Raw genomic sequence first — 57,671 nt, forward strand, 5'->3', positions numbered from 1 at the left:
TAATTCTTAAGCACACGCCTAGCTTCATCATAACGCTTATTCACTTTCAAGGCTTGCGCATAATGGAGCTCCATTTCGTCATCGGAATAGCCTCCTTCAATGGCTTTAGCATAATAGTCGGTGGCATCGTAAATACGGTTTGTTTTACGGTAAGATTCGGCAACGTAATAATTGAAAACGGGAGAATCAGGATCTGACTCTAATTCCTTTTTGTAGTCCTCTATCGCCTGATTGTAGTTCGAATTCTCGTAGCTCTTTTTAACCTTAGGCTCCTTTGGCTTTTCCTCTTCTTCCTGAACACCAGCACCCAAACCACCTACATCAGTTGTTTGAGTTGTGTTGTTATTTCTAGTTTTGGAAGAACCGCTCGTGTCGGGAGTATCTACGCCCAAAAAATTGACTTTTGAAGATTGACAACCCAATGCCAAAACCAACAAAAGCAGACTGGTAAATTTTAACCGATTACTCATTGCCATGTAAATTAGCGAATTATGCCGAATGCTAATACTTTATACGTTAGCGGCCGTTTTAAAGTATCTGCTCAGCCAACTTTCACTGGCTTTCTTAAGCCAAGTTGAATCGATTTGAGACTTTTCAGATACCGTATTATCAAAAAACAAATCATTGGGCAGAATGTTGCCTTTTTCAATCTCGGCTTTCAATTCATTCATTTTCACCAGAACCACTTCTCCTTCTTTTAAAAAGGCCAAATTGGTGCGTTCGAAAAAGCTAACATTAAGAGCTTCTCCCAATTCCTGCACAAAGTGAACTGATGAATCTATAGAGCAACCGCTTGCCATTTGAAAAGCCTGATCGGTAGCAATGACTAAAAAATGGCGATGCAATATTTGACCTGAAGCCTGAAGCTGCTTGCCATGAGCCGCCCATTGCGACAAAAAGGCATCGAGCATTTCCAAAGCTTTGGTTTCTTCACTAGCATTTAGTGCTCGATTGGTTTGATATATCCAGATTCTCGAATTAGAATTTAAGCTTTCAAAATTGGCTAACATAGGTCGAAATTTATTGAGTCAAATAACATGGACTTAGGTTTTGGAACCAAGATTAAGTTCAAATAATTCCAAACCCAAGCATGAAGCAATTATAGGAGCTTCAACAGAGTAAACGCTCCCATTTTGCAAATGTTAAAGCCCTTCATTCTTGGCAATCAGCTCAGCCAAATCCAAAACTTCAACGCTTTCTTCTTTCTCTTTGGTTTTAACGCCATCTCGCATCATGGTCATGCAAAAAGGACAAGCCGAAGCGATGATATTTGCTCCAGTTCCCAGCGCTTCTTCAGTACGCTCAATGTTTACTTCCTTTTTGCCAGGCTCAGCATCTTTAAACATTTGAGCGCCTCCAGCTCCACAACACAAACCTTTAGTTCGGCAGCGTTTCATTTCAACCAATTCAGCATCTAAAGCTGCCAAAACCTCCCGTGGAGCTTCATAAATCTCATTGGCGCGACCTAAATAACACGAATCGTGATAGGTGATTTTCTTTCCCTTAAACTCTCCTCCACCTTTTAAGCCCACTTTCCCATCATTAATCAATTGCTGAAGAAAAGTTGAATGGTGAATTACTTCATAGTTACCGCCCAATTCTGGATACTCATTCTTAATGGTGTTGAAACAGTGAGGACATGCGGTAACAATTTTCTTAACTCCGTAACCATCTAAAACCTGAATGTTGGCAACGGCCTGCATTTGAAACAGAAATTCATTTCCGGCCCTTCTTGCTGGGTCGCCAGTACAAGTTTCTTCTGGGCCTAATACCGCATAAGAAATACCTACTTTGTTTAAAATCTTTATAAAGGCCTGGGTTACTTTTTTGTAACGGTCGTCAAAAGAACCGGCACAACCTACCCAAAACAAAACCTCTGGCGATTCGCCTTTAGCGGCCAAATCGGCCATAACAGGTACTTTATTTATGTTTTCGCTCATTGTCTAATTTCCTTAAGATTTACTCTCCATTTCTTCTGCCCACTTAAATCTATCAGTTGGTGGAAATTTCCACGGGGCAAAATTAGTTTCCACATTTTGGAACATGCTATTCCATGAGGCTGGAGAACCAGATTCTTCCATAGCCACATACCTTCTCATTTGAAGAATAATAGAAAGCGGATCGATATTTACCGGACAGGCCTCCACGCAAGCATTACAGCTTGTACAAGCATTGATTTCTTCCTTTGTAATGTAATCGCCTAGCAGTGATTTACCATCTTCAAGACCTTTGCCTCCTTTAGCGATACTTGCTCCTACTTCCTCGGCTCTATCGCGGGTATCCATCATGATTTTTCTTGGAGAGAGCTTTTTGCCTGTCATATTAGCGGGACAATTGCTCGTACACCTTCCACATTCCGTACATGCATAGGCGTTCATGATATTTACCCAACTCAGATCGTTCACATCCTTAGCTCCAAATCTGGCAATTTCAGCAGGAGGCTCATTGGCTCCTTCTACCGGAAGGCCCAACATCATTTTCACTTCGTTAGTAACCTCATCCATATTCTGCATTTTCCCTTTAGGATTAAGGTTCGAAAACCATGTGTTGGGAAATGCAAGTGCAATGTGCAAGTGTTTTGAATAAGTAACATACAAAGCAAAGCCAAGTATACCAATGATGTGGAACCACCAAGCGAAACGCTCAATGAAAATCAAAGTCGAAAGATTTAAACCAGAGAAAAGAGGTGTCAAGAATTGGCTAAAGAAGAATGTTCCTGTTTCAATATAATGTTCATCTTGACCTTGAATGAGAGAATCAGTAGCATTCATGGTTAAAATGGCAAACATCAAAATGATCTCGATAACCAAAATTAGGTTGGCGTCCATGGTGGGCCACTTTTTCATTTCCTCTCCTTTAAATCGAGGAACTTTCACAATGTTTCTTCGAATCAAAAATACAATGCAGGAAAAAAGCACTCCCACTGCTAGAAACTCAAAAACATTCATTAAAACCGTATAAAAGCTCCCTAGAAAAGGCGCAAAAATTCGATGCGTTCCAGCCAAACCATCAATCACAAATTCCAGCACTTCTAAATTGATAACTAAAAAGCCCACGTAAATAAGCAAGTGAAGAAAAGCTGGGATAATTCTTTTGAACATTTTCTTTTGGCCAAGAGCTACCAAAAGCATGGTTTTCCATCGCTCGTCTTTGCGATCAGTTCTTCCTGAAGGCTTTCCAAGGAAGATATTTTTCCTTATCTGCCTGATTCTTTGCGAGATGAAGTAAGTAGCCACAGCCACTACAATCAAAAAAGCAATCTGAGAAATGTATTCCATATAGTTAGGGTGTGTTTATTCGAAAATTGTTAGACCTGAATTTATTCAAAATGTTTTGCACGGTTAAAGTTTTTGTATACTTTTGTGCTCCCAATTACGAGGTGCTGTAGCTCAGTTGGTAGAGCATCGGACTGAAAATCCGTGAGTCGGTGGTTCGAATCCACTCAGCACCACCCAAAAGCCTTTCAGAAATGGAAGGCTTTATTTTTTGCCATCTTCTGAAATCGTTTGCATCAACTGAAAAACTTAAAGGAGTCATAAACAAATATAGCCAATAGAGGTAAAAATAGTATGCATGCATACTATTTTTTAACCGTCAATAATTCTTTCTCTGTAAGGAATCGCCATTTACCGCGTGGTAAATCCTTTTTGGTAAGCCCCGCATACACTACTCTATCGAGCTTCACCACTTTGTAGCCTAAGTGTTCAAAAATTCTTCGGATGATACGATTTCGCCCAATATGAATTTCAATTCCTAAGGATTTTTTATCCGCACTTACAATCGCCAGATCATCCACAGGTGCTTGACCATCTTCTAAGGTTACTCCTTCTAAAACAGCCTCGAAATCAGAATTTGTAATGGGCTTATCGAGGGTTACCTGATAAATCTTTTTGACTTCATGTGAAGGATGTGTAAGCCTTTTGGCCAAATCCCCATCATTAGTGAAAAGTAATAGGCCGGTTGTTGCTCTATCCAATCTGCCAACAGGAAAAATCTGTTGCTCACAAGCACTACCCACCAAATCCATCACAGTTTTTCTTCCTTCAGGGTCGCTGGTGGTGGTAATAAAGTCTTTAGGTTTATTCAAAAGCAGATAAACCAGCTTTTCCCTTTTCAAAAGCTTTCCTTGATAAACAACCTTATCACCAGGCATTACTTTGTAACCCATTTCGGTTACTACCTCATCATTTACCTTGATTTCCCCTTCTTGAATCAAGCGATCGGCTTCCCTTCTTGAGCAAACACCCGAGTTAGATATATACTTGTTCAAGCGAATCTCAGAAGAAGATTCCTTGCCCTTTAAGATTGTTTTTTGAGTGTATTCTGGGGGAGTTTCAGGCTTAATGGTTTTATTAAACCTGCTTTTTGATTTCTGGGGTCTGAATTTCTTTGCCATATCATGCAGTATCTCTACTGTATTTTTTTGGCAAAGGTACAAAAACGAGCGTCAAGAATTATCGTCAGAGGGCTCGCCTACTTCATTTTCTTCGGTAGCGAAATCTTTAGGGCTCGGCAAATCCTTTAAGCTGTTGATTCCGAAATAGTCCATGAACTTTTCAGAAGTTCCATAAAGCAGTGGTCTTCCGACATTATCGGACTTACCCTTGATTTCAACCAGTTCCTTTTCTAACAATTTCTGAACGGCATAATCGCAATTAACACCTCTAATTTGCTCCATTTCCGACTTAGTGACTGGTTGTTTGTAAGCAATAATCGAAAGGGTTTCCAGCGCGGAAGTACTTAGCCTTTTCTTTGATTGCTGCTTAAGCATAATGCCAATGCTAGCTTGATAAGCTGGTTTGGTAAGAAATTGATAACCTCCTCCGCTATGTACAATTTGAAATGAAAACTGATCGTCTTCAAACTTTACTTTGATACGCTCAATCGCATCTGAAATATCATTTTCAGGAACATCTGCCTCAAACATTTCGCTGAGGCAGGTTCTCATTTCAGTAATTTTTATAGGCTTATCTGCACAGAAAATCAGTGCTTCAATATGATTTGCTAAAAAATCCACTAGTTGCGTTGTGCCAATTTAGCCTCAATAGAATGCATAGTATGAGGCACTGCTTTAAGTCTTTCCTTTGCAATAAGCTTACCCGTATCGATACAAATACCGTAGGTTCCGTTTTTGATTCTGATCAAAGCGTTTTCCAAGTTGTTGATAAACTTCTGCTGTCTAGCCGCAAGCTGATTCATGTTTTCCTTTTCCATGGTATCCGCTCCATCTTCCAATACTTTTGTGGAATTATTGGTGATATCGGTACCCGTATCTCCAGCTTTGGTAATGCTTCTTTTCAGCTCGTTAAGCTCATTGCGAGCTTTCTCAAGTTTATCATTGATGAGCGCTTCAAACTCTTTTAACTCACTTTCTGAATATCTGGTTTTCTCTTCCTGGCTCATGTGTTAGTGTGTTTTATGTGACCTCTTTAAAAGATGCGCTAAAATAAACGACCACCTAGAAAACGCAAAAGCTTTGATATATTTTTTGAAATACGGAAGAAATGGCAAAAACCTTAAGTTAAAGCAGAATTTATCAAAATATAATATTCTAATTATTTTAAAAATTCCATACAAAATTCCGCAGCAGAACGTGGGTATGGCTAATAAAAAAGGCCCCATTTAATGGAGCCTTAACAGGTAGTAGTCTTTAAATTTAACATCAGTACTCCAAGTTCAACGCTTGCATTCTTCTCCTCATGGAAAAGTTGTCGATTTGCACTCTGTATTTGATTCTGATGTAACGTTTGATCACTTCGATTTTCTTTCCTTTTTTCAAATTGAAATCGATTGCATCATTAATTAAACAGGTCATCTGATTAGTGTTTTCTGATAGTTCTTAAATGAGTTTTTCCAAAGATATTACACTTAACTCAAATTTCACGCAAACGTAACATCTTTTTGCTACTAACAATATAATACAATTTTTGGATGATTTTATTTATTACAGAATAATATTTTACCATAATCGCAAAAGGTAAAATTAGCTTTACCACTAAAAAGACGAGCCGATGGCTACCGATTTTTTTATTAAGTCAACTTCACCAGATGGCTTTATGATTTCGAACAAAACCAAGTAATAACCTACCTTAGCCTTGGTTCCAAATTGAGTTGAACCATCCCAAGTAAAAAAGCCAGAAGTGCCTACCAATGTGTTTTCAGAAATACGCTTAACCAAGTTTCCATCTCCATCATAAACATCCACCTTCAGCATATTGCCTGAGTTGTTAAATTCATAGTTGAACGTGGTAAAGTGAGCGGCACCTACAGCATCAGGCGCAAAGGATTGGGGCTCAACCGACACTGTATGGATTTGAGCAACTTCACTCATGGTTTGAGAATTTTTAAAACCCGGTGTGGCAAAACCAATGGCTGCTGAGGCCGATTGCCAATTGTTAAAATCATTGGATTCCCCCGAAAAACGAATTCTCTCTAATGAAACGCCATCTACCGAGCTGAGAAGTGATGAGTGGTAATCTTCACTGTAAGAAAATGCGTCAATTTCAATATCTCGACTATTAAAAATCTTGATTTCACCTTCATCTGAGCTCAGTGAGGGAAAACTTTTCATTTCAATCACGGCTTCTAGGACTGTGTTAGCATAATGATTTTTGAGAATATCGCCATCGGTGGTAAGTACCAAATATTCTGAAGGAGCTATGATAAGATCCGTTTCAGCAATCACCTTTTCGTTGGAAGAGCCAGCTAGTTTATAGTTTTTTAAACTGATCTGCTTATTTGAGTTATTGTAAATTTCAACGAACCTAACACCGCCTGTTCTAGGATTAAAAAGCACTTCATTAATCAACAAATCCTTTGGTTCAGCCTCAACAGAAATAACCAAAGCAATGGATCGACTTTCTGCTGGAACCAAATTCCCACTACAGTCGGTAATATTCTCGGCTGTTATAGTGTAAGTGTTATTTTCTAATAACTCTTCATTCAAGTTCAGAATAACAGATTTTAAATCAGAAGTTATGGAAACTGAGACTACATTTAAATCTCCTGATACTTTAAAGTTAGAGGCAACAAGGGAGTTTATGGTAATTTTCTCCGTGAATGTGACTTGGATTTGTGAGGCACTAAGTGCCACTGCAGAAATGAGCTCTGGCCCCATCAAGTCTGGATTACTAGCGTTTACTGAATTTACCGCTCCTGGCGATCCACCAATTGTTGCTTCCGAAGCTGTCCAATTTGGTTGTTCAACACAAGGGTAATTCATATCGATCATTTCTAAACTATAGCCACCTTCAGATTTATCACTAGATCGATACCAAGCAATCGAGTATTCTACAGCATGAATGAGCTGTGTCTCATATTTCAAGCTGAGTTTATCTCTACTTGAATTCAAACTTGGCCAGCCACTTACGCCCAAAATATCTCCATAACCTTTCAATTTATCCACATCAGAGAACGATGAAAGTATGACGAATTCCGATGGTTTTAAATTAAAAGCACCCAACAGTGTTGAGCTCGAAGCATCTGAAAATGAAACTCCAGCTAAAGACAATATTTTATTTGAAGCATTATACAACTCCACATATTCTACTGACGGAAGGCCTTGCGTAGGTGATGGGTCAGCCATAATCTCCGTGATTATCAACTCTTGAAAACCTGGTCTTGCCCCCAGATAAATCGCCTCTATAATAGAAACGATTTCATTTCCCGTACAATCTTTAAGGCCTTCAATTGAAATTTCCACTTCGCTGCCCGCTGGAATTGGGGAAGCTAATTTGACCAACACCCGTTTTCCAAATTCATCTTTGGGTTCCACGGCTGATACTGAAAGGTTGTTGGTCAATGAAAATGCAGAAGGTTGGAAGCTGGAAATATCCATAGCCTCATTAAAGATCAATTCAATCTCTGAATCAGAAATCAAGGTTACCGAAAGAAGCAAAGGTGGTTCGGTATCGGGAGTTATATCATAGACAGAGTTCTGCTGGCCCGGAGTTCCTCCTAATGGATTGGTTGATGCCTTCCAATTGCTATTATCAAAGCACGTTGCATCGGGATTAACCATTTCCATACTGTAACCTCCATTTTCCTTTTTTTCTGACTGATAGAAACTCCTATCATAAAATACCTCAAAAATCAAGTTTCCAGAAGGGTCTTCTAATCGAACCTGATCTTCAGTACCAAAGCTTGGAAATGAACTTACAGCCAATACATCTCCATATTGTGATAAGGATTCTTCGGAATTCTTTGAAGCGAGAATTAAATAAGAATTTGGGTAAAGCTTTTTGGAATCGAGTTTTGTAGTACCGCTATTATCAGATAGCAAAAGCCCTTTCATTTCCAGAATTTGGTCTGAGTTATTATAAACTTCTACAAACTCCACTTCGGGTAAACCCACCGCAGGACTTGGTGTTGCCATAATTTCAGTTATGAGCAATTGATGATAATCAGGAATGGCACCTAAAGCCAGAGAGAATTCGATGGGCTCAATTACATTTCCAGAACAGTCTAAAACCCCTTCCACTCCGATTTCCACTTCGCTGCCCACTGGAATTGGGGATGTTAATTTGACCAACACTCGCTTTCCAAATTCATCCTGTGGTTCAATAGTTGATACTGAAAGGTTGTTGGTTAATGAAAATTCAGAAGGTTGGAAGCTGGAAATATCCATGACCTCATTAAAGATCAATTCAATCTCCGAATCAGAAATCAAGGTTACTGAAAGCAGCAAAGGCGGTTCGGTATCGGGAGTTATATCATAGACAGAGTTCTGCTGGCCCGGAGTTCCACCCGAAGCATCTATGGAAGCAGTATAATTAGTGAGATCGAAACATGGCCGATCTGGATTAATGAGCTCTACAGAATAACCTCCGTCTTCCTTTGATTCATCATGATAAAAAGACACATCATAAGCTAAAGAATCCACCACAACCCCATTTCTATCAAGTAAATAAATCTGCTCCCCAGAATTTGAGAGAGATGGAAAGTTCTTCAACCCAACAGCAGAACCCAAATCATTGAACAACCCCTGACTGGATGATGAAGTGGTTATCAAGTAACTCTTTGAAGACAATGAGACATCATTAAACACGGCAGTATCCGATTTATCGGTAATCATAAAATCTCTTAGAAGAAAATTCAGGCCACTTCTATTATAGATTTCAATATATTCTGTGTTGGGTAAGCCCGAATCTGCATCCGTGTCGAAGTAAATCTCATTCAAAACCAAATCTCTGAAAGATGGAACTTCTGGAGCTTTAAAAGTAAAATCGAGAACAACGGGAGCCATTGCTTCTCCATGCCTGTCCTGAATTCTCTCAATTTGTAATTGATAAGATTTTCCATTTTCTAATGGCTGGTCAAAAGTCAACAGGATATTGGAGTTAGAACCAGCCACCAATTCAGCAGACAATGGGTTTCCTATTCCATCGCTCAAACTATAATGATTAATTGGAGCAACTGTTGAAGCTTTCAGAGGCTCATTGAATACCACTTCAATCTCATTCAGATATATTGATTTGACCCGCAGAGCCGTAGGTGGCGTGATATCATAAACCACTTCGCTCCTTGAACCACTAACGAGTTCACCGTAAATATTCTTTAGATTCTGAACCGTGAGCGTGTATTTTACTTCATTCGCTAAAGGGCTGTCAAACAAGAGTGTCACTTCTTTCGCATTTTCTGAATTCTGAATTGCGGAAAGAGGATTGCCAATATCACCCGACATTTGATAATTGAGAGAACTTTCAGCTAAGGATTTATCCAACTCTTCATCGAAATAAAGAATGAGGGTATTTTGATTGATTATAGAAATATCCTCCAGATGAGCATTGTAGACAAACGGAGTAGTTACAGCTCCAGAAATATTGCCTTCAATATCTTCTACTTGTTGTGCAAAAAATTGATAAGTAGCGCCATGAATTAAAGGTGAAGAAAGAAAAAACGTGATCTGAGAATTATCATTCGAATTCACTTCTAGAGATTGGATTTTCATTCCCTGATCAAAACCAAAGTTGATTCTATCAGTCGCCATTTCTAGTTCCAAAACCTTAGTGAATTGAACAAAAACGGCCGTGTCATTTAGAACTTCAAGGCTGCCTATTTCTGGAGTTTGCGTGGAAAATTCAATCCCTAAAGCCTTATCAATGCCATTTCCAAATTGATCTCTAACATTAGATACGGTCAGCGTATTGGTTTCACTTGAGCCTAAATCAGAAAAAGTTAAGAGCACTTCGTTGGTATTCTTATCTGATCTATTAGCCGAAATCGGACTTCCCAAACCGCTTTTCAACTCATAATTGAAGGAAGCTTCGGCTGAAGTACGCTCAACTTCCTCTGTAAAAATTAGGAGAATTTCCTTGGGGCTCTTGACCTTCAATGCCTCGATTCTTGGAGCCAATTGATCAAATATGAAACTGATATTTCTATTGGTAGAAACTGTATTTCCTCTTAAATCTGAAATTCCAGTAATGGTAAGCCGATTAGAAGTTTCCTGTTGAAAATTGGCCTTGAATTCCAACAATACCGACTTCCTATTTGTCTGCAAGGCCGCACTTTGTGGCTTGCCTAAATCATTATTAGCAGTGTAATTGTTGAGTGCTTCAGCAGATGTTCTATCCAATTCTTCATCGAAAAAAACCTCTAATTGATTTGACGAATCCACCCTGACAGAGTCAATATCAGGGTCATCGGTATCATAAATAAAAGCGGCATTCAAGACCTGAAGAAAACCATCGTCAGCAGATTCTAGATTAGAAAAGCTGATGGTTTGCGGGGTGTTTTCTTTAAAATTCTCCGCAAAGGCTAAATGTATCAGCTTAGAATTGCTTTGATCTAAGGCTGCAGTAACAGGATTTCCAACATTACCAGTAACTATAAAATTCTGGACAATTTCAGCAGAAGTCTCGGTCACTTCTTTCTTCAAATAAATATCCAATAACTGGCCTGAAATAACCTGAACATTATCCAACTCATTAACAAATTCAAAGTCATAAGTGGTATAAGTTGTAGCATTGCCCAGTGTATCTTCCAGATTCTCATAGTGCAATTGATAGGTTGTTCCGAGAACAAGAGAATTCGCCAAAGTAAGCTTTACTTTGTTCAAATCTCCTTCTTCCAAAATGGCTCGTGCGGGAATCCCAATGCCTGAATCAAAAATATAATGCTCTTCCTTTTCAGCTTGGGTTTCGTTCAGGTTTTCATCAAAATACAACTCCAAAGTGATTGAATCCCGGAACACCAACCTTTGTAATATTGGAGCGGCATTGTCAAACAAAAACTGTTTGCTAACCTTCTGAATTAGATTTCCGGAGCAATCTCTAGCTCCTTCAACATTTAATGTATAAACATTGCCGGATTCCAGAGGAGAAGCCAAAGTCAATATGGCCGATCTAAAAGTCAGTTGATTTACGGCCACAGAAGCTACAGTTGCACCGTGGTCCAGAGCAAAAGAAGCATTATTTAAAGACGGTTCGTCCATTAATTCATCGAACACAAGTGTTAATTGTGAAGGTGAATCAACCATAATTTCAAGCAAGTTAGGCGCTGTGATATCGGGCGAATTATCATAAATGCTGTTCTCGGTACCCGGGGTAGCACCAATTTCATTTTCCGAAACCTTCCAATTATTAATGTCGCTGCAAGTTGATTCAGGATTTATTTGCTCGAGTGACCAGCCTCCATCTGCCTTTTCAGAATTGCGGTACCAACCTAAATTGAAGCTCAGGCTATCCACCAAATTCCCAAGATTATCGCGCAGCACAATCTGTTCACCGCTATTCGAAAGCCCATTCCACGAGCTTACACCAACAACATTTCCTAAGGGCTCAAAGTCTGCAATATTCGAAGTAGCCGTCAGCATTACGAAGTCATTCGGCTCGATTACAAAAGAACCCACCGTTCCACCTGATAAATCAAATCCTGAAATATTGATGGCTTTGGAACCCACGTTATACAGCTCAATAAATTCATCTGAGCTGCCTGATGGAAGCGTCTGTGGATCAGGTTGAGCTGAACCGCTTGGGTCTGCAAAAATTTCGTTAATCACGAGTGTTCTAAAAGGGGTTTGCGTTTCAAAAAGCACTTCTTCTGTTAGATTTTCAGCGGAAGCATTGCCAGAAGAATTGAGAACACCATTGACCGTAAGTGAATAAATATTATTGACCATTTCGGAAGCAAAAGAGAGTAGCACTTTGCTTTCCGTATCTCCTGGAAGTACAGCACCGGGGTTTCCATAATCATAATTCAGGTTATAATGATTCGGATTTGTAGCAGAAGCAGGTTCAACTTCTTGGTTAAATTCCACTTCTATTTGAAAGGCATTTAGCGCAGAGATAGAAGTGATTTTGAGAGGTAAATAAGAGAAGTTTTCCTTCTCATCGGCAGTCGATAAAGTAGACTCATCCTGAACTCCATTCACTGTAATTTCATAGTCTTCCTCTTCCAAATCGGATGATAAAGTCAATAAAACTTTGTTGGGTTCAGCAGAATCTAATGCAGCCGTAAATGGATTGCCAATAGAATTGCTAATGCTATAATTTGAAGTACTTTCAGTAGAAACCTTATCTAAGTCTAGGTTAAAAGTCAGCTTTAGAGTGTTCTTGGAAAGGACTTTTACTTCATCGATTTTCAGCGTTTCTATGTAAGAAAAGTTAGAAAATAGGTTTTCGGTAAGAGCGTTACCATTGCTGTTCTTTACATCGTTAACATTTAAAGTATAGTTGCCATTTACCAAAGTTGGAACGGACAAAGTCACTTCATCCGATGCCGTTAAATCAGCTGAAATTATCGAAATATCATTACCGATTGAATAGTTGGAAACCCGTTCAGCGCTAAGCTCTTCAACCTCTTGGTTGAAAGTTATCACGATGGTTTCACTTGAACTTGCGACCACCGAATTGATTTTCAAGGGAAGAAAACCGAAAGAATCAATTAATGAATTGGCGGTGGCGAGATTGGATTCATCCTGAACTCCATCCACATTGATTTCATAAGTCCCTGCTTCCAAATTTGTGGCTAAGGTCAGCAGTACTTTGTTGGGTTCTGTTGAGTTCAATTCCGCATTAATGGGATTACCAATACTCTTGTTGATCACATAATTTGAAGTCGTTTCAGCTGAATTTTTATCCAAAGCCAAGTTAAAAGTTAGCGCCAAAGTACTTTTGGAAAGCACTTCCGTTGAAACGAGGCTTAGTGTTTTTACATAACTGAAATCAGCGGTAAGGTTAGAAGCCGCAGTATTTGTAGCCGCGTCTTCAACATTATTAACCGTAAGTTGATAGTTTCCATTAACCAGTGCTGAAGTGGTCAATGTCACTTCTTTAGATGAGGTTAATGCTGCAGAGTTGACCGACACTCCATTATCAATCTGATAGTTAGAAGTTTCTTCAGCAGTGGCCTGCACAACATCTTGATTGAACGTAACTATTACGGTATTGTCATCAAAAGCAGAAACCGAATTAACTGCCAACGCCTTAAGTTCATCAGTAATTGACACATCGTCCATTACAAACTCTGCCGCAGAACCAGAACCAGCGCCTCTTTCTACTTCTATGCGAAGCAAAACATTCGCTTGTCCTAAGGCTTCAGTCGGGAATTCGTAATCATATTCAGCATAACTTGTTTCGTTATTATTGGGGAAAGTAGTTTCGTCACCAATCTGTTTTTCTCCCAAATAATTAGCGCCACCATCAATTGATGCTGAAATAGTAACCAATGCTGGCCTAGTGGAGCTAGAACTTCCATTTTGTTTGGAATAGGCATAAAACGAAAACTTAGGGTTTTGAAGCCCAGACAAATCCAGAGAAAGAATAATTTCCCCTGAAAAGGAGCTAATTGGAATGACATTCAAAGAATGGCTACCAGTTCTCGCATTATTACCTTGAAAAATCCGGCTCGAAGCGCGAACATCATTTCCTTTCCAATACTGAATAAACTCCACATCCGTGCCTGTAACAAACTGATCTTCGAAACTTTCGGAAAGCGGGAAGGTGTTAACCTGACTTAACGCTATATTTGCAGTCAGAAAAAATAAAACTGACCCAACAATAAAAAGAACGATCGTTTTCAATCAAGCAAAAATATTGGTTGGTCAGTTAAAATAATAAAAATAAGATTGTAAAAGATGAATTACTCATATTTTATAATCGAAAATGTAAATTAATTATGAAAATAGCAGTAGTTGGCGCTACCGGACTTGTGGGAGGGGAGATTCTTGAAGTCCTTAATGAAAGAAATTTTCAATTTGATGAGCTGCTTTTAGTAGCTTCTGAACGCTCAGTAGGTAAGAAGATGAACTTCAAGGATAAGGAAATTGAAGTGATTGGACTTGCCGATGCCGTTGCTGCCAAACCTGATATTGCTATTTTTTCTGCTGGAGGAAGTACTTCATTAGAGTGGGCTCCAAAATTTGCCGAAGTAGGCACAATTGTAGTCGATAATTCTTCGGCTTGGAGAATGAACCCTAACAACAAATTGATTGTACCAGAAATCAATGCTTCTACCATTACTACCGAAGATAAAGTGATTGCTAATCCAAACTGTTCTACCATTCAAATGGTAGTTGCTTTGGCCGAACTTCACAAAAAATATAAGGCGAAAAGAATCGTAGTTTCTACTTATCAATCGGTAACGGGTTCAGGAAAAGCTGCGGTTGATCAAATGATGAACGAACGCCAAGGTGTGGATGGCCCAATGGCATACGCTCATAAAATAGACATGAATGTGTTACCACACATCGATGTTTTTATGGACAACGGCTATACCAAAGAAGAAATGAAAATGGTGAATGAAACCAAGAAAATCTTTGGAGACGATTCAATTAGAGTAACCGCTACAACGGTTAGAATCCCAACGGTTGGAGGGCATTCGGAAGCTGTAAATGTTGAGTTTGAAAACGACTTCGACCTTAAGGATGTAAGAGCTTTATTGGAGCAAACCGAAGGCGTTATTGTTCAAGATGATCCTGCAAGCAACCATTATCCAATGCCACTAACTGCGCATAAAAAGGACGAAGTTTTTGTGGGTAGATTAAGAAGGGATGAAAGCCAGCCAAACACTTTGAACATGTGGATTGTGGCCGATAACCTAAGAAAGGGAGCTGCTACTAACGCAGTTCAAATTGCAGAATACTTGTCAAAAAACATTTTGAGCGTTTGATTTCACAACTGCTTAGCCCTGAAGTTCAGAAGTTTATAACGGATCACGAAAATGACGATCCTGCTAAATTGATGCTCAGTGCTAAGCAGTTTCCTCATATTCCGCTTCGCGAAGCTGTAGAGCAAATTCAATCCAGAAAAAAAGCGAAGCACAAACTTCCAATTTGGTATAATACTGACGGCTTAATTTATCCTCCTCCCCTGTCGTTAGAACAATGTTCTTCCGAAAAAACTGCTCAGTACAAAGCTTCCCTTTTTAAAGGTGATGCACTAGCCGATCTCACCGGAGGAATGGGGATCGACTTTTATTATTTGTCCCAATCTTTCGTAAAGAGCCATTATGTAGAAAGGCAAAGCAACTTAGTTGAAGTTGCCAAACACAATATGGTTCATTTGGGTATGAAATACGCTGATTTTCATAATATGGAAGCCGCTGATTTTCTCGAACAAACCCGCGTAAATTTCGACCTTATATTTTTAGACCCTGCACGAAGAAGCGAGCACAATCAAAAGGTTTTTCTGTTAGGAGATTGCGAACCCGATTTGCTGAATCTACTGCCCAAACTGAAAGAAAAGGCACAGCAAATATTGGTAAAAACTTCCCCTTTGTTGGATATCAAAGGTGCCATCTCAGATTTAGGAGGAGCTACGGAAATTCATGTGGTAGCTTTGAATAACGAGGTGAAAGAATTGCTTTTTCTGATCGATGAAAACGTAAGTGATAATCCCAAAATCAAAGCCATTGATCTACACAGAGAGGATTCTTTCGAGTTTTTTCTTCAAGAAGAAGAGGAAGCCCAAGCGGAATTCGGAACAACAGAAGCTTATTTATATGAGCCCAATTCAGCGTTGTTAAAGGCAGGAGCTTTTAAGCTGGTAGCGATGAAATTGGGTTTAAAGAAACTTCACCCAAACTCTCAATTCTATACTTCAAATGTGCAGGTAAACGATTTTCCCGGCAGAGTTTTTAAAGTCATCCAATTCACTTCATTCAATAAAAAAGAACTGAAAAGGATCATTCCAGAAATGAAGGCCAATATTACGGTAAGAAATTACCCCATGTCGGTTGAGCAAATCAGAAAAAAGACAAGCTTGAAAGAAGGTGGTGATTTATACATCTTCGGCACTACCGATATGGAAGGCAAAAAAGTGATGATGTGTGAAAAGCTCCGTTAGAAGTTCTTCAATTTCCAACAGAGCTTTCCTTCTTAATCCAGCTTCATGATTTTGTGAACCGAAGTTCTATCTCCTTCAACAACTTTTAACAGATACAAACCTGAAGGCAATGCTGAAACATCGATTGAAAGCGTGTTCTCGGCATCTAAAGTCTTATGCTGAAGTCCGCTCATCACTTGCCCATTTAAGCCCTGAATCGCAAAATCAACATTTCTTATTGATGGGTTATTCACTTTCAATTTTAGCTCTCCATTCGTAGTTGGATTTGGGTACACCTGAACCTGACTTACGATCGCTTCGGGGTCAAGCGCGGTAACCTGGTCTGTTTGAATTTCGAGATTATCAATAGCCCAGCCCCAGCCAGTTCTAGTGCTCTCTCTTTCCATCCTAAACCTGATAATAATTTCATCGCCCGCTTGAATACTTGAATTGCTGGTTAAATCAATAACCCGGTTTTTAAATAGTGTACTGCTACCAGGAGATCCAGAATTAAAGCGTTGCTGCCAGTTAACCGGTTGGCTGGAAGAACTGTAACGAGTTAATTGAATCCAATTAACCCCGCCATCTTTAGAAGCTTCAACCGCCACAAAATCGGTGAACGGCTCAATGATTGCGACTTCATCGTAAGACATATACGGAAGACTTGCGCTCACTACAATTGGGGTTTTCAAAGTATAGGTGAAACTACTGGTTGAATCCAATCCAAAAGCTTGAGGATAAGCATTGTAAATCAACCCATCACTGAAACCTGATGGCGTTGTGACACTAAAGATATTGCCCACAAAATCATCTGTAGTTGTATTAAAATCATTTGAATAGCTCTCTTGGACCTCTGCAAAATCAACAATTTCAATTTCTAAATATTCTTCCGAAGAAGGCAGATAAGCCGTATTTCCATCAGGATCAGAAGCCTCTAGTCTGTAGCGAATCACATCCCCATAATTCAATAGAGAAATATCAACTAAAGCACGATAAGTACGGTCTCCTGTTTGAGTTAAACTCAAAGGCGACTGCTCTTGATCATTTACCATACTGACTAAATTTACTTCACTGACTTCCACATTGTCAATCACAATAAAGTTGAGTTCTAATGGCGAAGTTGTAGTTACAAAATCAATATGATCGTGGAGAATAGAAGGAGCAGTTTTATCAACTTGAATGCTCAAATTGTCGATAGCCCAACCCCAACCATGAGCAGCGGCATCGGCATGAAGCCTAAAGCGAATGAGTACTTCCTCACCAGCCAAAAAGTTGCCAGAAGACAACATATCGATGGTTCTGGATTCATAAAGACTTTCACTCCCTACACCTTCTGAGTTATTATCTACAATGGATGAGTTGTAAGTACTTAACCAATCGGTATCATCTTTACTATCGTAACCATCCTCAAAAGGCATCCAAGTTGTTCCTCCATCTTTAGAACCTTCCACAATCACGTAATCCCAAAACTGATCATCACCAAAAGAGGTCCCATCTTCCCCTGGCTCCACCAATACAACTTCATCAAAACTGATGGTAGCATCAGAGCTGTTGAGAATGATAGGGATTTTTAGTTCGAAAGTATAATCGGCTGGTGTATCATCCGAAGGGCCATCAGAGTATGGATGGTCTGAATGAATGGCACCAGTAGAGAAATTCGTTTCTTCTTTGATCGTAAAATTATCGCTAATAAAGAAGTCATCACTAGCCGCTGAAACGTCATCAAAGTCGCTTTCATATAAAGACGCGGGCTCTCTGGTTGAAACTACATTCAGTTTTATTAAACCACTTTCTGGAAAAACTGTGGTGTTTTCGTTAGAAGAAGCATCTACAGCAATGATTTTATAGCGGATCGAATCCCCTTCTTCTAACATCAGAGAAGTCAATTCCACCTGAGTAGCATAAAGACTATCTTCTCTACTCTTTAGTGTAAAAGCAGAAGTTTTGGCCGTAGGATCATCATTCACATAATATTCCAACTGAACGCTTACAGGTAGAAAATCGGTAACCTTCGCTTCTAGATTGAGCGTTTGGTCGGTTAATCTGATAAAGTTTGGTTTGGTATGAAGAATTACCGGAGGAGTATTGTCTTGACCAGTTTGGAATTGGAAAAAGCGGGCTGAAATTGGCAAACTCGGCTTTGTAAATACTCGATCATTGATATCCGTTACCTTAAAGAAATAAGAGTAAATCTGGCCTTCGGTTTTCTGTGAAACAATTTCTGCAGTAAACTCATTTGTGTTGCCCGTGGTTGTCATTTGAACCACAGTGGTATCGCTCACGAAATTATCGATGGAATAATAAACGTAAACCTCACCTTCTTGATAGCCGACATCACTATTTATGGTTGCACCCACAGTGTAGCTATCTACGGAAATATCTTCTGAATTATCTACATAATCGGGCTCGATATATGTGTATTCCCACCCCATATCTCCGAACATTGCCAAGGTTAATGGCCCTGGGTCGTGCATTACCTCATTGGCTCCGATTTGGGGAGTCATTAACGAATTAGCATTTCCAGCAGGATATGTAGCTTCATTTAAGTGGGCAATGCTTGAACCTGCACTCCATGTTGTGGGAGCGTACAGTCTAGGACGACTGACCGCTGAAGGTGCATCAAAGTAAACCGAATTGCTTATTAGCGCAGACCCTAGCGCTGCAGATGGATTATCCATTTCCGCAAGATTAGATCCCGCACTTGTTTCAACACTTAAATCGAATACAAATGGAAAATCTTGAATACCAAATGAACCTACACTCTGATCTTCATCATAACCAAAGCTATCGATAAAGCCCAATCCGTGGCCAATTTCATGAAGCACAACAGAAATCAAATCATATTGACCATCGGTAGGATTTCCATCAGAGCCCAAATACCAATTGGCACCCTTGTTAAAGTTCGCTACGATATCTGGAGATTCAGGATCGTTCATATCTCTACCAGCCATCTTTTCTGCCAGAGCTACAGGATACCAAGTATCCAATTCCTTTGCTCCTTCGAAATTACGGAATGCGGTATTCCAACTCGCTGAACCTAATGTACCTTCATCCAGTTGTGACCAAGTGGCATCAATATAAATTGTAACTGGAGAAGAAATAATGCCCGCCCAAATGTCTACAGCAGCTTGAAAAGCCAGTTGAGCTTCTTCGCTAAAGCCATTATAAGTTACTTGAATATCAGCTGCTTGTTCGGCATTGGCCGAGGCGTTTGTCCAAGCTTTTAAACCTTTGCTATACGGATTTAAATCTCTTTTAAATATTCTAGTGCCCATGCTGGTAGAAGAAGCGTAGCAAATGGTCTGCATCTTTTTATCCAACCGCTCTCCTTTTTGCCCAAAGGCTACATTTGAAATTATAATCAGGCTTAATATTAAAAACTTCTTCATTTCACTAAGAATTGAGCACAGAATCATTCAAGTAAAATCTCTATGACATGAATCATTGAATTGATTTAACCAGAATAACTAAATATAAACTTAAAGAGAAATATAATGGAGAATATACTGTAGTAACTTGAATTAATAATTCCGAAATTCGGATTATTAACTCAGACATTCAGGCAACCTGATAAGGTTTAGCCAAAACATAAAACAAGAAAAATGAAAAGATTCCTATTCGCTGTTATGGTAATTCTTGCAGGCTGCAAATCATCCGAAGTTACTCAAGGAGATGCACCACTTATTACTATGAAGAAAACACCTTGCTTTGGCTTTTGCCCTGACTACGACATTACAATTTATGAAAATGGCTTTGTTGAACTTGATGCAAGAACAGCATTTAGAAATTCAGGGGAAATTCACTTCTACCTTATCCAAAGAGCAATTAGAAGGTATTTTGGAAGAATTTAAAACCAGTGACTTCCAATCTTTTGAGGATTCTTATACTACGAACAAAACCGATTTGCCCACGACTTACCTGACTTTATACAACGGCACTGAAAAAAAGAGTGTGCGCGATTATGATGGGGCTCCTAAAGCGCTACGCGACCTAGAAAAAACCATCCATGAATTGGTAACGGAATTAGAATGGAAGGCCGCTAAATAAGCGAAAACACAAGATATAGAAACATATTGATGACCAAAGCCGAACCATAAAGCTTAACCACATTCATTCGGTTTTGGAAGCGCATCCAAAAAATCACTCTCCATGGTGAGTAAAAACCAAGGCCTATCAGTGCTAAAAAAAGTATAGTAAAAAAAAGGAAAGCTGTTTCCATAGTAATCCATAAAAAAGGCCATTTCAACTTGTTGAAATGGCCTTTTCATTGAAATCTATTATTATAATGTTCTCTTCACTTCTTGAATTTCGAAGCCTTCAATTATATCTCCAACTTTAATATCATTGAAGTTCTTAATGCTCAAACCACACTCGTAGCCAAACTTAACTTCACCAACATCGTCCTTGAAACGCTTCAATTGACCAATATCACCTGTATAAGTAACAATACCGTCTCTAATCAAGCGAATTTGGTTGTTACGCTTCACGAAGCCTTCCGTAACAAAACATCCAGCAACAGTACCAACTTTAGAAATTTTGAAGATTTCTCTCACTTCAATATTACCAGTGATAACTTCTTTCTCAGTTGGCTCAAGTAAGCCTTCCATCGCATCCTTGATTTCGTTAATCGCATCGTAGATGATAGAATAAAGTCTGATTTCGATTTCTTCGTTTTCAGCCAGTCTTCTAGCTCCACTTGAAGGACGAACTTGGAAACCGATGATTACCGCATCAGAAGCTGTTGCCAGCAATACATCCGATTCAGAAATCTGACCCACTCCTTTATGGATGATATTCACTTGAACTTCTTCAGTAGAAAGTTTCAATAACGAATCACTCAAGGCCTCGATAGAACCATCCACGTCACCTTTAATGATTACGTTAAGCTCTTTAAAGTTACCCACTGCAAGTCGTCTACCGATCTCATCCAGTGTAATGTGTTTCTTGGTTCTAACGCTTTGCTCTCTAAGGATTTGCTCTCGTTTGTTAGCAACTTCTCTAGCTTCACGCTCAGAATCCATTACGTTAAAACGATCACCCGCTTGAGGCGCGCCATCCAAACCTAACATTTGAACTGGTGTAGATGGACCAACAGATTTCAATTTATTTCCTCTGTGGTCGAACATCGCTTTCACCTTACCATAGTGAGGCCCAGCTAAAAGAACATCTCCAATTTTCAATGTTCCCGCTTGAACCATAAGTGTAGTTAAGTAACCTCTACCTTTATCAAGCGTGGCTTCTACTACAGTTCCTACAGCATTTTTATCAGGATTGGCCTTCAATTCAAGCATTTCAGCTTCGAGCAATACTTTTTCAAGTAGTTCCTCTACACCTTGACCTGTTTTTGCAGAAACTTCTTGGCATTGGTATTTACCACCCCAATCTTCTACAAGAATATTCATTTGAGCCAATTCTTCCCTGATTTTATCAGAGTTAGCATTCGGCTTATCTACTTTGTTAATCGCAATTACGATAGGCACTTCAGCCACTTGAGCGTGGTTGATTGCTTCTTTTGTTTGAGGCATTACGCTATCGTCAGCTGCTACCACAATAATGGCAACGTCAGTGATTTTAGCTCCACGCGCTCTCATCGCGGTAAAGGCTTCGTGACCCGGTGTATCTAGGAATGCTATTTTCTTTCCGTCATCCGTAGTTACATCGTAAGCACCAATGTGCTGGGTAATACCTCCGGCCTCACCTGAAGTTACGTCTGAATTACGGATGTAATCGAGAAGTGAAGTTTTACCGTGGTCTACGTGACCCATGATGGTTACGATAGGAGCTCTTTCAAGCAAGTCGTTTTCTGCATCTTCTTCCTCAACGATTTCTACTTCGTCATCAGCCGTTGTAAAGCTTACATCATAGCCAAATTCGTCAGTAATAATCGTGATTGCTTCCGCATCCAAACGCTGGTTGATAGAAACGAACATTCCCAAGCTCATACAAGTGGAAATAACTTCGTTTACAGAAACTCCCATAAGGGTTGCCAAATCGCTGGCAGAGATAAACTCTGTTACTTTCAATACTTTAGAGTCTTCCTGCTCTTTAAGCATTCTCTCTTCAGCAGCTTCAGCAGCAGCGTTTCTCTTTTCTTTTCTGTATTTGGAACGGTTGTTTCCTTTTCCGCCCCCTTTACCTCCGCTCAAACGAGCAAGGGTTTCTTTAATCTGATCTTGGATTTGCTTATCGGTAAGCTCTTCCTTCGGAACTCTTTTCTTGTCTCCGTGGCGCTGATTACCTCCGCCTCTTTGGTTGTTGTTATTACCTGGGCGATTATCTGGTCTTTCAACCTTAGAAGGAATACGCTTTCTAGGCCTTTTCTTCTTATCTCCTCCTCCCTGTTGGTTCGCGTTTCCGCCTTGATTTCTATTTTGCTTAGAATCTTGTTTCGGCTTCTCCTTTTTAACAGGTAGCTCAATTTTACCCAAAACCTTCAATCCACTTAGTGAATCTGCTTTTGCCTTGATGGTTTCAGTTTCCTGCGGCTCTTCTTTCACTTCTTCTTTCTTAGGAGCCTCTGGTTTTTTAGGAGCCTCGGCCTTTTTCGCTTCTTGCGCTGCAGGTTTTTGAGGTTCTGGTTTTTTCTTAGGCTCTAAATCTATTTTGCCAACCACTTTAAAAGTATGTGGTTTTTCCGGCTCTGGTTTTTTCTCCTCTTTAGGCTTTTGAGCCTGAGGTGCAGGAGCTTCCTCTTTTTTCTTAACAGGTTCCTCTACTTTCTTCTCAACCTTTGGTTCCGGAGCAGGGGCAGAAACTGCTGGTTTTGGAGCTGAAGGTTCAGGTTTTTTAGGTTCCTCTTTTTTGGGCTCCTCTTTCTTAACCTCTTCTTTTTTAGGCTCTTCCTTCTGTACAACCTTTTCGTTTGAAAGGTTTTTAATCAAAACTTCCTCTTCTGATTTTTTTGGATTAGAAGGAACGGCCTGCGGTTCTGGTTTAGGAGCCGGCTTTTCATCGACATGCTTTGTGCCGATGGTTAGATGAGAAGCCTCTTCTTTATCAGAAGCAGACGCAGCAAACTCTTTAGCGAGCATACCATATTGCTCACCCGTAATTTTAGAGTTCGGGCTACTGTCAACCTCAAATCCTTTAGAGGAAAGAAAATCTACAATGGTGCTACTGCCCACATTAAGTTTTCTTGCCACTTGGCTTAATCTCATCATTCTTTCTTCTGCCATACTCAAATATCCCTTTTTTTAAGCGTTAAAAAAATCTTAGCCTTGCTCGAATTCAGTTGAAAGTATTCTGAATACGTGCTTAACTGTTTCTTCTTCTAGCTCAGTTCTTCTAACTATATCGTCTTGCGAAAGCGCTAGTACACTTTTGGCTGTATCTAAGCCAATTTTCTTCAACTCATCGATAATCCAGCTATCGATCTCATCTGCAAATTCGTCAAGATCCACGTCTTCTTCCTCATACTCTGAAAGCTCTCTGAATACATCGATCTCTAAACCTACCAATCGAGAAGCAAGTTTGATGTTTTGACCACCTTTACCGATAGCCAAAGAAACTTGATCTGGTTTTAGGTAAACAGAAACCCTTCCATCCTCATCCAATATTTTCATACTGGTGATTTTTGCGGGGCTCAATGCACGAGCGATATAAAGTTCGAGGTTGTCGGTGTAATTAATTACATCGATATTTTCATTCTGCAATTCCCTTACAATAGAGTGAATTCTAGATCCTTTCATACCTACACAGGCACCTACCGGATCAATTCTATCATCGTAAGACTCTACAGCTACTTTTGCTCTTTCTCCTGGCTCGCGAACTACCTTTTTAATGGTAATCAAGCCATCGTAAACTTCTGGCACTTCGTTTTCGAATAATCTTTCTAAGAATTCACCAGAGGTTCTTGAAAGAATAATTTTAGGATTTCCGTTCACCATATCTACTCTGTCGATAATGGCTCTTACTGAATCTCCTTTTCTGAAACGATCTTTAGAGATTTGCTCTGCTTTTGGCAAAGAAAGTTCGTTGCCTTCACCATCGATCAAAAGCACTTCTCGGCTCAAAATCTGGTATACTTCTCCAGAAACAAGTTCTCCTACTAAATCTTTATATTTTTGATAAAGAATATCTTTTTCTAAATCCTTAATACGCTGAATTAAGGTTTGGCGAGCAGTCATTACGGCTCTTCTACCAAAGTCAATCAGCTTAATTTCTTCAGCTACTTCCTCGCCAATTTCAAAATCAGGTTCGATTTTTCGGGCATCAGTAAGGCTGATTTTGTCATAGTCCCAAATATCTTCAGAGTCATCGTCAACAATTTCTCTAAAACGCCAAATTTCAAGGTCACCTTTATCGGCATTAATGATAATGTCGAAATTATCGTCCACCTCATATTTCTTACGAATCATCGTTCTGAAAACATCTTCCAGAATTCTGATCATAGTTGGCCTGTCAACATTTTTATTTTTTGCAAACTCTGCAAACAACTCGATTAATATTCCGCTGTCCATTTTCTTTACTTAAATGACACTAAAACATTCGCTTTTTCGATGGAATCAAAACCAATCTCCTCTACTTGGAGAACCGTTTTCTTTTTCTCCTTTTCTTTTATTTCCCTTTCCAATTTAATGGCGTTTTCACCTACTTCAACAAGTTTTCCCTTGATTATAGTGCCATCGGTAAGGGCAATTTTTAATTCTCTTCCCACATTTTTTTGATACTGGCGATTAAATTTAAGTGGGTGATCCAATCCTGGAGAAGAAACCTCCAGCACAAATGGAGCATCTCCCATAACGTCTTCCGCTTCGAGTTCGGCACTTACCGCCCTACTCAAATCAGCACATTCGTCAATGTTCACTCCACCGTCCGCATCTAACAGTATCAAAACCTTTGTTTTTCCTGTAACCCCTTTGATTACAACGTCCACAATAAAGTACGATTCGTCTTTCAAACTACTTTGTGCCGCCTTCTCAACAAAACCCTTTATATCCATGAACTGATTCAGATAAACAAAGAGGGGACTTTAGGTCCCCTCGTGGCAAAATCCATTAAGTACTGCAAAAGTAGTTGTTTTTTTGATGAAATCAAATTATTCCCAACACGTTAGAATTTAATCAATTCGACTAGTAATTTGTCCAAAACAAATTATACTCATAATGAAAAAGGGGCTTTCCTTATTTTTATTGTGCCTGACTTTTTTTGCGTTATCAGGCTGTGGTGATCACAAAAACCAACAGAACGAGAAGGCCAAACCGCTTACATCTCGCAAGGCGCCACTTTTTAATGTTGACTCTGTTTATCATTTTATTCAGAAGCAGGTAGAATTCGGCCCAAGAGTGCCAAATTCGGCAGCTCATGCCAAAGCTTCTGAATGGTTTCAGAAGAAGTTTGAGGCTTATGGTGCTAAAATCTATGTTCAAGAGTTTGAAGAATATGCATATGACGGCACCAAACTGAAGTTGCAAAACATCATAGCTAGTTTTCAGCCAGAAAAAAAGAAGCGACTACTGCTGGCTGCCCATTGGGACACACGTCCTTTTGCCGACAAGGACCCTAACGATTCAAACGCACCGCTTGATGGCGCAAACGATGGAGGCAGCGGTGTGGGAATTCTACTAGAAGTAGCTCGGGTAATCAGCACCATTGAAACACCCAATGTGGGAATAGATATTATATTATTTGATGGGGAAGACTGGGGTGATGCAAATGAAGAAATTGGTGGAATGAGCGGAGGCAAAGATTCTTGGTGGTGTCTAGGATCACAATACTGGAGCCAAAACAAACACATTGCTAACTATGGAGCGTATTACGGAATTCTATTGGACATGGTAGGAGCCAAAGGTTCAACGTTTTATTACGACCACATTTCACAGCAAAATGCTAGTAGAATACAGAGCAAAGTTTGGAGTATTGCTCATGAGCTTGGTCATCAGCAATACTTTAAAAAAGAAGAGGGTTTGGGCCCTGGCCTTGTAGATGATCACTTATACGTAAATCGGCACGCGGGAATTCCAATGATTGACATTATGGATTTCAGAAAAGCTGAGCACAACTTTGGAAGTTATCACCACACTACCGCGGACAATATGGACTTGATCAGCAAACCCGTTTTAAAAGCAGTAACAGAAACTCTATTGACGGTAATTTACAATGAATAACTACTGTTGCAGCAATCCAAGTAAATATTCTCCGTAGCCAGATTTCACCAATGGTTCAGCAATTTGCCGAAGTTCATCTTTAGTAATGTAGCCCATTCTGTAAGCTATTTCTTCGATACAAGAAATTTTGATGCCTTGCCTTTGTTCCAAAATTTGAACAAACTGACCGGCCTGCATTAATGAGTTTATAGTTCCGGTGTCCAACCAAGCCGTTCCCCTGTCCATAGTGCTCACTTTGAGCTTTCCCATTTCAAGATATATTCTATTTACATCGGTAATCTCCAACTCACCTCTAGCACTTGGCTTAAGGTTTTTAGCGATTTCCACCACTTGGTTGTCATAAAAATAAATACCAGGCACAGCCCAATTCGACTTCGGGTTTTCAGGCTTTTCTTCGATAGAAACTGCGTTCATTTCTTCGTCAAATTCTACTACACCATAACGCTCTGGGTCATTTACTCGATAGGCATAGACAATACCGCCTTCAGGATCGGCATTTTCTCTCAACAGTTTAGGTAAACCTGAACCGTAAAATATATTGTCCCCTAGAATAAGAGCGACTTTATCATCACCAATAAAATCTGCACCAATAGTAAATGCTTGCGCCAAGCCTTCTGGTTTTGGCTGTTCCGCATAACTAAAAGAGCAACCAATTCGGCTGCCATCTCCCAAAAGCTTTTTGAAATTAGGGAGATCGTGAGGTGTACTAATAATGAGAATCTCCTTAATTCCTGCCAACATCAATATTGAAAGCGGATAATAGATCATCGGTTTATCATAAACAGGCATCAGCTGTTTACTTACCGCATGAGTTAAAGGATATAACCTTGTGCCCGAACCTCCTGCTAGAATTATCCCTTTCATAATTATTTATATTGATTTTGATAGTACTCTTGATAGTTTCCACTTGTGACATTTTCAAGCCAACCTTCATTGGCCAAATACCAGTCCACTGTTTTTTCCAGTCCTTCTTCAAACTGAAGCGATGGCTCCCAGCCGAGTTCATTCTTAATTTTTGAAGCGTCAATAGCATAGCGCATATCGTGACCCGCCCTGTCCTTTACAAATGTGATTAGCTTTTGAGATTCACCTTCAGGTCTTCCCAATTTTTTATCCATGATATCACAAAGCAGCCTTACGATATCAATGTTCTTCCATTCATTAAAGCCACCAATATTATAGGTTTCTCCTTTCTTACCGTCATGAAAAATGACATCGATAGCCTTCGCATGATCCACCACAAATAACCAATCTCTAATATTTTCCCCTTTTCCATAAATCGGTAAAGGTTTGTTGTGCTTAATATTATTTATACAAAGTGGCAACAGCTTTTCAGGAAACTGATAAGGCCCGTAATTATTTGAGCAATTCGAAATTACAATCGGCAGTTTATATGTATTCTCATAAGCTCTAACAAAATGATCAGAACTAGCTTTAGATGCTGAATATGGCGATTGAGGATCGTAAGAAGTGGTTTCAAGAAAGAACCCCGTTTCACCCAATGAACCATAAACTTCATCAGTAGAAACGTGATAGAAACGCTTTCCTTCCAAATTTTCCTTCCAAATTTTTAAAGACGCATTTAGCAAATTAACTGTACCGAAAACATTGGTTCGGACAAAAGCTAAAGGATCAGAAATAGATCTATCCACATGAGATTCTGCAGCCAAATGAATCACTCCGTCAAATTGATGTTCAGAAAATAGAGCATCCAAAAAAGAGGCTTCATTAATATCTCCTTTTACGAAGGTATAATTTGGCTTATCCTCTATATCCTTTAAATTTTCAAGATTCCCCGCATAAGTGAGTGCATCCAAATTAAAGATATGATATTCGGGGTATTTATTCACAAAAAGCCGAACGACATGGCTACCTATGAAACCCGCTCCTCCGGTGATCAATATTTTCTTCACGTCTCAAAAATTTTATTATCAAAGATAGCAGAATGCCAGAAAGCACACACCGCTGATTCGATAAAGCTAACAGAAGTATCGCTAAATGGACAAAAATCAAACTTAACTATTTTGCCTAACGATCGTTTGTTTGGAAAACGCTTTTCAGTAATTTTCGACAAACTATAGGAAGAATGGATTTTGAAATGAACGAGAACCAAAGCATGATCGCAAGTATGATCAGAGACTTTGGAGAAAAGGAAATTACCCCTTTCCGAAACCAATGGGATGAAGATCAAACTTTCCCCATTCAAGTGATGAAAAAGCTTGGGGAGCTTGGCCTCATGGGCGTTGTGATACCTCAAGAATATGGAGGTTCTGGCTTTGGCTATCACGAATATATCACCGCTATTTCTGAATTAGCTCAACTCGACCCAGGAATTGGCCTTTCTATGGCCGCCCATAATTCGCTTTGTTCAGGCCACATTTTGCTTTTCGGAAATGATGCCCAAAAGAAGAAATGGCTTCCTAAACTGGCTACTGCCGAATGGATTGGAGCTTGGGGCCTAACAGAACCCAATACAGGCAGTGACGCGGGCAATATGAAAACCACTGCAAGAAAAGAAGGAAATGAATGGGTGATCAACGGAACAAAAAACTGGATTACCCATGGCAAAAGTGGTGACATTGCTGTAGTTATTGTTAGAACTGGAGAAGTTGGTGATTCACATGGCATGACAGCTTTTGTGGTTGAAAGAGGAACCCCGGGTTTTAAAGCAGGCAAGAAAGAAAACAAACTAGGCATGCGCAGTTCGGAAACTGCCGAAATGATCTTCGAGGATTGCCGAATTCCAGAAGAAAACATGCTGGGAGAAGTTGGCCATGGTTTTATTCAAGCTATGAAAGTACTTGACGGTGGTAGAATTTCAATTGCAGCTTTGAGTTTGGGAATTGCTGAAGGAGCTTTCAAGGCTGCTCTTCAATATTCACAAGAAAGGCAACAGTTTAATCAGCCTATATTCAATTTTCAAGGCATTTCGTTTAAGCTTTCTGATATGGCCACGAAACTGGAAGCGGCTAAACTGCTTACCCATCGCGCTGCTGAACTCAAAAATGAAGGCAAAAGCGTAACCAAAGAATCGGCTATGGCAAAATACTATGCTAGTGAATGCGCTGTTGAATTCTCTAATGAAGCCGTTCAGATTTTTGGTGGCTATGGATACACCAAAGACTATCCGGTGGAAAAATATTACCGCGATAGCAAGCTTTGTACTATTGGAGAAGGAACTTCTGAAATTCAAAAAATAGTAATCGCGCGATCAATTCTGAAATAATATAGAATCATAACAAGAAGAAGGTGCTGAGCTCAAGAATAACCTTATTGGTAAATTGAGGTTTATGGCCACAAGCATCTTCTTCTTTTTTTGATTATCAGTGGATTATAAGAAAGTTTTTCTACCTTTGCAGTCCGAATTTTGAAAGGAGGTGTTTCACGGACTATGATTATTATTAACGTAAAAGAAAACGAATCAATCGACAGAGCCCTTAAAAGGTTCAAGAAGAAATTCGAAAGAACGGGTGTTCTCAAAGAATTGAGAGCAAGAACAAGCTTATGAAAAACCTTCTGTTTCAAGAAGAGCAGAAAAAATCAAAGCAGCTTATAAAGAAAAAATGTACGCTAAAGATAACTACTAAGCGTTCTTTTTCTAATCATAAATCACTATGTTAGTACTGTGTGAGAGACGCAGTGCTAGCATGGTTGATTCCTTCCTAAAATACATATCCTACGAGAAGCGGTACAGTAACCACACTGTTACATCTTATCAAAACGATCTCGTTCAATTTTCCAGTTTCATTTTAGACAAGTTCAAAGCAAGCGACCTCAACCAGGCCACTCAAATTATGGTGCGTTCATGGGTATTATCGCTAATGGACGATAAGGTTTCTCCCAGAAGTGTAAACCGAAAAATAGCCAGCTTAAGAGCCTACTTCAAATTTGCACTCAAGCGAGAATTGATCTCTAAAGATCCAACCGCAAAAGTCAAACTTCTAAAAACTCAAAAAGACTTACCCAGCTTTGCAGAAGAAAACGAATTGGTAAACCTTTTAGACAGAGTAGAATTTACCAAAGATTTTGAGGGTTGCCGCCAAAAAATTATTCTAGAACTTTTATACGGTACCGGCATCCGTTTATCCGAACTAATTGGCCTGAAGGAATCAGACATAAACCCTTATCAGCGAAGCATTAAGGTATTGGGCAAGCGCAACAAAGAGCGCATAATTCCCCTTTCCGAATCGCTGATGGAAATTGTTAAAGAATATAAAATTGAGAAAAATCATGTGTTTGGAGATAATCCTAATGGTTTTTTGATCGTAAACAATAATGGAGACCAAGCTTATCCGATGATGATTTACAGAATTGTTAAAAGCTTTTTAACCATGGTTGATTCAACGGAAAAGAAGAGTCCCCACGCATTGCGCCATACATTTGCCACGCACCTTTTGAACAAAGGAGCAGACCTCAATGCTGTGAAAGATTTATTAGGGCACAGCAGTTTAGCGGCCACGCAAGTGTACACGCACAATTCGCTCGAAAAGCTGAAAGCAGTTTTTGAGCAAGCTCACCCTAAAGCTTAAGTTTAACCTTTAAAATTTTACCACTATGAAAGTACAAGTTCAATCAGTCCACTTTGATGCAGACATCAAGTTGATCTCCTTCATTCAGAAGAAACTCGATAAATTGGACACTTTTTATGATCGCACTATCGATGCTGAGGTCATTCTTAGATTGAATAACGAAGGGATTGAGAACAAAACGGTAGAAATTAAGTTGAACGTACCCGGTGATCAGCTGTTTGCTGAAAAAACAAATGGATCATTTGAAGCAGCTACCGACCATTGTACCGAAGCTTTAAGAAGGCAAATTAAGAAGCATAAAGAAAAGTCTTTAGCACATTAATACGCCCAAGATTGATATAGAAAAAACCTCTGCTAGTCAGAGGTTTTTTTATGCTCAAAGCTTCGCGCTCTTTTCTTCTTTTATCTCCAAATGATCGCCTACTTTAATCTCCCCTTCATTCATAGGAATAAAATTTTCTCCGAAAAGAATCTTAGCCCCCACTTTTCTGTAAGTAGCTAGTGTTTTTAGAGGTTCTTTACCTTTCTCTGTTGTTTCAGGATCAATTGTGGTCAGTACACAACGTGCACATGGCTTTACACCAAATAACTCAACATCATTAATCTGCACCTTTCTTAATTCATCTTCTTGGTGAGGTTTTCCTCCTTTGAAAACAATGTTGGGTCGAAAGCGGGCCATAGAAAGAGGCCGTTCAAGCTTGCTATTCAACAACTCCATGGATTCCTCGCTAATCATGAGAATCGGATACCCATCAGCAAAACTCACTTTATCTTCTTCATTTATGGCATAACGCTGATCGGCCTGACGAACAGAAGCATCATGCATATACATAAGCCGGCATGGCATCTCCAAGGCCTTGGTAAACCACAAATCAGCCATTGTTCCTACAGGTTTAGCCGGACATTCATCGTCCCAAACAGTTACTGTTTCAGCTTCAGAATTAGGTTCAGCCAAAGGAAAAACGAGAGGATTCATCTTTCCAGAGTGATCTTCTACTTTCATCAGTCCAGCTTCAATTTTAGGCTGTAGAAGTGCCATTTTTGGGAAATTCCTCTGGGTAATAAATTGATTATTCTCATCAACTAACATCCATCTTCTATCGTATTGAAGGCCTCTAAACTCAACCTTGGAGCTGGTCAAAGAAATGCCACCAAGAGATTTAATCGGATAGATAAAGATTGAGGTAATGGATAAATCAGCCATAGCAATTGAGCATTAGAACTTTCGAAATTAAGAAGGAAAAACTATTAGTGAGAACCATCTACAATAAATCGGAAGCCCAATCTCCCAAATCCTCTTCTCGGTCTATATCACTTAAAACTGGTAAGGTTTTGTAAGTGATATTTCCATTTTCAAAATCTTGAATAGTGGAAGAACACACAGTTTCCGTACTCCATTGCTTGTTTTGGAACAATTCAGGAAGTAGTTTTTTCATTCCCAGAAGGTAATAACCGCCATCTTTTGCGGGCCCAATAATGGCTTCATTTTCATTCAAAGCATCAAACGCCTGAGTCAAAATTTCAGAATGTAGATCGTAACAATCGCTACCAATAATGCACACCTTTTTATAACCCATTGAAAAGGCCTTTTCAAAAGCACTCAGCATTTTAAGGCCTAAATCACCCTTAGCCTGAACATCCTTTTCAAAGCCGTTTGCTGACCACAAATCATTGTCAGCGGGAAATTCATTATAAAAAACACGTTTGTCGACATTTACTTTTGAAGCCTCAGATTGCGTTTTCTCCATTAATCGATTGTAAATGGCCAAAGCCTTATCATCGCCAATAGTGGCAGCCAATCGAGTTTTTACTTTTCCCTTCTCTGGATTTTTAACGAAAATAATTAGCAGCGATTCTGATCTCATTTTACTCCTTCTCCATTTTTCAACCACAAGCCAAAAAAACGATTATAAACATGCACTTTCTCCGTTATACTCTGGTTCATATCCACCACTTCATATCCGGCATTCTTCCATTCAATAATGCCTCCATCCATATTATAAACCTGTTCAAAGCCCTTTTCTTGAAGTTGTTTGGCCAAGCGTGAACTCCTAACACCAACAGTACAGTACAGTACAATTTTGTCTTTTGGATTAAGGTTTGGAATTATTGAAGGTTCATAGCGATCGGCTCCTTTCAGGTGGCTCACTTCAAATTCTTCTTCATTTCTAACATCAATCAACTTCACTCTCGGATCGTTCAAAACCTCCACAAACTCTTCAATACTTAGATTTTTTATTCCTTTAGCATAGAAAAGTTGGGCTGAGTTAGAATTCATAAGAATGAAAAACAGGGCGACACCAATAGCGAAAGCCCCGAACATTAAAATTTGATTGGTTTTTGAAATCTTCATTAACTAGCGGCTAGTTAAATAATCGGATTTGGGAGACAATGTTTCAACAGACATTTCGACAAATTAAATAATTATTACCTTCGAAACTGAAGATGCCAAAGCCCAAAAGACTTACCGCTAAAGAATATACGGAAGGAATACTTGCCGCAGACCGACTGGTGCTCAGCCGGGCGATTACGGTAATTGAAAGCAATTTGCCTAGCGATATAGAATTGGCAAATGAGATTCTGGAAGCAATTTTACCCTTCAGCGGAAATTCCAGAAGAATAGGCATTACGGGCGTGCCTGGAGTTGGTAAAAGTACTTTTATTGAAGCTTTTGGAGAGTTTATTACGGAAAAAGGGAAAAAGCTAGCTGTGCTTACAATCGACCCAAGTAGTCAATTGAGTAAGGGCAGTATTTTGGGCGATAAAACCCGAATGGAAACTCTAGCCCGAAATCCAAATGCGTTTATTAGACCTTCCGCCTCGGGTTCAACTTTAGGCGGAGTTAGTAACAAAACCCGCGAAGTTATGCTGTTGTGCGAGGCTGCGGGATTCGATGTAATTTTCATTGAGACAGTGGGCGTTGGCCAATCTGAAACTTTGGTTCATGGCATGGTAGATTTCTTTTTGCTGCTTATGCTAGCGGGTGCGGGCGATGAGCTTCAAGGCATAAAAAAGGGAATCATGGAAATGGCCGATTCTGTAATCATCAACAAAGCTGACGGGGAAAACATTAAGGCGGCCAAAAGGGCTAAAATAGAATATCAGAATGCACTTCACCTTTTTCCTGCTTCAGAATCGGGATGGATTCCTCAAGTAAAAACCTGCTCAGCACTGGAACATCAAGGTTTAGCTGAAATTTGGGAAATGATGACAAAGCATGATCAGCAACTCAAAGCCAATGGTTATTTCTTCAACAACAGAAAGTTGCAAAACCTAAACTGGATGAAAGAAAATATTAGTGCATTGCTGGAGCAAGAGTTCTACAATAGCCCTTCAGTAAAAAGCAATATTGAAACTCTTACTGAAAAGGTAAAAACGGGAGAAACTCCTGCGCTTACTGCTGCACGCGAATTGGTGAAAAAGTTTAGGGCAAAATAAAACCCCCAACAGAAAAATTCCATCGGGGGCTTTCACCTATAACAATTTGTTTTCTATCCCTTTCTAATACTTGAGGCTCCAGAGCTGTCAGAATTTACCGATGGATTTCCTCTATATCTTACGCTAGAAGCTCCTGAAGCTCTAACATCCAATCGTTCCGAAACATTTACTTTAGCTGTTCCTGCCCCTGTTACTCTGATATCGGCTACTTTACTTTCCAAGTCGTAAGCACTGTAAGTTGTGGCACCACTAGTTTTAACTTCCTGCTCATCGGCTCTTCCTTCCAAAGTAATTACACAAGCTCCGGAAGCCTCTAAATAAAGATCGTTCACATCTAAATCTAAGTTCAATACCGAAGCACCAGAAAGATCAATATCCAATCTATCGCTTTTCAAAACGTCTATCGTTTTTATGGAAACCGCTCCACTTGCATCAATAGCATCCAATGACTTCACCGTCAAATAAGCTCTTGGTGTATCTCTTAATCTTCGGTTTCTTCTCGAATCCTTCATTCTGATTTCAAGCTTGCCTCCTCTCACTTCGGTAAGTACATCATCCATAAATTCGTCATCGATTTCAATTTCCAACAACTCTCTATTACCTATTCTGATTTCTACTGCAAACGCACTACTAACGCTTAATTCTCTAACTCCTGAGATATCTCTTTTCTGTCTCGATTGACCCAAAGCACTCAAAGTCACAAAGGCCATTAGCGCTACAAAAGTTAAGGCTCGCGTTATTCTTATTGATGTTCTCATGATTTCTAATCTTAAATCTGCACTAAAGATAAAGGTCTTTCAAAAAGGTTGCACGTCTCCAAAAAGTTTCAAAATAATATTGTCCAAGTTTCTGAATTACAATCCAAAAGCCGATTGATAATTTTAAAGGTTAAAAGACACTATTTGCACAAATGAAAAAGCTCAACAAATAGTTTTAACTTATCGAAAGGTTTAAGGTCAGAATAAAGACAATTATAGGCAACCAAAAAGCCGAATTTGAGTTTTATCAAACCAGCTATGCAACACATCGTCATTATTGGCAACGGCATTTCAGGCATTACCGCAGCCCGCCACATTCGTAAATTGAGCGACCATAAAATCACGGTAATTTCTGGAGAAACCGATCACTTCTTTTCCCGCACCGCTTTGATGTACGTTTTCATGGGCCACATGAAATATGAACACACAAAACCTTACGAAGATTGGTTTTGGAAGAAAAATAGAATTGAGCTTAAGCGCGCTTGGGTGGAAGCCGTAGATACCGAACAGAAGGAAATTCAGTTCTCTACAGGCGAAACGATGCCTTACGATAAACTCGTAATTGCGACAGGCTCAAAGCCAAACAAATTTGGTTGGCCAGGTCAAGATTTAGCGGATGTTCAAGGGCTCTACAGTTTTCAAGACCTTGAAAACATGGAAAAGAACACCAAAAATATTTCTCGTGCGGTTGTAGTTGGCGGTGGACTTATTGGTATAGAAATGGCCGAAATGCTGCTTTCTAGAAATATTCCCGTCACATTTTTGGTTCGGGAAAAAAGTTTCTGGAGCAATATTCTGCCCATTCAGGAATCTGAAATGGTTTCGCGCCATATCAAAGAACATAAAGTGGACTTGCGCCTTGGGGTAGAACTGAAGGAAATACTTAGTGATGGAAATGGTAAAGTGAAATCCATTCTCACCAGCGAAGGAGAGGAAATTCCTTGTCAGTTTGTTGGGCTGGCGGTTGGCGTTTCTCCGAATATTGACTTTCTAAAAAACTCATCTCTCGAATTGAATAGGGGCGTTTTGGTCAATCGTCAATTACAAACCAATGTAGAAGACGTTTTTGCCATTGGCGATTGTGCTGAATTTCGCGAAGCTATTGACGAAAGAAAACCCATTGAACAAGTTTGGTATACCGGCCGAATGATGGGAGAAACCTTAGCCAGAACACTTTGCGAAAAACCCACTGAATACAACCCCGGCCCTTGGTTCAATTCTGCCAAATTCTTCGATATTGAATATCAAACTTATGGCTGGGTTTGGCCTAAACCGAAAGAAGATGAAAGCGATTTCTACTGGGAAGATTCCAGCGGAAAAATTGCCCTGCGGCTAAGGTGGAAAACCAATTCCAGAATATTGACAGGTGTCAATAATTTAGGCTTTCGATTAAGACATCCGGCTTTCGATCAGTGGTTCAAAAAGTCTAAAACAGTTGATTTTGTGTTAGAACACCTTAAAGATGCCAACTTTGACCCTGAGCTATACAAAAGCCACGAACAATCCATTCTTGAGAAATTCAATCAAGAAAACGGAACCACACTTCAGCTGAAAAAGAAAAGCTGGAAACGCATTTTAGCATTTACCTCATAATAGAATTCAAGCCGCAATGTCTCATCCAGACCCAAGTTTATCCATTTCAAATCCTCATCCATCGCACACCGATTGGTTTCAAAAAATTGCCTTGGCTATAGCTTGCCTAGGTGTTTTGATTCTTTTGGCCGCTTGGGGAAATATAGCCTTAGATGCAAAAATATTCTTGCCTTTAGCGCTTCTCTCCATTTTAGTAGGAACTACACTTTATGGAGCACGAAGCTATCTCAACCAACCTAAAGGCATTAAAAACAATGGAGTTTGGTTTCAATCCTTGACCAATCGTGGAGCATTGGCTTGGGCAGCAGGCATTTTGCTCACGGGTTTTTACATAATTCTCTATTGGTTTCCCGGGTATATCGGTTTGGTAGAAGATGGGCAAAATCAAGGTTTGGTCGCTTTATTCGACCCTTTGAGCATGGCCATAAAAGGAAGGCCAGCTAGCCAGTGGTTTGTATATGGAACCCTTTACACGGTGACCATTTTGGCTTTGGGAATGAAGTTTATCTTCAAATACCGCCACAACCGATATCAATTGATAAGAACCATTTCGGTAATGGTAGCGCAATTGGTATTCGCTTATACCATTCCAGAAATTTTGGCCGCACTCAATTACAATGATGCAACAGCCGCTTCAGGAGAATATTTAGGTTATTACGATGCCGACATAAAAAATGTGTGGCCGCTCGACTACGACTTCTTTTATGCTTGGCATTTGGATGGCACTCAACAGAAAGCTTACCAACCTTTCGGAATGATCTTTCTGGTTGCCGGAATTGCCCTCTTTTTGGTAGGAACCCCAATACTAACTTACTTTTTGGGCAAACGATGGTATTGCTCTTGGGTTTGTGGCTGTGGTGGTTTGGCAGAAACTGCTGGCGATCCGTTCCGTCATCTGTCTTCAAAGAAATTGGTGTCTTGGCAAATTGAAAGGTGGCTAATTCACTCGGTCATGATTTTCGTTTTTGTGATGACAGCCGCCACACTTTATGGCTACTTTACGGGTAGTGGCCAATTTCTTGGTCTTGATATTTATACTTACTTCCAAAAACCATATGGCTTTTTAATCGGGGCTATTTTCTCTGGCATTATTGGCGTAGGCTTTTACCCAATTTTAGGCAGCCGAGTTTGGTGTCGTTTTGGTTGCCCAATGGCGGGATACATGGGTATTATTCAGCGATTCAAATCTCGATTTAGAATTACAACCAATGGCGGCCAATGTATTTCTTGTGGCAATTGCTCTACGTATTGCGAACAAGGAATTGACGTAAGGGCCTATGCTCAAAAAGGACAAAACATTGTTCGTGCAAGTTGTGTAGGCTGTGGTATTTGCGCAGCAGTTTGCCCAAGAGGAGTGCTCAAATTAGAAAATGGCCCTGACACGAATAGAACAGAATTGCCTCCAATTATGATCGGCAACGACAGCATTAAAGTTTCAGAGTAAAATTGAACTGATTTTCTTCAAAAAAAGCCTCGCATTATATCCAGTGCGAGGCTTTTTTATATGTTGAAATTCAAATCATTAAGCAACTAAATTTTAATATTCTAAAGTAATAGAATCAATATTCACTCTATTTCATTTTAAAAAATACTACTTACTTATTTTAATTATTAATTCTTTTTAATTAAAATTAACCAAGAATACGTTGACCATTTTTTAATATTTTTTTCTCTTATCTAAATCAAAAATCATTATGAAACTTGATGTAGCCGTAATAGGCGGTGGGGTTTCTGGCTGCTACAGCGCCTGGAGACTTCAACAAGCCTACGGCAAAAAACAAAAAATTGCTCTTTTCGAGTATGGCGACAGAATTGGTGGGCGATTGTTCACTATTACCTTACCGGGCATGCCGAATGTTCATGCCGAAGTAGGTGGAATGAGATACATTCCTACGGAACATATTATGGTGAACGATTTGGTAAACCATCTTAAACTTCCTACTAAAGATTTCCCAATGGGCGCTCCAGAACCTGTTGGCGCAAACTGTAACCTCTACTATTTAAGAGGCAAGCACATTCGACTTCACGAAATTACAGACCCCAGCAAAGTACCTTATAACCTCAACTTTTTTGAAAAGGGACTAGGGCCAGAGGATTTGCAGGTAAAGGTTATGAATTACCTTTTCCCAAATATGAATGAGCTTTCGCTTTGCGAGCAAATGAGGCTGAAAGTCTATGGAAAATCCCTTTGGAAATACGGCTTCTGGAATTTGCTTTTTAGAGTATTGAGCAATGAAGGTTACCAGTTTATGCGCGATGCAGGCGGGTATGACGCCAACGTGGCCAATGCCAATGCTGTAACACAATTACCAGCAACAGAATATAAAGATACAACTGAGTTTTTAACCCTTAGAGACGGTTACGACAAACTACCTATTACCCTAGCCAAAGAATTCAATGAAAAGTTTCCCGGAGAAATTCCTCAAGGAGAAAGGGTTCATATGAACCGCAGATTGGCTAAAATCGAAATTCATCAAGGCGAAGAATATAAGTACACACTAATATTCTACCCTACTCAAACTACTAACGGAAAAACCAAGGATGTAAAAGGCGCAGAACCCATTGAGGTAAAGGCCAAGAAAATCATCTTAGGAATGCCTCGTAGGTCTTTAGAACTTATTGAAAGTGAATTTTTTGAAGACAAATGGCTTAAGAAAAACATTCCATCCGTACTGATTCAAAAAGCCTTTAAAATCTTTTTGGCCTACGAACAGCCTTGGTGGCGTTCAATGGGGCTTGTGGCAGGGCGCTCTGTTACTGATCTGCCGGTTCGTCAAGTGTTCTATTTTGGCACAGAAGCCGAACAGAAAGACGGCTTGCCATACATGAATTCACTTATGATGGCCTCTTACAACGACATCAGCACAGTTCCTTTCTGGAAAGGTTTAGAAGATGGCGAGCCATTTAAAGGCCACAGGCCTGCTTGTATGCCGGTAAATGAAGACGAGGTGGTTCCGAAAATGGAATACCAAATCAGCGATGAAATGGTTCGAATCGCCAATGAACAAGTTGCTGAAGTACACTCTCAGAAGGAATTGCCGCAACCTTATAGTGCTGTTTATCACGATTGGAGTGGTGACCCTTACGGTGGCGGATGGCATGAATGGAAAGCCAATTACCGTTTAGATGAAGTGATGTGCAAAATGCGCCACCCTGTAGATTCTGAAGAAATTTACATTGTAGGTTCTGCTTATTCGTATGACCAAGGTTGGGTAGAAGGCGCATTAAACACTGCCGAATCTACTTTGGAAGAATTCTTTGGACTAGATCAGCCCGACTGGCTTACTGACAAAAACTACCAGCAAATGCCGATTCCTTGCCCAGGTGGATGTCAGGACATGGACAATCACTGCATTCCTAGCACAGACATGACGAGCTCATTAGACGATATGACACCTACTTGTCTCGACCCAGGCAAATCACTGGCCGAAGTGGTAAAAGCTTACGAAAAGGAACAAAAGAAGAAAAAGAAATCTAAAAACGACTGATCATGGCTAGCTCTAAAATTTTCACTGTTTCAGACTACATTCTTACCAGATTGTATGAATTAGGGCTTCGACAGCTCTATGCCGTGCCAGGCGATTATGCCGCACCTTTTCTAAATGCTTTAGACGAATTTGATGGCATTGAACGCGTTGCCAACATCAATGAATTGGGCTCGGGTTATGCCGCTGACGGCTATGCGAGATTCACGGGAATTGGTGCCGCCTCTGTTCAATATGGCGTTGGTACATTTAGTATGTTGAATGCCACAGCAGGTTCTTATGTAGAACGCGTTCCGGTGGTAGCAATCACGGGAAGCCCAACGAGAGAAAACCGAAAAACCACACGCCAAGAAGGTGTGTTGTTTCACCACTCTACCGGAAATTTAAAAGCCGACCAACAAGTTTTTGAACATGTTACCGTGGCTTCATTGATCATTAGCAATGCGAAAGATGCACCTAAGCAACTTGACGAAGCATTCACGGCCATGATCACTTTTAAGCGCCCTATCTATATTGAAGTTTGGCAAAACGTTTGGGATTTACCTTGCGAATCGCCTGTAGGAACGTTAAAACCAAAGGAAATTAAAAGTGAGCAGCTCTCTTTGGCTTCGGCCGTTGAAGTGGCCTGGCAACGAATCAGCAAAGCTAAAAGGCCTGTAATTTGGGCTGGTGTAGAAAATCAGCGTTATGGTTTGCAAAATCTTTTGCAGCAACTTGTAGACGCAAGTGGTTTTCCGTTTACTACAACTTCACTCGGAAAAACCATTTTGGACGAATCGCAAGAACAGTTCATTGGTACTTACGCTGGCCCAGCTTCTTTGGCCGAAACGCGTGAAATCATGGACAAAGCCGATTGTATCATCGCTTTGGGAGATGTAATCACCGATGATTACTTAGACATTATGGGCAATGATTTCGGTAAGATTATTTCTTGCAGCGATCAAGAAATGAGAGTTGGCTACCAATATTTTAAAAGGGTGACCATGAAAGATTTTATGGAAAGCCTAGTGGGTAGAATGCAAGCCGATACGAGTTATCCGAGAGGCATTAAAATACCGAAAATCGTTGAGCCGAAATTGAAATACTCTAATTCCGATCAGCTTACTTATAATATCTTCTTCGATGTTTTGATGGACTTTTTAAGAAAGGAAAACATGCTGGAAGAAATTGCTATGATTCTGGGAGAAAGTACATCGCTTTATGTTGCTGGAAACATTATGGGAATGCCTGAAAACAGTTTTGTTGCACAGGCAGCTTGGGGTTCGCTTGGACACGAAACAGGCTGCGCTTTAGGTGTAGCTCAAGGTTCGGGTAAAAGGCCTCTGGTTGTAGCCGGAGATGGTGGTTTTCATATGATTTGCCAAGAGCTTTCTTCCCTAAGCAGATACAATGTGAATGCGATGGTTTTTGTAATGAGCAACTTTGGCTATGCCATAGAACAGGCTTTTGTAAATCTTGATGCTTTTACACCTGAAGGAAGTTTTGCGCCTTATAATGTTTTGCCTCAATGGGATTATAGAGCATTGGCCAAAGCTTTTAGTGTAGAAGGCTACCAAATCACAACTGTAGGTGAAGCCAAAGATTTACTCAAAAAGCTTAAAGACGGTAAAACGCCTTCGCTTGTACAGGTGATGATTCCTGAAAAGGATTTAGCACCTCAGTTAAAGCGCCTGGCCACCCCTTCCTAAACATTCAAAGAGGTTGGGCATACATCCGAAATAATCTCTCTTCAATATTAATCGGATTCCAACCTCTTTTATTCTTTCACGATTGTTAATCTTGATTCAAAATCTCTTCGATTTGGCCTAAGTGATGCTTAAGATGCCCAATGTAATCGTTTATAAAATATTCAAGTGTAGCTGGCTGATCGTTAGGAATGGTTTTCCAAGCGATGCTATCCAAGTCATGTTTAGCTCTTTCCTTAGTTAAAATTTTCTCTGGAATCTGGCGGATTAAAAAATCTAGATGTAAGTTATATTGCCTCCACAAAATGAGCAGATCATGCCAATTGGCTCCTGCATAATTTTGGTTTTCTACCCAAGCTTCCTGGTCATAACCTTCAAAAATCAAATCGTCTGTTTGTTGAGCTTTCACAAAACGAGCATGGTTGTTCGCGGCTGAATCTATCAGGTGGCCAATGATTTCCTGAACACTCCATTTTCCTGCATCAGGGCGCAATTGAGCATCCTTTTCTGAAACAGACAACAACCTTTCGAAGCCTGCCAAAATCGTTTCTCTTAAATTCTGTTTCATCTTTATTCAATTAAAAAGCCTAACTCGTAAGAATCAGGCTTTGAATTTATTTTAGGAAAATCTTATAAACTAAAGGCTGATTTCACTTGGTCTACATAATCGAGTTTCTCCCAAGTAAATAGTTCTACTTCTTTATCGTGGCTTTTTCCATCCGAACCAATAAAGCTCTTGGTTACCGTTTCTGGCTTTCTTCCCATGTGTCCATATGCAGCTGTTTCCAAATACATTGGGTTTCTCAATTTCAATCGGGTTTCAATAGCGTAAGGTCTCATATCGAAGATTTCAGAAACCTTGTTAGCAATCGCACCATCCGTTAAATCAACATTGGCAGTACCGTAAGTATTCACATAAATACCCATTGGCTCCACAACACCAATTGCGTAAGAAACCTGCACCAAAACTTCATCGGCAACACCGGCAGCCACTAGGTTTTTAGCGATGTGACGCGTAGCGTAAGCCGCAGAACGGTCTACTTTCGAAGGGTCTTTTCCAGAAAAAGCACCTCCACCATGTGCACCTTTACCACCGTAAGTGTCTACAATAATTTTTCTCCCAGTTAAACCTGTATCGCCATGAGGGCCACCAATCACAAATTTTCCTGTCGGGTTAATGTGATACTTTATGTCGTCATTGAACAGCTTTTGAATGTATTCTGGAAGTTTAGCTTTCAATCTTGGAATCAGAATGTTGATGATATCCGACTTGATTTTAGCCAGCATAGTGTCATCATCTGCAAAGTCATCGTGTTGTGTAGAAACTACAATGGCTTCAATTCTTTGAGGTACATTATCATCAGAATATTCGATTGTTACCTGAGATTTAGCATCTGGTCTTAGGTAAGTGATCTCGCTATTTTCTCTTCTTAAAGCAGCTAGTTCTTGAAGAATTTTGTGCGAAAGATCTAAAGCCAAAGGCATATAATTTTCGGTTTCTTTGGTAGCATAACCGAACATCATACCTTGGTCGCCAGCACCTTGCTCTTCTTTGCTGGCTCTGTCTACACCTTGATTAATGTCTTGAGATTGCTCGTGAATTGCAGAGAGTACTCCACATGATTTACTATCGAACTGATATTCAGCTTTAGTGTAACCGATTTTCTCAATTACATCGCGAGCAATACGCTGAACATCAAGATATGTATTGGATTTTACTTCACCTGCTAAAATCACTTGGCCAGTAGTTACTAAGGTCTCACAAGCCACCTTAGAGTCGGTATCAAAAGCCAAGAAGTTATCGATTAAAGCATCGGAAATTTGGTCGGCAACTTTATCTGGGTGCCCCTCAGAAACCGACTCAGAAGTAAAAAGATATGACATATTGGAATTTTAAATTTCAAATAAGAAAGAATGCAAAATTAGGATTTTAGAACCAATTAGAAAAGCTTTAAACCGCTACTCTATTTGCTGTAAAGCAGAAAGATGGCCGGAACTTTTTTCATCTGAATATCAGAGACATTCCATTTGGCAACAGGCTTTACAATAATTTGTTCCGATTGGCCAGAAATGTCTTTCGCCACACAAAGGAAGGTGTCCTTTCTTGCCACTTTAATGATATCGCGCAAAAGCTGTTCGTTTCTATAGGGAGTATCCATAAAAATTTGGGTCATATCCCTTTGATTCGATTCCTTTTCTAAATCACGAATCGCTTGTTGTCTCGCCTTTTTGTCAATGGGTAAATAGCCATGAAAAGCAAAAGATTGACCATTGAAACCACTGGCCATTAAAGCCATAAGAATGGATGAAGGTCCAACCAATGGATTCACCTTAATACCAAGTTGGTGAGCCATATGCACCAATCTTGCACCAGGATCGGCAACACCAGGACAGCCAAACTCTGAAATAACACCTACATTTTTCCCTTCTAAAACAGGTTGAAGCAAATCGAAACAAGCTTCGAAAGATGTTTTCTTGTTGAGGATCTGAAAATCCAGTTCCTCAATAGTTAGTCCTAATTTTAATGAGCTAACATATCTTCTGGCAGTTCTTAAATCTTCAACATAAAACAAGTTACATTTTAGAATGGCCTGTTTTACGTGTTCAGGAATTACGTCTTGCTGCGTTTCGGCTGCAATCACGTTGGGAATCATAAAAACCTCGCCCTTACTCATTGCCTAAAAAGTTGGTTACCAAATCCAAAAACTCTTGTGGCTTTTCAGCATGTAGCCAATGGCCTGCTCCTTCAATAGTTTCCACCTTGCTATTCGTAAAAATCGAATGGATTAAATTCAAATCCGCATCTTTAATATAGTCCGATTTACCACCTCTGATGAACAAGGTAGGTTTATCGTAAGTCGCATTTTGATTCAAGCTTTTACCTACTTGCTCAATCTCTTTTGCGATCACATTCAAGTTCACTTTCCATTCGAATTCATCGTCCTTTCTGGCCAAATTCTTTAAAAGAAATTGCCTTGTACCCATTTCCGGAACGTACTTGGCCAAGGCTTCATCAGCCTCTTTTCTGGAAGATAAATTCTTTAAATCAATGGAGAATAAGCCTTTTAAAATGGTGGCATGGTGAACTGGGTAATATTTAGGCCCAATGTCGGCAATAATCAGTTTCTGGACTCTCGAAGCATGATGAACAGCAAACTCCATTGCAGTTTTTCCGCCCATAGAATGTCCCAAAATATCGGCAGAAGCAATGCCTTTGTCTTTCATAAACTGGTAAAGGTCTTCCGCCATTAGGGAATAGCTAAATTCAGTGCTGTGAAAAGACTGACCGTGATTTCGCTGGTCTATTAGGTAAACCTTATGGTTTTCGGCCAATTTCTTACCCAATGTGAGCCAATTGTCGGAAGAGCCAAAAAGGCCATGAAGAATAATAAGGGGTGAACCTTCGCCAAGTTCGCGGTAATAGAGTTCTTGCATTATCTCAATTCTCTTAGATATAATTGAATGGTATTTTCGAGCCCGTAATAAAGTGCATCGCAAATTAGGGCATGCCCAATGGAAACTTCATCCAAAAAGGGAATTTCCTGTTTTAAAAACCGCAGATTGTTTAAGTCCAAATCGTGACCTGCATTTATTCCCAATCCAAGCTCCTGAGCTTTTAAAGCGGCCGCTTTATAACTGGCTACGGCTTCTTCCTTATGGGTTAAATAGCCGGTTGCAAACATTTCCGTATAAAGCTCAATTCGGTCCGTCCCTACCTTAGCAGCACCTTCAACCATAGCCACATCGGGTTCTACAAAAATGGAAACTCTAATCCCAGCAGCCTTGAGCTCGGCAATGGTTTTGGTTAGAAATTCTTCATTTTTCACGGTATCCCAACCTGCATTTGAGGTTAAAACATGGGGCGGATCAGGTACCAGCGTAGCCTGCTCAGGTTTTACTTCCTTCACCATATTTATAAAACGCTCATCAGGATAGCCTTCTATGTTGAATTCCGTGGTTACTACTTGCTTCAGATCGTAAACGTCTTGTGTAGTAATATGCCTTTCGTCAGGCCTTGGATGAATGGTAATTCCCTGCGCGCCAAAGCTTTCGCAGTCTTTCGCCACCTGAACTACATTCGGGTTGTTTCCTCCTCTCGCATTACGAATTGTAGCGATCTTGTTGATGTTGACACTCAGCTTAGTCATGTAATATTTTTATTTACCTAACTTTGGGCGCAAGTTAATGATTTCATTGATCGTAAAAATTTTGACATGAGCCTGAAACAAACTATAGACGCAGACATTAAGAAAGCAATGCTTGAAAAAAGAAAGGATGACCTTAAAGCTTTAAGGGCAATTAAATCCATGATTCTTTTGGCCGAAACTGAAAAAGGTGGTGGCGAAGGCATTTCAGAAGATGCAGAAATCAAATTACTGATGAAGGCTGTGAAGCAGAGAAAAGATTCTGCTCAGATTTATAAAGAACAAGGCAGAGAAGATTTATACGCTGTAGAAATTGCCGAAGCCACAGTAATTGAGCAGTACCTTCCTAAACAACTTTCAGAAGAAGAATTGAAGGTCGAAATCGAAAAGATTGTAGCTCAGGTTGGTGCCACTGGCCCACAAGATATGGGTAAAGTGATGGGTCTTGCCTCTAAATCACTTTCTGGCAAAGCCGATGGAAAGTCAATTTCTACTGTTGTAAAGCAAATTTTAGCAAGCTAAGCTCTTGAAAACCCTTGATATAATACTTCTGGTACCGCTCATTTTCGGAGCGGTTATGGGTTTTAGAAAAGGGTTATTGCTCGAAATAATTGGCATTCTGGCTTTTATTCTGGCCATTATTGGCGGATTTAAGCTTATGGAAATCGGTATTTCCTATTTGCAAGAACATACCGAAGGAATGGATCGGTGGCTTCCGTTCATTTCCTTTTTAACCATTTTTCTAATCATCATCTTGCTCATCAACATGCTGGGCAAGATTTTGAAGAAAATGATAGACCTAACCTTGCTCGGTGGCCTCGATAATTTTGCTGGCGCCATTGTTGGCATCATCAAATGGGCGATTGGCCTTAGCATTGTACTTTGGCTATTAACCACCTTTGGTGTAGAACTGCCAGGCCAAGATGAAGAATTGGTGCTTTACCCCTATTTAACCGACCTAGGCCCAAATATTATCGACTGGTTTAATAAGTTCTTGCCCTTCGCTAAAGAAATGTTGGATTCTATACGGGAGATGCTCGCTCCTCAAGTCCCTTGATACTTATTCTCGATAATTACGATTCGTTTACCTATAACCTTGTCGATTACTTTTTACAACTAGGAATTGAAGTTGAAGTAATTCGAAACGATATCGCATTAAGCGATGTTAATTTCAAGAAGTATGCGGGTTTGGTGCTTTCCCCCGGGCCTGAAAAACCCGAAAAAGCAGGTATATTAATGCAAGTGGTGAAAAATCAAGTAGGTAAACTTCCAATAATAGGCATCTGTTTAGGCCATCAGGCTTTAGGTCAGCATTTTGGAGCAAGTTTGGAAAAAGCCGACTACCCAATGCATGGAAAACTATCGCGTATCAAAACAGAATCATGTTTTCTTTTCAATAATCTGCCCAATGAGCTCGAAGTAGTTCGGTACCATTCTCTTGTTTTGAGAAACTTACCTAACCACCTCAAAATCATAGCCCAAACAGGTAAAAACGAAGTTATGGCTTTCGAAAATTTAGAGCAGAAAGTAACCGGTATTCAGTTTCACCCAGAAGCTATTCTTACCCAATACGGGTTAGATATGCTAAAAAATTGGGCTAGTTTTTATAATATTGTTTAAATCGCTGTTTAAAACCAGACGTTATGGCGTTAGAAATTAAAGAAGAAAAAGGCTACCAATATATAGATGAAGGTGAAGGAGAGATCATTGTATTGTTACACGGTCTTTTCGGTGCTTTAAGCAACTGGGAAAGTGTTGTAAACGAATTTTCGACAGAATACAGGGTAATGATCCCGATGTTGCCTATTTACGAAATGCCTATTAAACAAGCAGGCCTTGAAGGGCTTGTAAAGCATTTAGAAGGTTTTGTAAAGCTAAAGGGCTTATCTAACATGAAGCTCATGGGCAATTCCCTTGGCGGGCACGTGGGCCTAATCTATACTTTAGCAAACCCAGATAAAGTAAATGGCTTGATTTTAACAGGAAGTTCTGGCCTTTTTGAAAACTCAATGGGAGGAAGTTTCCCTAAAAGAGGAAGCTACGAATACATTAAGGAAAGAGTAGAATACACCTTCTACGATCCCAAAACCGTTACAAAAGAATATGTAGACGAGGTTTTTGAAACCACGAAAAGTATTCCAAAATGTATGCGCATTGTAGCCATAGCCAAATCGGCTCAGCGCCACAATATGGCTAAAGAAATACCGAACATTAAGGTGCCTACATTATTGATTTGGGGACTTAACGATACCATTACCCCTCCAATGGTGGCCCATGAATTCGACAGGCTAATACCCAACACGAAACTAAGATTTATAGATAAGTGTTGTCATGCACCGATGATGGAACACCCTGAGAGATTTAATGAAATTCTTAAAGAATTTTTAGACGAACAAAAAGCAGCATGACAGCAGGCGAACTGATTAATTACCTTATTCCCCCACTCAAATTGACAGACGATGGAAACAAAGCCATTGTATGGATGGAGGAATTACGGTCAAATCAGTTGCCAGTAGTTGAAAAAGGCCATTTTCTTGGGTTCATTTCTGAAGAAGTGATTCTTGAACATAACGACCCAACACGCCCAATAAGCGAGTACGATTTGTTTTCTCCGGAATGCTTTGTGTTTGAAGACCAACATTTTTACGATGTTGTAAAAATGGCCTATGATCATGATGTTCAGTTGGTTTCGGTACTAAATCGCTCCACAGGTTTTCTTGGTGTTGTTACAATAGAAGATACTGTTTCGGCCTTTGCGCAGTCCATGGCTGTTCAAGAACCCGGTGCTATTCTAATTATTTCGATGAACCAAAGAGATTATTCTTTGGCAGAAATAAGCCGTATTGTTGAAGGGGAAAGTGCTAGAATTTTGAGCAGCTGCATTACCAATGATTATATGGACGCAGCCAGAATAAAACTGACTCTGAAAATCAACAAGCCCGACCTTTCTCATATTTCAGCTTCGCTAGAACGTTTTGGATATAAAATCATCGGTCGTTTTCAAGAAATTGAACTTAAGTCAAACGATCGCGAACGCTACGATATGTTGATGAAATACCTCAACATTTAATCTCGCCATGAAAATCGCCCTTCACGGAAAAAGCATAACCAAGGAGTCCATCACCTATATTATCGACCTTTTCAAAGTAATTGAAGCGAAAGGTGTAGAAATCAGCATTTCTCAAGATTTTCAAAAGCAGCTGAAAAAAACCAAAATCGATTTTGGTAATGTCGAAGTGTTCAAGCAAGGCGATGATATTTCGAGCTGTGATTTTATACTAAGTTTGGGCGGAGACGGAACCATGCTAGATACGGTAACTTATACTGCTAAACATGAGGTACCTATTGTTGGCATCAATTTAGGAAGACTGGGGTTTTTGGCCACCACGCCACGTGATGCCATTGTAAACACCATAAACGATCTTCTTAACGGAAGTTATTCCATAGAAAGTCGCTCGCTAATTCGGGTCGATTCTAATCAAAATCTTTTTGCTCCTTATAATTTCGGACTCAACGAATTCACTATTGTGAAGAAGGAAACTTCATCTATGATTCTGGTTCACACTTATGTGGATGATGAGTATTTAAATTCCTATTGGGCCGATGGATTGATCGTTTCTACACCAACTGGTTCAACGGGCTACTCGTTGAGTTGTGGAGGACCATTGGTTCATCCAAGGTTGAAGAACTTTATCATTACTCCGGTTTCGCCACATAACCTGAACGTTCGCCCAATAATCGTTTCCGATCAAAGCACTATCAGTTTTAAAATCGAAGGTAGAACCAACAAGTTCATGGTTTCTTTAGATTCCCGATCGTGCAGTGTAGACGATAAAGTAAAAATCTCCGTTAAGAGAGAAGCTTTTGAAGCAAAGCTGGTGAGGTTTGAACATAACAACTATTATGACACCCTCCGGCAGAAGTTAAATTGGGGTGCAGACGCCCGAAATTGAATTAACAATATTTAACTGGGCACTTTTAGAACGAAAACACAATGTTATCTAGCTTGCGAGCATATCATACGGATAAACCTGTACTACCTAAAATCTTGATTAAATCTTCTCTTTTGGTTGCTTTACTAACATTCGGTTGGCAATTAAAGGCGCAAGATTCAGAAATTGGGTTCGAATTAGGCAGTTATAACTATTTGGGCGATGTAGCCCGAACTTACAACCTGTCCAATTCTACATTAGGAGCACAGTTCTTCGTCAGAAAACATGTAAACAACGGTTTAGACACACGCATTTCAGCAGGTGTAGGCCGTTTAAAAGGTGTTGATGACCAAGCCTTTGACGTATTTTCAGCAAACAGACAAGCCTCTTTCAAGGGCACTTTTGTCAATTTAGATTTTCTTTTTGAATACAACTTTATGGACTACCGCAATGAAAGGCTTCAGCAACACTGGACGCCCTATTTGCTGTTCGGAGCTGGCATTTATCGCTTCAGCGGTACCGATGGTTTTGGCGATTCGTACAATGCAGGTATTAAGCTTAGGCTGCCTGTTGGTTTTGGTGTAAAATACAGAATCGACCGCAGGTGGACTTTGGCCGCTTACACAAGTGCTATCAAATCTAATACGGACGAACTGGATCATGTTTCGCTTTCAAACCCATCAATCAAAGACTACCGAGGAGGCAATCCCAACGATGACGATTGGATGTTTTATACCTCAATTTCTATCAGTTACACCCTTTATAAGATCATTTGCCCCCAAGGCAAGTTTAGATAGTACTGATAAAGAATGATTTAGGGTTTAAAAACAATAAGCATTTTCTTACCTTCGCGTTCGCTTTTTTGTGAAGCTAGTATAATGAAGGACAAAATCAATCCAGACGCTCTTCCAAAGCACATAGCCGTAATCATGGATGGCAACGGCCGATGGGCTAAAGGCAAAGGCGCAGCCCGAATTTTTGGTCATAGAAATGCAATTGAAGCCGTTCGCGAAACCACTGAAGGTTGTGCCGAACTTGGCGTAAAATACCTTACTCTTTATGCCTTTTCAACCGAAAATTGGAATCGCCCAAAATTGGAGGTAAATGCGCTCATGCAATTGCTTGTGAGCACTATCAATAAAGAAATCAAAACCCTAATGGACAACGACATTAAGCTCGCTGCCATAGGAGATATTGCCAGTTTACCAGAGTCTTGCCAAAAAGAGTTGAGCGAGGCCATGAAAAAAACTGCCAACAATAAACGCATGACGCTAGTGTTGGCACTTAGTTATAGCGGCCGTTGGGATATTAACCAAGCGGTTAAAAAAATTGCGAAAGCTTGCCAAGATGGCGAACTGAATGCTGAAGATATTTCGAACGAAATAATCGAAAACTACTTGTCGACATCAGGTATCCCCGACCCTGAATTGTTAATCAGAACAAGTGGTGAAGAAAGAATTAGCAACTTTCTATTGTGGCAAATGGCCTATACAGAGTTTTTCATTACAAAAACCCTGTGGCCAGACTTTAGAAAAGAGCACCTATACGAGGCGATTGTCTCATATCAAACAAGAGAAAGAAGATTCGGGAAAACAAGCGAGCAGTTAAAGAACTAAGCTGGGAATGAGAAAAATATTATTACTTCTGGTAATTAGCATTTGTGGTTTGGCTCACGTCAAAGGGCAGGTGAGGTATGGAGTGAATGCAGCAGAAGGTATTCAAATTGATTATACTAACCCAAAGGAGTTCGAAATTGCGGACATCCGTTATACTGGCCTTACTACCCTAGATGAAAGGGCCTTAATCTCTTACATTGGCATTAAAGTAGGCGATAAAATCAGAATTCCTGGCAACGAAATTTCCGATGCCATAAAAAAGCTATGGAAGCAAGGCTTTATTGCCGATGTGCAAGTATGGCTCACCAAGATTGAAGGTGATCGCGCCTTTCTTGAAATAAAACTTACTGAAAGACCTAGAATCACTAAATACGAAATCGATGGTATTACTTCTGGTCAAAAATCTGAATTAAAAGATCAGATTGAAATCATTGGTAAAGTAGCCAGTGCACCTTTAATCAAGAATTCGGAAATTCTTATCAAGAAGTTTTTTGTAGCCAAAGGTTATTTGAATGCTTCGGTAAATACGGAGTTAATTCAAGATACGGTGATTTCGGATGGTGCCAGATTAAAGTTTATTGTTGAGAAAAACAGCAAGGTTAAAATCAACAAAATCTATTTTGAAGGGAATGAAGCATTTTCTGATGCTAGGCTTAAAAAACCGTTGAAGAAGACCAATGAAAAGCCACGATTCTGGCTTATTTCAAGGCTTTTTGATGAGATTTTCAGCACATCTCCAAAAACAGTTTCAAGCTTTGTTGATTCCTCTTATCACGTAAGCGAGTCGAGATTTAAAGAGTTTATATCTGATAACGTTAAGTTGAATTTCTTAAAGTCTTCGAAATTTATTGAAACAGAATATGAAACTGACAAAGCCAGCTTAATCAGCTTCTACAATACAAAAGGTTACAGAGACGCAACCATTGTAGATAGTGAAATCAGCAAGCTTGACGAAGACTATATTGATCTAAGAATCAAAATTGATGAAGGCAATAAGTACTACATCAGAGATATTGATTGGACAGGTAACTTCAAATACACCGACAAAGAACTTTCCGACCTTTTGGGTATAGAAAAGGGTGATGTTTATAACCGCAGAAGAATAGAAGAAAGAACCACTTTCGATGGCCAAACGGGTGACGATATTAACTCTCTTTATATGGACGATGGCTACCTCTTCTTCAGATTGGAAGTAGTAGAAGTTAGAGCCGATAATGATTCCATTGACCTAGAAATGAGAATGTATGAGGGCGAGCAAGCCACCATCAAAAGAATCATTTTGAAAGGGAACGACAGAACCAGTGACCATGTAGTATTGAGGGAGATTCGAACTTTACCTGGACAAAAATTCAGTAGAAAGGAATTAATCCGAACAACTCGTGAATTGTCTCAACTGGGTTACTTTGACCCTGAGCAAATTAATCCTGTTCCAATTCCAAACGTAGCGGACGGGACGGTAGACATTGAGTTCAACTTGGTTGAAAAATCTTCTGACCAAATTCAGTTATCTGGAGGTTTTGGAGGTCCATTCGGCTTTGTGGGTACAGTTGGGCTTCAGTTGAATAACTTCTCCATGAAGAACATTAACGACTTTGATAAATGGAGACCTTACCCTTCAGGGGATGGCCAGAAATTATCGGTTCAAATTCAGTCGAATGGTAGAAGATTCCAGAACTACAATATAGTGTTCTCCGAACCATGGTTGGGAGGTAAAAAGCCTAACAGCTTCAGCGTAAGCTTAAACAGAACGGTAAACCGAATCTATTCCGATTATCAAGGAACTAACCTTAATGGTTTCTTAAAAGCAACAGGTTTTACCATTGGGCTCGGTAGAAGACTTCAGTGGCCTGATGACTATTTCAGTATTTCCAACAGCGTTTCATATCAATTTTACGATGTATTCAACTTTGGTCAAACACTGGGTTTCTCAACTGGGCAAGCCAATAGCTTTACATTCAACACTACTATTTCGCGTAGCAACATAGACAATCCACAATTCCCTAAATATGGTTCTCAATTCACATTGAATATCAATATGACACCACCATATTCTTTGTTCATGAATAGGTTCGAAGATCAAGGTGATTTAACAACTCGCCAACGTTATCAGTTTATTGAGTATCATAAATCGATTTTAGATGCATCGTTCTTTATTCCATTGCCTAAAAAGTTTGTGATTAATGCGAGAGCACACCTTGGATTTATTGGTTCTTATGGCACTAAAACCGATACAGGACCATTCGAGAGATTCTTCTTGGGAGGAAATGGTTTGAACGGAGCCAACAACTATATAATTGGACAAGACATTATAGCGTTAAGAGGGTATGATGACAACAGTATTGTACCTGTAGACCCTAAAACTGGTTTTAGAGGAGGTTTGATTTTCAACAAATTTGTGACCGAGTTGAGATACCCGGTATCACTCAAACCAACTTCTACCATTTATCTACTAGCCTTTGGCGAAGCAGGAAATGCTTGGAATAACTATGCTGAATATACTCCTAGAGACTTGTTTAGGTCTGCCGGAGTAGGTGCTAGAATATTCTTGCCTGCCTTTGGTTTGTTAGGGCTTGATTGGGCCTATGGTTTCGATTCTGATGTCAACTTGGGTATCAAAAGTGGATCCCAAGTGCACTTCACAATTGGACAACAACTTAGATAAAATGCACAAATCGCTGGCCTATATAGTATTGCTCTGCTTAATTTCTAACTTTGCTCAGGCTCAGCAGCGCAGTTTCATTGGGCATTTCAACTCAAGCTATGTTTTGGAACAAATGCCAGAATATGGAGAGAAGAAAAAGGAGCTAGAAGCACTTTATAAAGAATATGATAAAGTGGTACGGAGTTTGCAAAATGAGGCTGAGAAGATGAGAGCAGAGCTTCGATCTAAAGAGATTCTCTTCACCCCTGAAATGGTAAAAGAGAAACAACAAGAGATTGACGCCAAGGAACAAGAAGCATTGGACAAAGCGACCGAGCTTTTTGGGTACGATGGCCTAGTTTATAAGAAACAGGAAGAACTTTTAAGACCGCTTCACGAAAAAATTGCACAAGCAGTTGAGGTAGTAGCCAAGAAAAACAATCTTGATTACGTTTTGGATAAAGCGACAGATATAGCAATTGTATACTCAAACCCTGTGCATGATTACACGGAATTTGTCTTAGAAGAACTTGGCCTTTTAAAAAAACAGAACTAAAACATTAAATTGAATAGTAAAGTCATGAATCGTAAATTTATCGTAGCAGTAGCATTGTTTATAACGGCAATCTCTGCCTGGGGACAGGAGTATAAGATTGGTTACACAAGCATCGATGCTATTGTGTTCAGCATGCCAGAAATTCCTGGAATTAATACACAGCTTCAAGAAAGACAAAAGCAATTAGGCACCATGGTAGATGCAAAACAGCAAACCTACCAATTGAAATATCAAGAATATGCAGAACTAGCTCAAAACCAAGCTACCCCTCCTGCAAAATTGAAAGAAAAAGAAGCTGAGGTTGTTCAAGCTCAAAATGATTTCCAAACTTTCTCTGCACAAGCCGATCAGTCTATGGCAAGCAAGCAAGCAGAATTGTATAACCCTGTATATACTAAAGTTCAAAATGCTATAGAAGAAGTAAGAAAAGAAAAAGGCTACGCTCTTATCTTAAACATGAGAGTTGGTTCTGGTGATGGTATCATCTTAGCAGGTAGAGATGAAGACAACATTACTGAAGCGGTATTCAAAAAATTGGGAGTTCCAATGCCTTCTGAAGCTGAAAGACAAGCTGCTGAAAACAATGCACCTACTGGCAACGGAAACTAAGCCTAAAAGAATCTTTTAATCTAAAACCTCTTCAATCGAAGAGGTTTTTTTTATTTTCATACATGCTTATTCCTCCTAAACTAAATACAGGCGATAAAATTGCAGTTGTAGCTCCCGCTAAAAAGATTCAGACAGACTTAACCGTTGCCTTTGAAATTCTCCGCACATGGGGCCTTTTCCCTGTTTTGGGTAAGCATCTTTATAAAACAGAAAATTACTTTTCAGGGACCGATAACCAAAGAAAGGAAGATCTTCAGTGGGCACTTGATCACCCCGATATTAAGGCTATTCTTATTGCGCGCGGAGGCTATGGCACAACAAGAATTCTTGACGAGCTCAACTGGGACAAATTTAGAGAGAACCCAAAATGGATTTGCGGATTCAGCGATCTCACAAGCCTTCATATTGCCTTGAACAATATGGGAATTGCCTCTATTCATGGACCAATGGCAGTTACGCTGGAGTGGGATAAGGAATCAACAGATGCCTTAAAAAATGTCTTGTTTGGAACTTCTATTCAATATGAAAATCAGGTTCATCCATTCAGTCATTTGGGTAAAGCTAGGGCCGAATTAATTGGCGGCAACCTCTCTATTATTTGCAATTCTATTGGAACGCCATCTGATATAGACACTGATGGCAAAATTCTATTTTTAGAAGAAGTGGGGGAATATCTATACCACCTTGACAGAATGATGATTCATTTGAAAAGGGCTAAGAAGCTAAATCGGCTAGCTGGTATTATTGTGGGTGGTTTCTCTTCAATGAAAGACCATAAAGATCCATTCGGAGCCGAAGCCTATGAAATCCTATCCAATCATTTTCAAAACCTAAACATACCAATTGCCTTTGGTTTTCCTTTAGGTCATGAAGAAAAGAACCTTCCAATTATCTGTGGAGTAAAAGCTGAATTCAGTGTTTCAGAAAGCTCAGTTAAACTGACCTTTCAAGAAATTGACTCCTGATACTCTTTAATGGTTTTGATTATACGATAAGAGTTTTCTTCGTTTAAAATATCGTCATGCAGGCCTGACAGTTCTACAAACTTAAACTCCTTAGAGCTTTTCAAAATGTTCTCTCGTTCGGCAGGGGTAATTGAGCCGCCAGAATAAAAGTAGAAGAAAAAGCCATTGAACTTAGCACTACTTCTCAAAAAGAATTGGCGCATTCTTACTCTCCCTTCATAAGCTTCTACATCACTTGGAAAAGCTACTCTAATTATACTTCTCAAAACCTGAACTCTTTCATATAATAGGCCTATTGCCCTATACCTTCGATTTTTTGTCTGAGCAAGTCGCTTAATTTTACCAGCAATACCGATTACAGTTTTTACTTCCGTATTGATTCTATAACTATAATCTATTATACCAACAACCCTTTTTGAAATATCCAATTTAGTCTCTGACAAGTATTTAAACAAAACATTGGAGCCATTGCAGTGCCCAAGAAAGAAAGTGTTTTCATCCAAAATTTGCTGTAACTGATCAGACACATGGGTTTCCAACAGCTTCCAATTGTACCCCGAATTCTTAATTTCGGCCATACTTGGGTAATGCATTACATAAAGTTTGAACTCACTAGAGAGTTTTCGAAAGAAAGCTCTAGCCTTATCGGAAGTTCCACCTAAAGGAGGAAAATAAACCAGTTGAATTTTCTTCTCCGACTCTATCTTTGTTTTATTGACGTAGGAAATGATATCAGATGGCTTCAAAACAGCTAAGTTCCATTCCGAAGGCAGAGTAATACTCAAAGCCGACTCCAACTGAACAATAAAGTGAACCGCCTCTAGTGAAGAGCTACCGGATTCGCTCCATGATAAATCTCGGTCAAAGGAATATGCATCTGAAAACCTTATCCAGATTTTACGAATTTCGCTTGTGACATTATCCAATGATGCTTTTTCAATGTCTTCCTGTTCAAGGAAATTTCTTCTCAGAGATTTGTAATCTGTCTTATAGTTAACGGAAAGTGGCAATGTCTCCATCCATTGCCATTTTTTTGGGATCATATAGCTAGGCAAGCTCTTAGCTAAGTGCTCTCTCAAAAAATCCGAAGGCAAAGCCTCTTCACTTTGATAGAAAGCATAGAGTTCATTGGGTAATTCATTTGTGGCAATAACCGAACAACGCTGTATCAAAGGATGTGACATCAAAGCTCCTTCCACTTCGCTCAGTTCGATTCGAAATCCATCAACCTTTGTTTGACTATCCTTTCTGCCCACAAAATGTAAAAGGCCTGATTCAGCCCTTCTACCTAAATCACCTGTTTTGAAACTTCTTATAGCAGGATTACAATTGTTATCGAATGAAAAGC

The 57,671-nt window shown here is 39.7% G+C and carries 50 protein-coding genes, 1 tRNA gene and 1 pseudogene (2 of these 52 only partly in view); 27 read left to right on the forward strand and 25 right to left on the reverse strand.

The annotated features are described in order from the left end of the window. The 4 genes from ACXACJ_RS18450 to ACXACJ_RS18465 form a co-directional block, all read right to left on the reverse strand. A protein-coding gene (locus ACXACJ_RS18450; RefSeq protein WP_475135894.1) for a CHU_0125 family OmpA-like outer membrane integrity protein crosses the window boundary here: on the reverse strand, positions 1 to 470 show its start. It extends 1,606 nt beyond the left edge of the window; 470 of the gene's 2,076 nt are visible here — the first part of the coding sequence; its start codon is at positions 468 to 470; its stop codon lies off the left edge, out of view. Positions 471 to 509: 39 nt separating this feature from the next. Next, the gene (locus ACXACJ_RS18455; RefSeq protein WP_475135895.1) at positions 510 to 1,010 is read right to left on the reverse strand and encodes a hypothetical protein; all 501 of its coding nucleotides are present in this window, start codon (positions 1,008 to 1,010) and stop codon (positions 510 to 512) included. A gap of 132 nt (positions 1,011 to 1,142) precedes the next feature. Then, entirely contained in the window at positions 1,143 to 1,940 is a 798-nt protein-coding gene (locus ACXACJ_RS18460) for a (Fe-S)-binding protein (RefSeq protein ID WP_475135896.1), read from the reverse strand. A gap of 12 nt (positions 1,941 to 1,952) precedes the next feature. After that, the gene (locus tag ACXACJ_RS18465; RefSeq protein ID WP_475135897.1) at positions 1,953 to 3,278 is read right to left on the reverse strand and encodes a 4Fe-4S dicluster domain-containing protein; all 1,326 of its coding nucleotides are present in this window, start codon (positions 3,276 to 3,278) and stop codon (positions 1,953 to 1,955) included. Positions 3,279 to 3,378: 100 nt separating this feature from the next. On the opposite strand from ACXACJ_RS18465, the gene ACXACJ_RS18470 reads away from it, so the two are divergent. Beyond that, positions 3,379 to 3,451: transfer RNA gene (locus tag ACXACJ_RS18470), tRNA-Phe, on the forward strand. Positions 3,452 to 3,580: 129 nt separating this feature from the next. On the opposite strand, the gene ACXACJ_RS18475 is transcribed toward ACXACJ_RS18470, so the two are convergent. The 5 genes from ACXACJ_RS18475 to ACXACJ_RS18495 all read right to left on the reverse strand — a co-directional run bounded on the left by ACXACJ_RS18475 (position 3,581) and on the right by ACXACJ_RS18495 (position 14,023). Then, on the reverse strand, positions 3,581 to 4,396 hold the full coding sequence (locus ACXACJ_RS18475; RefSeq protein WP_475135898.1) for a pseudouridine synthase: 816 nt from the start codon (positions 4,394 to 4,396) through the stop codon (positions 3,581 to 3,583). 51 nt (positions 4,397 to 4,447) lie between these two features. After that, positions 4,448 to 5,017: an SMC-Scp complex subunit ScpB gene (scpB, locus tag ACXACJ_RS18480; RefSeq protein WP_475135899.1), complete on the reverse strand. Its 570-nt coding sequence runs from the start codon at positions 5,015 to 5,017 to the stop codon at positions 4,448 to 4,450. Further along, positions 5,017 to 5,403 carry a TraR/DksA family transcriptional regulator gene (locus tag ACXACJ_RS18485; protein ID WP_475135900.1) on the reverse strand — a complete coding sequence of 129 codons (387 nt, stop codon included), beginning with the start codon at positions 5,401 to 5,403 and terminating at the stop codon, positions 5,017 to 5,019. The genes scpB and ACXACJ_RS18485 overlap by 1 nt, the downstream gene beginning before the upstream one ends. 259 nt (positions 5,404 to 5,662) lie before the next feature. Continuing rightward, entirely contained in the window at positions 5,663 to 5,815 is a 153-nt protein-coding gene (locus tag ACXACJ_RS18490; protein WP_475135901.1) for a hypothetical protein, read from the reverse strand. Between the two features lie 180 nt (positions 5,816 to 5,995). Further along, entirely contained in the window at positions 5,996 to 14,023 is an 8,028-nt protein-coding gene (locus ACXACJ_RS18495; protein WP_475135902.1) for an Ig-like domain-containing protein, read from the reverse strand. A 95-nt stretch (positions 14,024 to 14,118) separates the two neighbouring features. On the opposite strand from ACXACJ_RS18495, the gene ACXACJ_RS18500 reads away from it, so the two are divergent. Next, on the forward strand, positions 14,119 to 15,111 hold the full coding sequence (locus tag ACXACJ_RS18500) for an aspartate-semialdehyde dehydrogenase (protein ID WP_475135903.1): 993 nt from the start codon (positions 14,119 to 14,121) through the stop codon (positions 15,109 to 15,111). Then, entirely contained in the window at positions 15,108 to 16,286 is a 1,179-nt protein-coding gene (locus tag ACXACJ_RS18505; protein WP_475135904.1) for a THUMP-like domain-containing protein, read from the forward strand. Before ACXACJ_RS18500 ends, ACXACJ_RS18505 begins: the two co-directional genes overlap by 4 nt. A 32-nt stretch (positions 16,287 to 16,318) precedes the next feature. On the opposite strand, the gene ACXACJ_RS18510 is transcribed toward ACXACJ_RS18505, so the two are convergent. Next, complete coding sequence (locus ACXACJ_RS18510) at positions 16,319 to 19,654, reverse strand: T9SS type A sorting domain-containing protein (RefSeq protein WP_475135905.1); 3,336 nt, start codon at positions 19,652 to 19,654, stop codon at positions 16,319 to 16,321. A gap of 237 nt (positions 19,655 to 19,891) precedes the next feature. Between ACXACJ_RS18510 and ACXACJ_RS18515 the strand changes: the two genes are divergently transcribed. Further along, complete coding sequence (locus tag ACXACJ_RS18515) at positions 19,892 to 20,116, forward strand: DUF6438 domain-containing protein (RefSeq protein WP_475136796.1); 225 nt, start codon at positions 19,892 to 19,894, stop codon at positions 20,114 to 20,116. Then, positions 20,013 to 20,312, forward strand: a complete 300-nt coding sequence (locus tag ACXACJ_RS18520; RefSeq protein ID WP_475135906.1) for a DUF6438 domain-containing protein — start codon at positions 20,013 to 20,015, stop codon at positions 20,310 to 20,312. Before ACXACJ_RS18515 ends, ACXACJ_RS18520 begins: the two co-directional genes overlap by 104 nt. 233 nt (positions 20,313 to 20,545) lie before the next feature. Here the strand turns inward: ACXACJ_RS18520 and infB are convergent, their stop codons facing one another. From infB to ACXACJ_RS18535, 3 genes are read right to left on the reverse strand one after another with little or no spacing between them, the layout of a single operon-like run. Next, positions 20,546 to 23,440, reverse strand: coding sequence for a translation initiation factor IF-2 (gene infB / locus ACXACJ_RS18525; protein WP_475135907.1), 2,895 nt, complete (start codon positions 23,438 to 23,440; stop codon positions 20,546 to 20,548). A gap of 36 nt (positions 23,441 to 23,476) precedes the next feature. Beyond that, positions 23,477 to 24,724 carry a transcription termination factor NusA gene (gene nusA / locus ACXACJ_RS18530; protein ID WP_475135908.1) on the reverse strand — a complete coding sequence of 416 codons (1,248 nt, stop codon included), beginning with the start codon at positions 24,722 to 24,724 and terminating at the stop codon, positions 23,477 to 23,479. 5 nt (positions 24,725 to 24,729) lie between these two features. Beyond that, positions 24,730 to 25,206: a ribosome maturation factor RimP gene (locus ACXACJ_RS18535; protein ID WP_475135909.1), complete on the reverse strand. Its 477-nt coding sequence runs from the start codon at positions 25,204 to 25,206 to the stop codon at positions 24,730 to 24,732. Positions 25,207 to 25,369: 163 nt separating this feature from the next. Here ACXACJ_RS18535 and ACXACJ_RS18540 point away from each other — a divergent pair, with 163 nt between their 5' ends. Further along, a complete protein-coding gene (locus ACXACJ_RS18540; RefSeq protein ID WP_475135910.1) occupies positions 25,370 to 26,371 on the forward strand; it encodes a M28 family peptidase in 1,002 nt (333 codons plus the stop codon). Here the strand turns inward: ACXACJ_RS18540 and rfbA are convergent, their stop codons facing one another. Next, positions 26,372 to 27,235, reverse strand: coding sequence for a glucose-1-phosphate thymidylyltransferase RfbA (gene rfbA / locus ACXACJ_RS18545; RefSeq protein ID WP_475135911.1), 864 nt, complete (start codon positions 27,233 to 27,235; stop codon positions 26,372 to 26,374). 2 nt (positions 27,236 to 27,237) lie between these two features. Continuing rightward, positions 27,238 to 28,284, reverse strand: a complete 1,047-nt coding sequence (gene rfbB / locus ACXACJ_RS18550; RefSeq protein WP_475135912.1) for a dTDP-glucose 4,6-dehydratase — start codon at positions 28,282 to 28,284, stop codon at positions 27,238 to 27,240. A gap of 173 nt (positions 28,285 to 28,457) precedes the next feature. Between rfbB and ACXACJ_RS18555 the strand changes: the two genes are divergently transcribed. The 4 genes and pseudogenes from ACXACJ_RS18555 to hpf all read left to right on the forward strand — a co-directional run bounded on the left by ACXACJ_RS18555 (position 28,458) and on the right by hpf (position 31,222). Further along, positions 28,458 to 29,597, forward strand: coding sequence for an acyl-CoA dehydrogenase family protein (locus ACXACJ_RS18555; RefSeq protein WP_475135913.1), 1,140 nt, complete (start codon positions 28,458 to 28,460; stop codon positions 29,595 to 29,597). Between the two features lie 165 nt (positions 29,598 to 29,762). Continuing rightward, a pseudogene (rpsU, locus tag ACXACJ_RS18560) lies at positions 29,763 to 29,958 on the forward strand (30S ribosomal protein S21). A 27-nt stretch (positions 29,959 to 29,985) separates the two neighbouring features. Then, positions 29,986 to 30,900, forward strand: coding sequence for a tyrosine-type recombinase/integrase (locus tag ACXACJ_RS18565; protein WP_475135914.1), 915 nt, complete (start codon positions 29,986 to 29,988; stop codon positions 30,898 to 30,900). A gap of 25 nt (positions 30,901 to 30,925) precedes the next feature. Further along, a complete protein-coding gene (gene hpf, locus ACXACJ_RS18570; protein WP_475135915.1) occupies positions 30,926 to 31,222 on the forward strand; it encodes a ribosome hibernation-promoting factor, HPF/YfiA family in 297 nt (98 codons plus the stop codon). A gap of 54 nt (positions 31,223 to 31,276) precedes the next feature. Here the strand turns inward: hpf and ACXACJ_RS18575 are convergent, their stop codons facing one another. From ACXACJ_RS18575 to ACXACJ_RS18585, 3 genes are read right to left on the reverse strand one after another with little or no spacing between them, the layout of a single operon-like run. Next, positions 31,277 to 32,104, reverse strand: a complete 828-nt coding sequence (locus ACXACJ_RS18575) for an MOSC domain-containing protein (protein WP_475135916.1) — start codon at positions 32,102 to 32,104, stop codon at positions 31,277 to 31,279. Positions 32,105 to 32,162: 58 nt separating this feature from the next. After that, positions 32,163 to 32,765: a TIGR04282 family arsenosugar biosynthesis glycosyltransferase gene (locus ACXACJ_RS18580; protein WP_475135917.1), complete on the reverse strand. Its 603-nt coding sequence runs from the start codon at positions 32,763 to 32,765 to the stop codon at positions 32,163 to 32,165. Further along, positions 32,762 to 33,253, reverse strand: coding sequence for a rhodanese-like domain-containing protein (locus ACXACJ_RS18585; protein WP_475135918.1), 492 nt, complete (start codon positions 33,251 to 33,253; stop codon positions 32,762 to 32,764). The genes ACXACJ_RS18580 and ACXACJ_RS18585 overlap by 4 nt, the downstream gene beginning before the upstream one ends. A gap of 92 nt (positions 33,254 to 33,345) precedes the next feature. Between ACXACJ_RS18585 and meaB the strand changes: the two genes are divergently transcribed. Then, the gene (meaB, locus tag ACXACJ_RS18590) at positions 33,346 to 34,338 is read left to right on the forward strand and encodes a methylmalonyl Co-A mutase-associated GTPase MeaB (RefSeq protein WP_475135919.1); all 993 of its coding nucleotides are present in this window, start codon (positions 33,346 to 33,348) and stop codon (positions 34,336 to 34,338) included. Between the two features lie 53 nt (positions 34,339 to 34,391). Here meaB and ACXACJ_RS18595 read toward each other — a convergent pair whose 3' ends face one another. Further along, positions 34,392 to 35,096: a head GIN domain-containing protein gene (locus tag ACXACJ_RS18595; RefSeq protein WP_475135920.1), complete on the reverse strand. Its 705-nt coding sequence runs from the start codon at positions 35,094 to 35,096 to the stop codon at positions 34,392 to 34,394. 258 nt (positions 35,097 to 35,354) lie between these two features. Between ACXACJ_RS18595 and ACXACJ_RS18600 the strand changes: the two genes are divergently transcribed. From ACXACJ_RS18600 to ACXACJ_RS18615, 4 genes are all read left to right on the forward strand, one after another. Continuing rightward, the gene (locus ACXACJ_RS18600) at positions 35,355 to 36,689 is read left to right on the forward strand and encodes an NAD(P)/FAD-dependent oxidoreductase (RefSeq protein WP_475135921.1); all 1,335 of its coding nucleotides are present in this window, start codon (positions 35,355 to 35,357) and stop codon (positions 36,687 to 36,689) included. 16 nt (positions 36,690 to 36,705) lie between these two features. Then, the gene (locus ACXACJ_RS18605) at positions 36,706 to 38,133 is read left to right on the forward strand and encodes a 4Fe-4S binding protein (RefSeq protein WP_475135922.1); all 1,428 of its coding nucleotides are present in this window, start codon (positions 36,706 to 36,708) and stop codon (positions 38,131 to 38,133) included. Positions 38,134 to 38,383: 250 nt separating this feature from the next. Continuing rightward, the gene (locus ACXACJ_RS18610) at positions 38,384 to 40,177 is read left to right on the forward strand and encodes a flavin monoamine oxidase family protein (protein WP_475135923.1); all 1,794 of its coding nucleotides are present in this window, start codon (positions 38,384 to 38,386) and stop codon (positions 40,175 to 40,177) included. Positions 40,178 to 40,179: 2 nt separating this feature from the next. Further along, positions 40,180 to 41,862, forward strand: coding sequence for an alpha-keto acid decarboxylase family protein (locus ACXACJ_RS18615; protein WP_475135924.1), 1,683 nt, complete (start codon positions 40,180 to 40,182; stop codon positions 41,860 to 41,862). A gap of 85 nt (positions 41,863 to 41,947) precedes the next feature. Here ACXACJ_RS18615 and ACXACJ_RS18620 read toward each other — a convergent pair whose 3' ends face one another. The 5 genes from ACXACJ_RS18620 to ACXACJ_RS18640 form a co-directional block, all read right to left on the reverse strand. Continuing rightward, the gene (locus ACXACJ_RS18620; protein WP_475135925.1) at positions 41,948 to 42,427 is read right to left on the reverse strand and encodes a DinB family protein; all 480 of its coding nucleotides are present in this window, start codon (positions 42,425 to 42,427) and stop codon (positions 41,948 to 41,950) included. A gap of 62 nt (positions 42,428 to 42,489) precedes the next feature. Further along, positions 42,490 to 43,743, reverse strand: a complete 1,254-nt coding sequence (metK, locus tag ACXACJ_RS18625; protein ID WP_475135926.1) for a methionine adenosyltransferase — start codon at positions 43,741 to 43,743, stop codon at positions 42,490 to 42,492. Between the two features lie 80 nt (positions 43,744 to 43,823). Then, positions 43,824 to 44,534, reverse strand: coding sequence for an SAM-dependent methyltransferase (locus ACXACJ_RS18630; RefSeq protein WP_475135927.1), 711 nt, complete (start codon positions 44,532 to 44,534; stop codon positions 43,824 to 43,826). After that, complete coding sequence (locus ACXACJ_RS18635) at positions 44,527 to 45,294, reverse strand: alpha/beta fold hydrolase (protein WP_475135928.1); 768 nt, start codon at positions 45,292 to 45,294, stop codon at positions 44,527 to 44,529. Before ACXACJ_RS18635 ends, ACXACJ_RS18630 begins: the two co-directional genes overlap by 8 nt. Further along, the gene (locus tag ACXACJ_RS18640) at positions 45,294 to 46,007 is read right to left on the reverse strand and encodes a pyridoxine 5'-phosphate synthase (protein ID WP_475135929.1); all 714 of its coding nucleotides are present in this window, start codon (positions 46,005 to 46,007) and stop codon (positions 45,294 to 45,296) included. The genes ACXACJ_RS18635 and ACXACJ_RS18640 overlap by 1 nt, the downstream gene beginning before the upstream one ends. Positions 46,008 to 46,073: 66 nt before the next feature. Between ACXACJ_RS18640 and ACXACJ_RS18645 the strand changes: the two genes are divergently transcribed. From ACXACJ_RS18645 to ACXACJ_RS18700, 12 genes are all read left to right on the forward strand, one after another. Next, positions 46,074 to 46,526, forward strand: a complete 453-nt coding sequence (locus ACXACJ_RS18645) for a GatB/YqeY domain-containing protein (protein WP_475135930.1) — start codon at positions 46,074 to 46,076, stop codon at positions 46,524 to 46,526. Between the two features lie 4 nt (positions 46,527 to 46,530). Further along, positions 46,531 to 47,061 carry a CvpA family protein gene (locus ACXACJ_RS18650; RefSeq protein WP_475135931.1) on the forward strand — a complete coding sequence of 177 codons (531 nt, stop codon included), beginning with the start codon at positions 46,531 to 46,533 and terminating at the stop codon, positions 47,059 to 47,061. Further along, positions 47,058 to 47,624 carry an anthranilate synthase component II gene (locus ACXACJ_RS18655; protein ID WP_475135932.1) on the forward strand — a complete coding sequence of 189 codons (567 nt, stop codon included), beginning with the start codon at positions 47,058 to 47,060 and terminating at the stop codon, positions 47,622 to 47,624. Before ACXACJ_RS18650 ends, ACXACJ_RS18655 begins: the two co-directional genes overlap by 4 nt. A 23-nt stretch (positions 47,625 to 47,647) precedes the next feature. Then, complete coding sequence (locus ACXACJ_RS18660) at positions 47,648 to 48,412, forward strand: alpha/beta fold hydrolase (RefSeq protein ID WP_475135933.1); 765 nt, start codon at positions 47,648 to 47,650, stop codon at positions 48,410 to 48,412. Next, the gene (locus ACXACJ_RS18665; RefSeq protein WP_475135934.1) at positions 48,409 to 49,074 is read left to right on the forward strand and encodes a CBS domain-containing protein; all 666 of its coding nucleotides are present in this window, start codon (positions 48,409 to 48,411) and stop codon (positions 49,072 to 49,074) included. Before ACXACJ_RS18660 ends, ACXACJ_RS18665 begins: the two co-directional genes overlap by 4 nt. 7 nt (positions 49,075 to 49,081) lie before the next feature. Next, positions 49,082 to 49,957: an NAD kinase gene (locus ACXACJ_RS18670; protein ID WP_475135935.1), complete on the forward strand. Its 876-nt coding sequence runs from the start codon at positions 49,082 to 49,084 to the stop codon at positions 49,955 to 49,957. A gap of 41 nt (positions 49,958 to 49,998) precedes the next feature. Continuing rightward, a complete protein-coding gene (gene porG, locus ACXACJ_RS18675) occupies positions 49,999 to 50,733 on the forward strand; it encodes a type IX secretion system protein PorG (RefSeq protein ID WP_475135936.1) in 735 nt (244 codons plus the stop codon). A gap of 81 nt (positions 50,734 to 50,814) precedes the next feature. Further along, positions 50,815 to 51,552, forward strand: coding sequence for an isoprenyl transferase (locus ACXACJ_RS18680; RefSeq protein WP_475135937.1), 738 nt, complete (start codon positions 50,815 to 50,817; stop codon positions 51,550 to 51,552). A gap of 7 nt (positions 51,553 to 51,559) precedes the next feature. Continuing rightward, complete coding sequence (locus ACXACJ_RS18685) at positions 51,560 to 54,214, forward strand: BamA/OMP85 family outer membrane protein (RefSeq protein ID WP_475135938.1); 2,655 nt, start codon at positions 51,560 to 51,562, stop codon at positions 54,212 to 54,214. A gap of 1 nt (position 54,215) precedes the next feature. Continuing rightward, positions 54,216 to 54,749, forward strand: a complete 534-nt coding sequence (locus ACXACJ_RS18690) for an OmpH/Skp family outer membrane protein (RefSeq protein ID WP_475135939.1) — start codon at positions 54,216 to 54,218, stop codon at positions 54,747 to 54,749. A gap of 24 nt (positions 54,750 to 54,773) precedes the next feature. Next, entirely contained in the window at positions 54,774 to 55,358 is a 585-nt protein-coding gene (locus ACXACJ_RS18695; protein WP_475135940.1) for an OmpH/Skp family outer membrane protein, read from the forward strand. 62 nt (positions 55,359 to 55,420) lie between these two features. Beyond that, a complete protein-coding gene (locus ACXACJ_RS18700) occupies positions 55,421 to 56,323 on the forward strand; it encodes a S66 peptidase family protein (RefSeq protein WP_475135941.1) in 903 nt (300 codons plus the stop codon). On the opposite strand, the gene ACXACJ_RS18705 is transcribed toward ACXACJ_RS18700, so the two are convergent. Further along, positions 56,305 to 57,671: the 3' portion of an AMP-binding protein gene (locus ACXACJ_RS18705; protein ID WP_475135942.1), read on the reverse strand. Its footprint extends 1,132 nt past the window's final position; the window shows 1,367 of its 2,499 coding nt (coding positions 1,133-2,499); the start codon falls outside the window, past its right edge; it ends in the stop codon at positions 56,305 to 56,307. The two genes, ACXACJ_RS18700 and ACXACJ_RS18705, sit on opposite strands and share 19 nt — an antisense overlap.

Source organism: Roseivirga sp. AWQ4_251 (assembly GCF_056158225.1).

Excerpts from the sequence above, each read along its gene's own strand:
- ACXACJ_RS18455 (WP_475135895.1), bottom strand. The coding sequence starts at position 1,010 with ATGTTAGCCAATTTTGAAAGCTTAAATTCTAATTCGAGAATCTGGATA.
- ACXACJ_RS18460 (WP_475135896.1), bottom strand. The coding sequence starts at position 1,940 with ATGAGCGAAAACATAAATAAAGTACCTGTTATGGCCGATTTGGCCGCT.
- ACXACJ_RS18465 (WP_475135897.1), bottom strand. The coding sequence starts at position 3,278 with ATGGAATACATTTCTCAGATTGCTTTTTTGATTGTAGTGGCTGTGGCT.
- ACXACJ_RS18475 (WP_475135898.1), bottom strand. The coding sequence starts at position 4,396 with ATGGCAAAGAAATTCAGACCCCAGAAATCAAAAAGCAGGTTTAATAAA.
- ACXACJ_RS18485 (WP_475135900.1), bottom strand. The coding sequence starts at position 5,403 with ATGAGCCAGGAAGAGAAAACCAGATATTCAGAAAGTGAGTTAAAAGAG.
- ACXACJ_RS18490 (WP_475135901.1), bottom strand. The coding sequence starts at position 5,815 with ATGACCTGTTTAATTAATGATGCAATCGATTTCAATTTGAAAAAAGGA.
- ACXACJ_RS18500 (WP_475135903.1), top strand. The coding sequence starts at position 14,119 with ATGAAAATAGCAGTAGTTGGCGCTACCGGACTTGTGGGAGGGGAGATT.
- ACXACJ_RS18510 (WP_475135905.1), bottom strand. The coding sequence starts at position 19,654 with ATGAAGAAGTTTTTAATATTAAGCCTGATTATAATTTCAAATGTAGCC.
- ACXACJ_RS18515 (WP_475136796.1), top strand. The coding sequence starts at position 19,892 with ATGGTAATTCTTGCAGGCTGCAAATCATCCGAAGTTACTCAAGGAGAT.
- ACXACJ_RS18520 (WP_475135906.1), top strand. The coding sequence starts at position 20,013 with ATGGCTTTGTTGAACTTGATGCAAGAACAGCATTTAGAAATTCAGGGG.
- infB (WP_475135907.1), bottom strand. The coding sequence starts at position 23,440 with ATGGCAGAAGAAAGAATGATGAGATTAAGCCAAGTGGCAAGAAAACTT.
- nusA (WP_475135908.1), bottom strand. The coding sequence starts at position 24,724 with ATGGACAGCGGAATATTAATCGAGTTGTTTGCAGAGTTTGCAAAAAAT.
- ACXACJ_RS18535 (WP_475135909.1), bottom strand. The coding sequence starts at position 25,206 with ATGGATATAAAGGGTTTTGTTGAGAAGGCGGCACAAAGTAGTTTGAAA.
- ACXACJ_RS18540 (WP_475135910.1), top strand. The coding sequence starts at position 25,370 with ATGAAAAAGGGGCTTTCCTTATTTTTATTGTGCCTGACTTTTTTTGCG.
- rfbA (WP_475135911.1), bottom strand. The coding sequence starts at position 27,235 with ATGAAAGGGATAATTCTAGCAGGAGGTTCGGGCACAAGGTTATATCCT.
- ACXACJ_RS18555 (WP_475135913.1), top strand. The coding sequence starts at position 28,458 with ATGGATTTTGAAATGAACGAGAACCAAAGCATGATCGCAAGTATGATC.
- ACXACJ_RS18565 (WP_475135914.1), top strand. The coding sequence starts at position 29,986 with ATGTTAGTACTGTGTGAGAGACGCAGTGCTAGCATGGTTGATTCCTTC.
- hpf (WP_475135915.1), top strand. The coding sequence starts at position 30,926 with ATGAAAGTACAAGTTCAATCAGTCCACTTTGATGCAGACATCAAGTTG.
- ACXACJ_RS18575 (WP_475135916.1), bottom strand. The coding sequence starts at position 32,104 with ATGGCTGATTTATCCATTACCTCAATCTTTATCTATCCGATTAAATCT.
- ACXACJ_RS18580 (WP_475135917.1), bottom strand. The coding sequence starts at position 32,765 with ATGAGATCAGAATCGCTGCTAATTATTTTCGTTAAAAATCCAGAGAAG.
- ACXACJ_RS18585 (WP_475135918.1), bottom strand. The coding sequence starts at position 33,253 with ATGAAGATTTCAAAAACCAATCAAATTTTAATGTTCGGGGCTTTCGCT.
- meaB (WP_475135919.1), top strand. The coding sequence starts at position 33,346 with ATGCCAAAGCCCAAAAGACTTACCGCTAAAGAATATACGGAAGGAATA.
- ACXACJ_RS18595 (WP_475135920.1), bottom strand. The coding sequence starts at position 35,096 with ATGAGAACATCAATAAGAATAACGCGAGCCTTAACTTTTGTAGCGCTA.
- ACXACJ_RS18600 (WP_475135921.1), top strand. The coding sequence starts at position 35,355 with ATGCAACACATCGTCATTATTGGCAACGGCATTTCAGGCATTACCGCA.
- ACXACJ_RS18605 (WP_475135922.1), top strand. The coding sequence starts at position 36,706 with ATGTCTCATCCAGACCCAAGTTTATCCATTTCAAATCCTCATCCATCG.
- ACXACJ_RS18610 (WP_475135923.1), top strand. The coding sequence starts at position 38,384 with ATGAAACTTGATGTAGCCGTAATAGGCGGTGGGGTTTCTGGCTGCTAC.
- ACXACJ_RS18615 (WP_475135924.1), top strand. The coding sequence starts at position 40,180 with ATGGCTAGCTCTAAAATTTTCACTGTTTCAGACTACATTCTTACCAGA.
- ACXACJ_RS18620 (WP_475135925.1), bottom strand. The coding sequence starts at position 42,427 with ATGAAACAGAATTTAAGAGAAACGATTTTGGCAGGCTTCGAAAGGTTG.
- metK (WP_475135926.1), bottom strand. The coding sequence starts at position 43,743 with ATGTCATATCTTTTTACTTCTGAGTCGGTTTCTGAGGGGCACCCAGAT.
- ACXACJ_RS18630 (WP_475135927.1), bottom strand. The coding sequence starts at position 44,534 with ATGAGTAAGGGCGAGGTTTTTATGATTCCCAACGTGATTGCAGCCGAA.
- ACXACJ_RS18635 (WP_475135928.1), bottom strand. The coding sequence starts at position 45,294 with ATGCAAGAACTCTATTACCGCGAACTTGGCGAAGGTTCACCCCTTATT.
- ACXACJ_RS18640 (WP_475135929.1), bottom strand. The coding sequence starts at position 46,007 with ATGACTAAGCTGAGTGTCAACATCAACAAGATCGCTACAATTCGTAAT.
- ACXACJ_RS18645 (WP_475135930.1), top strand. The coding sequence starts at position 46,074 with ATGAGCCTGAAACAAACTATAGACGCAGACATTAAGAAAGCAATGCTT.
- ACXACJ_RS18660 (WP_475135933.1), top strand. The coding sequence starts at position 47,648 with ATGGCGTTAGAAATTAAAGAAGAAAAAGGCTACCAATATATAGATGAA.
- ACXACJ_RS18665 (WP_475135934.1), top strand. The coding sequence starts at position 48,409 with ATGACAGCAGGCGAACTGATTAATTACCTTATTCCCCCACTCAAATTG.
- ACXACJ_RS18670 (WP_475135935.1), top strand. The coding sequence starts at position 49,082 with ATGAAAATCGCCCTTCACGGAAAAAGCATAACCAAGGAGTCCATCACC.
- porG (WP_475135936.1), top strand. The coding sequence starts at position 49,999 with ATGTTATCTAGCTTGCGAGCATATCATACGGATAAACCTGTACTACCT.
- ACXACJ_RS18680 (WP_475135937.1), top strand. The coding sequence starts at position 50,815 with ATGAAGGACAAAATCAATCCAGACGCTCTTCCAAAGCACATAGCCGTA.
- ACXACJ_RS18685 (WP_475135938.1), top strand. The coding sequence starts at position 51,560 with ATGAGAAAAATATTATTACTTCTGGTAATTAGCATTTGTGGTTTGGCT.
- ACXACJ_RS18690 (WP_475135939.1), top strand. The coding sequence starts at position 54,216 with ATGCACAAATCGCTGGCCTATATAGTATTGCTCTGCTTAATTTCTAAC.
- ACXACJ_RS18695 (WP_475135940.1), top strand. The coding sequence starts at position 54,774 with ATGAATCGTAAATTTATCGTAGCAGTAGCATTGTTTATAACGGCAATC.
- ACXACJ_RS18700 (WP_475135941.1), top strand. The coding sequence starts at position 55,421 with ATGCTTATTCCTCCTAAACTAAATACAGGCGATAAAATTGCAGTTGTA.